We start from the raw sequence: 56,941 nt of genomic DNA, 5'->3' as shown, positions 1-56,941 counted from the left end.
GACAGGCCGATCGGCCGATCCTGGTACAGCGCCGCCGGTGTCACCTTGAGGTCGTTGGCGACGCCGAGCGGTGTTTCGGACTGAGCCAACACATCGCGCTCGAGGTCGACGCCCGGCGCAAGTTCCGTCACCATCAGGCCGTCCGGCGTCAGCTTCATCACGCAACGCTCGGTGACGTAGGTGATGTCCTGGCCTTGAGCGACGGCGCGCTTGCCGGAGAAGGAGATGTGTTCGACCTCGTTGACGACCTTCTTGACCTTGCCTTCCGCGTCGATGCGGATGCCGCCATCGGCGAGCGAAAGCTTGGCGCCGGCGTTGAAGAAGCCGGAGAAGACGATCTTCTTCGCCCGCGCGGTAATGTCGACGAAGCCGCCGGCCCCGGCTGTGACATGAGGCCGTGCCGACAGCTTCGACACGTTAACCGAGCCATGGCGGTCGATCTGCAGGAAGGACAACAGCGAGGCATCGAAGCCGCCGGCCTGGAAATAGATGAACTGGTGCGGCGAGGGCATGATCGCCTCGGCATTGGAAGCGCAGCCGAACTTGAAGTCGAGCAGCGGCACGCCGCCGACGGCGCCCTGCTCGATCACCCAGGTGACTTTGCCGTGCTGGCCTTCCTCGAGAAGGATACGCGGCACGTTGGCCGAGATGCCGAAGCCGATGTTGACCGCCATGCCGTCGCGCAATTCCATGGCGACGCGGCGCGCGATTACTTTCTGGACGTTCATGTCGGCGTTGCGGAAGCTGGACAACGGCCGGAAGATCTCGCCCGAAATCGCCGGGTCGTAAGGAGTCAGCGTCGTCTGCAATTGGTCCGGCGCCACCACGATGTGGTCGACCAGGACGCCGGGCACGCGCACGTCATGCGACTTCAGCGTGCCGTTCTCGACGACCCGCTTGACCTGCGCAATGACGATGCCGCCATTGTTGCGCGCGGCGAGCGCCTGTTCGAGGCCGCCCAAATAGGCGCCTTCATGCTCGTAAGTGAGGTTGCCGCGCTCGTCGGCGGTGGTGGCGCGGATGATCGAAACGTTGGGCACGATCGAGCGGAAATAGAGCCATTCCTCGCCGTCGAACTGCTGCACCGAGACGATCGGCTCGCTTGCAGCCTCATTCATGGCGCAGCCCTGGTGGCGCGGGTCGGCAAAAGTGTCGAGGCCGACCTTGGTCAGCACGCCCGGCCGCTTGGCGGCAGCTTCGCGGTGCATGTCGAACAGGATGCCGGAGGGCACGTTGTAGGCGGCGACCGAATTGTCGCCGATCATCTTCCATATCTGCGGCGGCTCGGACGAGGAGGGGCCTGAGGGATAGGAGCCGCAGAGCGTGCGCTTCAACAAGCCGGGCTTGGCCAGATGGTCGATGCCCTTGATGCCATACATGTCGCCGGCGGCGATGGGGTGCAGCGTGGTGATGTCTTTGGGATGGCCTTCGGCGTCGAAGCGCTCGCCGATGGCGGCCAGCACGGCATCCGGGCAGCCGAGGCCGCTCGACGACGAGACGGAGACGGTCATGCCGTCCTTGATCAGGCTTGCTGCTTCAGCGGCGGAGACGAGCTTGCTCACGCGACACCTTTCGGATCGATAGTGACGGCCTTGCCGGATTTTGCCGACTGCAACGCTGCTTCGGCCGACGCCAGGGACCAGACGCCGTCCTCGCCGGTTGCGGAGGGCTGGCCCGCGCCGCTGATAGCGGCATGGAACTGGCGCAGCGACCTGACGTAGAGGTCTTCGCGGTCGAAGCTCAGTTCCTCCTCGCCCTTGGCGGTGCGTAGAAGCACCGAACCGACCGGCTTCTGCGTCATCACATTTTTGGCAATCAGCGAGCCTTCCGAGCCATGCACTTCGAAGCCGGTATCGGCGTAGCTGGTGGTGAAGCCTTCATGCGACTGGGCAATCACGCCAGACTTGAAGCGCCAGATGCACATGGCGCCGTCTTCCAGCCCGCTGCCGGCCATGCCGGCCGACTGGGTGAAGGCCGAAATCTCGATCGGGTCGTCGCCGAGCACGAAGCGCAGCGTGTCGGCATCGTGCACGGTGATGTCGAGCACCACGCCGCCGCCGGCTTCCGGTTTGGTGATGCGCCAGCCCTGCAGGTTCTCCGGCAGATAGACCGCATGGAACATACGCGCGGCAATCGGCTTGCCGATACGGCCGGCTGATATGGCGTCGCGCATGGCGCGGTGGGCGCCGGCATTGCGCAGATGATGGTTGGTGCCAAGCACGACGCCGGCTTCCTTGGCGGCAGCGACCATTGTGCGTGCGTCGGCGCTGGTCAGCGCAAGTGGCTTTTCGCACAGAACATGCTTTCCCGCGTCGATCGCGGCCAGCGCCTGTTCGAGATGCAGTTCGTTGGTGGTCGAGATGTAGACGGCGTCGATGTCGGCGCCGAGCAGGTCATCGAGCGTCGAGACGGCAAGCGGGATGTTGTGTTCATCGGCATAGGTCTTGGCACGCTCCGGGCTGGAGCTCATCACCGCTGATATTTCGCCACCCTCTTGCGCGCGAATGGCGTTGATCATGAACTGTTTGGCGATCGTGCTGGCGCCGATCAGTCCCCATTTGACGCTCATGCCGCGTCTCCCAATCCTGCTGATGTGTCCTGGGCGCGGCGATCGGGACCACAGCTGTCCCTGACGACCAGATTGACCGCGCCGACATGGTCCTCGGCATGCGTGATGCGCGACTGGATCATCTTCAGCATGACGTGAGCGGCGCGTTCACCGAGGCCGGGTGTGTCGACCGAGACGCTGGTCAGCGCCGGCATATAATGCTCGGCCTCGACCACGTCGTCGAAGCCGACGACGGCAAAGTCCGCGCCGGGCTCCAGCCCGCGCTTGCGCAGCGCCAGCATGACGCCGAAGGCGACGGCATCGTTGAAGCACAGTGCCGCCGTCGGCGGCTCGGCCATGGCAAGGGCGGTTTCCAGGCACGCGATGCCGCCCCTGCGGCTGGTCTCGCCTTCGACGACAAGCACGTCGCGCCTGGCAATGCCCAATGTCTCGCAAGCTTGACGAAAACCGCCCAGGCGCTCCTGATAGACGACTAGGTCGGAGGTGCCGCCGAAGAAGGCCAGCCGGCGATGGCCCTTGCCGATCAGATGGGCGGCGGCGAGATACGCGCCGCGATGATTGTCAGGCGCGATCACCGGGATGCGGCTGTCCGGCAGGCGGCGCATGGCGAAGACGACCGGCACGCCCGCCATCTCGAGGCGACGGAAGGCGCCCGGCGTGGTGCCGCGCGCCGGTGACACGATCAGGCCTGCGACGCCCTGTTCCATCAGCGACTTCAGCACTTCTTCCTGGCGCACCGGGTTCTCCGCGGTGTTGGCGATGAAGGGCACGATGCCGGCTGACTGGAAGACGCGCTCCATGCCGACCGCCAGTTCGGCGAAAAAGGGGTTGGTGAGATCGTTGATGACCATGCCGATGACGTTGGAATGGGCTTTGCGCAGATTGGCGGCGCCGCGGTTGTAGACATAGCCGACATCCTCGATCGCCTTGCGAACCTTGACCGCGGTTTCAGGCCGGATCAGCCCTGAGCCTTGCAGCACAAGCGACACCGTCGATTTGGACACACCAGCCTCGCGGGCGATGTCCAGGATCGTTGCCTTGGCCCGGCTGGCCATGTCGGTGGTTCCTCCGCCTAAATGGGCAAATCTATTGGAACGTTCTAATCACTCTGCCAAACGAGAGTCAATCAGGATTCTTGCGGAGATCGAAAAGGTGACGAATGTGGTTTCCAGCAAGGACTATTAGCCTTCTTCGGCAGTTGGACCGGTTCAATCGCCGGAATCATAAAGGTTCTTGATTTATTGGAACGTTCCATTTATTGGATGCCTAAAACGGAGGTTGCCATGGATATCACCCTGCCTACGCAGAATGGCGGCCGCGTCAGCTACAAGCTCGCGGGCAGTCCGGTCGAGGCTGCAATCGGCGCGGTTTTCTCGCGCATCGCCTATGCCGCGGCCCATGTCGTCGCCGACCCTTTCGCGATGACCGACCCCTGGTCGAAGCCTGCGGTCGATTGGGACAAGACGATGGCGTTTCGGCATCATCTGTGGCGGCTTGGCTTCCGCATCGCCGAAGCGATGGACACCTCCCAGCGCGGCATGGGTTTCGACTGGGCGAATGCGCAGGAATTGATCCGGCGTTCAATCATCGAGGCGCGCAGCGTCGAAGGCGCAGACCTCGCCTCGGGCGCCGGCACCGATCATCTGGCGCCGGGAGCTGCCAAAACCCTCGACGAGGTGACCGCCGCCTATGAGCAGCAGTTCGCTTTCATAGAAGGGCAGGGCGGCAAGGCGATCATGATGGCAAGCCGGGCGCTGGCAGCCGTGGCCAAGAGCTCAGATGACTATGTGCACGTCTACGATCGCATCCTCAGCCAGGCATCCGGCAAGGTCATCCTGCATTGGCTGGGCGACATGTTCGATCCGGCACTGAAAGGTTATTGGGGCAGCGGCAATTTCGAGGCCGCGCTCGACACCGTCGTCGCCATCATCGAGCGCCATGCTAATAAGGTCGAGGGGATAAAGATATCGCTGCTCGATGCCGGCAAGGAAGTTGCCTTGCGCAACCGGCTGCCGGAAGGCGTCGTCATGTTCACTGGCGACGATTTCAACTATCCCGAACTGATTGCCGGCGGCGGGAAGCGGCATTCGCACGCCTTGCTCGGCATCTTCGACGCCATCGCGCCGGTCGCCAATGCGGCGCTCGCAAAACTGGCTGACGGAGACCGCGCCGGCTATGACGCGCTGATGGCGCCGACCGTGCCGTTGTCGCGCAAGATCTTCGAGGCGCCGACCGAGTATTACAAGGCCGGCATCGTCTTCATGGCCTGGCTCAACGGCCATCAGGACCATTTCGCCATGGTCGGCGGCATGCAGTCGGCGCGCGGTATCCTGCACTATGCCGACATCTTCCGCCTTGCCGACCAGGCAGGGTTGCTCGCCGATCCCGAGCGTGCGCTGGCCAGGATGAAGCATTTCTGCGCGATTGCAGGTGCCTGAGAACGACACAATCGCTGGCTGAAACCTGTCCCCCGTATGGGGGATTTGCGTTCTCGCGCCAAATCTGTATTCGGTTGCCGGGATTGGATGCGGACGGAGTGGCAATGATGGAAAAAGTGGCGCTCATCACCGGTGTAACCGGGCAGGACGGGGCCTATCTCGCAGAATTGCTTCTGCAGAAGGGCTATATTGTCCATGGCGTCAAACGCCGCTCGTCCTCGTTCAACACCGAGCGCGTTGACGACATCTATGTCGATCCGCACGAGCGCGGTGCGCGTTTCTTCCTGCATTATGGCGACCTGACCGACGCGACCAACCTTATTCGCCTGGTGCAGGAGACACAGCCCGGCGAGATCTACAATCTCGGCGCCCAGAGTCATGTCCAGGTGAGTTTCGAGACGCCGGAATACACCGGCAATGCCGATGCGCTGGGAACACTCAGGCTGCTCGAGGCGATCCGCATCCTGCGCCTGGAGAAGTCGGTACGCTTCTATCAGGCATCGACGTCGGAGCTTTACGGCAAGGCGCGCGAGGTCCCGCAAAGCGAGGCGACGCCCTTCCATCCGCGCTCGCCCTATGCCGCGGCCAAGCTTTACGCCTACTGGATCACGGTCAACTACCGCGAGGCTTACGGCATGTTCGCCGCCAACGGAATCCTGTTCAACCACGAAAGCCCGACACGCGGCGAAACCTTCGTCACCCGCAAGATCACGCGGGCCGTCGCCTCGATCCATCACGGCCTTCAGGCCACGCTCTATCTCGGCAATCTCGACGCCAAGCGTGACTGGGGCCATGCGCGCGACTATGTGGAGGGCATGTGGCGCATTCTGCAGCACAGTGAAGCCGACGATTTCGTGCTGGCGACCGGTGAGGCGCATTCGGTGCGCGAATTCGTCGAACTGGCTTTTGCCGAGACCGGACGCACCATCCGCTGGCAAGGCGAGGGTGTCGATGAAGTCGGTGTCGATGCCGGTTCGGGCACTGTCCTGGTGCGCATCGATCCGCGCTATTTCCGGCCGACCGAGGTCGACCTGCTGCTCGGCGACCCCGCCAAGGCCAAAGCCAGGCTGGGGTGGTCGCACACGACCGGCTTCAGGGATCTGGTGGCGGAAATGGTGCAGGCCGATCTGGCGCGCACCGCCGGCGGCACGCGGCAGAACAGCCGTTCTGCGTGAGGCAGGCCGATGGACGCGACATTTGAACTGAAGGGCAAGCGTGTCTTCGTCGCCGGGCATCGTGGCATGGTCGGTTCGGCCGTCGTGCGCCGGCTGGCGAGCGAGGACTGCGAGATACTCACCATATCGCGCGACAAGCTCGACCTGCTCGACCAGGCGGGGGTGCGGCGCTGGATGGCCGACCACAGGCCGGATGCGGTGGTGATGGCGGCCGCCAAAGTCGGCGGTATCCTGGCCAATGACCGGTTCCCTGTCGATTTCCTGCAGCAAAACCTGGTTATGCAGGGCAATGTCATTGACGGCGCCTTTCGCAGCGAGGTCGGCAAGCTTTTGTTTCTCGGCTCGTCCTGCATCTATCCAAAGCTCGCGCCGCAGCCGATCAGGGAAGACGCGCTGCTGACCGGTCCGCTCGAACCCACCAATGAATGGTATGCGATCGCCAAGATCGCCGGGCTCAAACTGTGCCAGGCCTATCGGCGCCAGCATGGCGTCGACTACATCTCGGCGATGCCGGCCAACCTTTACGGTCCTGGCGACAATTTCGACCTGCAGAGCAGCCATGTCGTACCGGCGCTGATGCGCAAGGCGCATGCGCTGGCACTGAGCGGTGGCAGCAGCCTGGAGGTCTGGGGCTCGGGCACGCCGCGGCGTGAATTCCTGCATGTCGACGACGCCGCCGATGCCTTGGTCTGGCTGTTGAAGAATTATGCCGGCGACGGCCACGTCAATGTCGGCTCGGGAGAGGATGTCACCATTGCCGAGCTTGCCCAGACCGTCGCATCGGTCGTCGGCGTCGAGGCTAATATCGCCTTCGATACGACCAAGCCAGACGGCACGCCGCGCAAGTTGATGGATGTTTCGCGGCTGTTTGCAACGGGATGGCGCCCCCGCTACGCGCTTCGCGGTGGATTGGAACAGACATATGCGTGGTTTCTCAACCATGTTGAGAAGGGTGATGTCCGCCTCGGCGCGGCCTGATTCCAATTTTCCTTGAACCATTTCGCTGCCGCCCGCGACCAAGCGGTGTGTAGCAAACACGGTCCATCAAGGAGAACGTCAATGTTTATCACTTCAAGAAACGTCTTTCTCGCCGCCATCGCGGTTTCGGTGCTGGCAGGGTGTCAGACGGCACCGCCGAGGGAATGCGAGAAGACCAAGCCCGGTGTCACTTACAACGGCAAATGCTGCGGCATCGGCACACAGTGCCGTGAAGGCAACAACACCCCTCATGACAAGCCCGACAGGCCCGATCCGCGACCACAGTGATCCGCGAGCCAGAAACGTCCCGGCACGTGCCGGGACGTTTCGTCCCCCGACAGGGTGGATTTACGGATCGGAAGGCCGCTACCCGGTTCCTTGCTGGCCGGCATTTGAATACGAAACGGGACGGCGGGGCAGTAGACGATGCGGTCGCGCAGATCGCGCGAAAACTTCCCGCCGGATCTGTACTTCAAGGGGCTGTTCGACTGTTCGAAGGGAAGGTCCCGGAGAAACTCAGATTTCGCTTTCCGTCGATGCGAAGGATGCTACTAAAAAAAATTCGAGATGCTCTTGAACTCATTTGGGGCGCCTCCTAATTCGATTCCCGCCAAGGCCATAAGGCTCGGCAAAAAATGGCGGCGCCGCACGGGGCGGCGTCCTTGTACCCATGTTGCTTCAAGGAGGATGTGGCTATGAGAACCTTTGATACCCTCTATCGGACCACCGTCGGTTTCGACCGGCTTTTTGACATGCTCGACAGCGGCACGCGTCCAGACTGGCCGCCCTATAACATCGAGAAGGTCGACGAGAACGATTACCGTATCTCGATGGCCATCGCGGGCTTCAGCCAGGATGAGGTTGAGCTGACCCAGCATGGACCCGAACTGGTCGTGGTAGGCCAGAAAGCTGATGATCAGAGCGGACGCCAGCTGCTGCACCAGGGCATCGCCTATCGCAGTTTCAGGCAGACGTTCAAGCTTGCCGACCACATGAAGATCAAGGCAGCCAAACTGGAGAATGGCCTCCTCTCGATCGACATCGTCCGTGAGATTCCCGAAGAGCTGAAGCCGCGCCGCATCAGCATCGGCGTGGGCGACACGCCGACGGCCGCCACTCAGATCACGCAAGACACGGACCGCGCGCGTAAAGCCGCGTAATCCTGTCGATCTGTCACTTTGAACTGCGGGTCCGCCTCCCGGTTTCGGCCGGGAGGCTGTGATTGCGGAGAAACGAAGATGATCACTGCAGGACGTACTGGCGCGCATCTGTCGCGCGCCCGCAGTTGGCCTGGACCGCGCAAACCATGAACTCAATGGTTCGTTCGATTTGGAGGATCATATGAACGATCGGATGTTTGACAGCGCCGTTTTCGTGAAAAGCGGCGACAACCTTGTTCAGGAAATCACGTGTCTCGAGGACGCTCTGGAGTTCCTCTATGAATGGCCGAAGGACAGGCGCGGCCCCATTCACCAAACCGCATTGCGGGCCTGCCAGCGAGCTTTCGATAGCGATTATCCGCTTTCCGCAGCCAGAGACGCGTTCAGCGGTTTTGCGAAAGCAGCCAGAATCCTTGAGGAAGAAGTATCCACGACAATGCCGTGGATGATGGGCAGAGGTGGCGAAGGCGGAGGAGTGACTGCCTAAAGCGCGTCGCGCTGAAACCGATTCATGCGACACGCTTTAAGTCTTTGCTTTGATGCATGTCGTTGTCCCAGACCCGCGGCACACTTCTGCGTGACATGCATTAGGAAAGGAGGTCATGATGCTATCGAAACCTTTTGAAAAGCCAGTCCGGGTGTGGGTGGGCTTGGGCTTTCCCCGCCAACTCAACACGGTCGCAGATGCCTATCAATTCGCATCCGAATGGTGTGGCAACAGCCCGGAGCAGAGAGCTGCTATTCGCGCTTGCAAAGCCGCTCTGATTGGTGATGTGGAACCCGAGACAGCACGAGGCGTCTTCGTCGCGTTCGCTCGCAAGAAGGATATTCTTATGGAGGACGGCATCGAGCCTGCGCCTTCAAGGACGCTAAGCCCGCACCACGTCTAAAGCGCGTCGCGTTTGAACGGACTCAGGCGACGCGCTTAGGTCTTTGTTTTTAGGCATGTCGTTGTCTCAAAACCGGGGCCACTTTTGAGCGACATGCATTAAAATGTCCACAAACACGAGGCGGCTGCCACAAGCGGTGGCCGCCTTACCGGCTAAGTCGTCGAAGGGGTGCGCCAAAAACGGGCTTGGCTAAGTTATTGAAAGGATGGTGGGCGTGACAGGGATTGAACCTGTGACCCCTGCAATGTCAATGCAGTGCTCTCCCGCTGAGCTACACGCCCATCCGAAGCCGCGCATACACCATTTTTGGTCCAGCGCGTCAATAGCCGGAAAAGGGAAAGAAAGGCTCGTTTGTCGCGCCGCCGACGAAGCGGCGAGATCACACCGTGCGTGCTTCAGGCGGCCTGGAGCATTTTTTCGACCTCGTTGACGAGATCGCGCAGGTGGAAGGGCTTGGACAGCACCTTGGCGTCTTTCGGCGCCTTGGAATCGGGGTTGAGCGCGACGGCCGCGAAACCGGTGATGAACATCACCTTCAGGTCGGGATCGATCTCGGTGGCGCGGCGGGCGAGTTCGATGCCGTCCATCTCCGGCATGACGATATCGGTCAGCAGCAGGGAGAAAGGTTCTTCGCGCAGCCGCTCGTAGGCGCTGGCGCCATTGTCGAAATCGCTGACGTGGTAGCCGGCCCGCTCCAGTGCCTTGACCAGGAACCGGCGCATGTCGTCGTCGTCTTCCGCCAGCAGAATGCGTGCCATCTTGTCCCGTCCGAATCACCCCAGCCAAGCCTGCCGTCCGGCAAGCCCGTTAACCATCCTGTATATGAGGAGCTGACGGTAAACATCAAGTGAACGTTGGCGGCATTAATCCTGATTTGACGGGGTTCCTGACATGCCGAAATGCTGGACATGCGGCCGATGAGGTGGCAGTTTCCCATCATGATGCATTGCTGTTTCCGGGTTCGTTCAAATTGACGACGGCAGCCGAAGATTTTTCGGTCGTTCCACCCTTCGAAATCCGATCGGGCGCCGAGCAGCGCGTTCCCTTCGTCTTCAACTCACCGCATAGCGGCCGCTATTATCCAGACCGCTTCCTGGCCATGGCGCGGCTCGACCGGAACGCCATCCGCCGCTCCGAGGATTGCTATGTCGACGAGCTGTTCGGCAGCGCGGTGGTGCTGGGCGCGCCGATGCTGGCGGCGAATTTTCCGCGCGCCTACCTCGACGTCAATCGCGAACCCTGGGAACTCGACCCGCGCATGTTCGCCGAGCCGGTGCCGTCCTTCTGCAACATCCGCTCGGCGCGCGTTGCCGGCGGGCTCGGCACCGTGCCCAAACTGGTGGGTGAGGGGCTCGACATCTATTCCGGCCGTCTGCCGCTGGCGGAGGCCGTCCAGCGCATAGAGGCGGTCTACAAACCCTATCACGAGACGCTGAAGCGGCTATTGACCAGAACCCATGCCAGGTTCGGCTATGCCGTGCTGATCGACTGCCATTCGATGCCGGCGAGCATCAGGGTGGGCGACAGCGGCCTGCGGCCGGATTTCATCGTCGGCGACCGTTTCGGCATCTCGGCCACGGCGGCCCTGACCGAAACGGCGATCGGCCTGCTCATCGGCATGGGCTACACCGTCGCGCACAACAAACCCTATGCAGGCGGCTTCATCACCGAGCATTACGGCCGGCCGGCGCGCCATCTGCATGCGCTGCAGATCGAGGTCAATCGCGGCCTCTACATGAATGAGCGGACGTTCCAGAAATCGGCCGGCTTCGATGCGCTGGCCGACGATATGGCGCGCTTTTCGGCCGACCTGATGGCGATGCCCGACCACCACTTCATAGACCTGCCGCTGGCCGCCGAATGACGCCGGAGCGGCGGCTGTTCATGAGATCCCGCGCTGGCCATCCCGCACGTAAAAAAAGACCGCATCGTTTGCACGACACGGTCGAAGTCTAGGGAGGAAACGCCCAAGGAGGGCATGGACAGGAAAACCTGTCCGAGAACAAATTTATTGTGCGATGCACAAATGTCAATCGATCCACGCTTTTTTAATTCACTCTGATGTGAAAATGCGTTTCGATGGGGCCGATGTGTGACATTTCGGCAACGTTGATGTCTCTGATAAATCGATAAACCGGCTTGTTTTGGCGGGAAAGTGCCGGCAGACCGGGTTGGCACTCTGCAATGCGGGAGAATCACGTGGACATCAGCATCGATTTCATGCGCCGGATCGCGCAAGCGGCGGCGGCTGAAACCCTGCCGCGTTTCCGCGCACAGGGCGCGGTGGCCAACAAGGAAAAAGGCAGTTTCGACCCGGTCACCGAGGCCGACCGCGAGGCCGAGCGCGCCATCCGGGCGCTGATCTCGGCTGAGTATCCCGATCACGGTATCCTCGGCGAAGAACATGGCAGCGAAAACATCTCCTCAAGGCATGTCTGGGTGATCGATCCGATCGATGGCACCCGCGCCTTCATCTCAGGCTTGCCGGTGTGGGGAACGCTGGTCGGATTGACGGTCGACGGTGACGCCGTCGCCGGCATGATGGCGCAGCCCTTCACCGGCGAGCTGTTCTACGCCAACGCTTCCGGCTCCCACTACGAAGGCCCCGGCGGGCCGCGGAAGCTGTCGACCCGCAAGAGGACGAAGCTTGACGAGGCGACCTTGTTCACCACCACGCCGGCGCTTTTCAAGGGCGAGGCGCGCACCCGCTACGACGCGTTCGAGAAACAGATCCAGCTCGCCCGCTACGGCGCCGATTGCTACGCCTTTGCCATGATTGCCTCGGGCAGCGTCGACATCGTCGCCGATCCCGGATTGAAACCCTACGACATCGTGGCGCTGATCCCGATCATCGAAAAGGCCGGCGGCGTCGTCACCACATTCGAGGGCGGTCCGGCGGAAAAGGGCGGCGACATCCTGGCCGCCGCAACGCCGGAGCTTCACGCGGCTGCAATGGCAGCCTTGCGCGGCTGATAGTCGACCCGATCAGCGCGGCTTGATCGAGCGCTGGAATTCCGCCGGCGTTCGCCCGTAGACCTGCCTGAACGCTGAGCTGAAATGACTGTGGCTGGAGAAGCCGAGGTCCAGGCCGAGCGTGGTCAGATTGTCGTAGCAGCCAAGCAGGTCGAGCGCGCGCGCCAGCCGCAGGCGCAGATGGTAGCGATAGAGCGGCATCGCCTCGACCTGCTGGAAAACCTGCGTGAGATAAACCGGTGATACCCCGACTTCAGCGGCGATCTCGGCCAGCGTCCAGCGCCGCGAAAGATCCGAGGACAGGACGAGCTTGGCGCGATCGACCAGCTTCTGCCGGCCAGCGCTGGCGCCGGCGGCATGCGAGGTGCGCTCGCCGAGGGAGCGCCGCACCAGCGTCAGCGCCAGGGTTTCGGCCTCCAGCGTTTCGGCAATGTTGCGGCTCAGGCTGTGGCGCAGCACCGCCACCAGCGCCTGAGCCCGCGGGTCGATGCGGCGGCGCTGACGACGAAACGCCACGGCGCTGCCCGAGCGCAACTGCTCCTTCGGCGTCAACTCCTGCAGTTGCGCCTCCTCGACAACGAGATCGAGGCAGGAATCGCCACCCTCGACGGGATGGCTGATCCGGTAGCCTTCGGCGTTGTTGAAGAACAACAACTGGTTGGCTTCGGCGACCGCATCGTTGCGGCCGACATGGCGCACGAAGACGCCGCGGTAGGGAAACACAAGATGCGTGGCAGCGGTGCACTCTTCTTCGCTCTTGTGCCGGCATTCGCCGCTGCAGAGGACATCCCTCACCCTGACGGTGCCGGTGTCCAGAAGCGTCTGTACCGTGAACTGCGACATGGTGAGCTGAGACATGGCCGTTGCATTCTACCCTTGCGCCGAAAGCTGCTCCGGCACATTAGGCGATTGGCTTGTCCAAACCTGTCAGGAGACTTCACCTGTCAGGCCCTTCGTGCGGCCATGGCTCAGTCCCACAAACGGCGCATGTATTCGCAGTGAGCGTCGCTGCGCGACAGGCCGATGTCCTTGAGCTGTTCGTCGGTCATTTCGAGCAAGGCAAGGCGGCTTCGGCGCCTTTCCAGTTGACGGCCGATCCAGTTGGCCGCCGCGATGCCTTGTGTCCGCAAGGACCGCCGGAACGTCGCGGTTTGAGTTGTCGGCTGATGTGCGAGGCATTGCGCTGCATGATCGGGGCGCATCGCTCAGGCTTCCCCGTTGCCGGCCACTGATGCGCCGGCTTCGTTCAGCGCAATCGCGCATTCCTCACAGCAGACCTCGACGGTCTTGCCGCCGACCTTGACGCGGATCGGATTGGCGTCCAGCTGGCAATCGCAGGCAGCGCAGGTTTTCTCGGTCATGACGTCATCTCCTTGGCGTTCGGTTCGACACGGAGAGATGAGCATTCCGGGGCGGCACCGGCTGTCAGAATCTTTAGCTCTTTGTGTGCTGCCGGCGCTGCTCCTGACAGAAGGCTGTCAGCAGGCGCAAGCTCAAGGCGCCGTAACATGCAGCGCCGGCGGCATCAGGCTGTGGGGTCGTCGTTGCCGGGTATGAAGGCGTCGAAGGCGGCGAGCAACTGCTCGCGATAGACATCGGCCTCCTGCAGGATCTCGTGTTTCGAGCCATCGATCATCAGCAGCGAGCCGAGGCGCAGACGCCTGGCGTAGGCTTCCACGGCCTTGGTCGAGACGACCTGATCGGCGCCGGCGGCGATCATCAGCAGCGGCACCTGGATCCTGGCCATGAAGTCGGGCTCGCTGATGGCTTCGCCTGCCTTGATTGCCGCCTGCAGCCAGCGGATCGTCGGCCCGCCGAGCGCCAGTTGCGGATAGTGCTCGTAGATTTTCGTGTTGCGCTGATAGCGCCCGGGGTCCGATGTCACCTTGTTGAGGGCGAAGGGCAGGGTTTCCCTGGGACGCGGACCCCAGGCGGCGTAGAGCCGACCGAGGCCGAGAAAGCACAATACCGAGCAGACGCGGCGCGCCGTTTTTGCCGACACGGGCGAGTCGGGCACCGTCAGGAAAGGCGCAATCAGCACCATTCGACGCACCCGGTTGACCATCGACGGCGCCGCGAGCAGCGCGATCACGGCGCCCATCGAATGGGCGAGGATGTAATACGGGCCGCGGCAGTCGGGCAGCACGATGTCCTCGAAGAACTGTTCGAGGTCGCCGGTGTAATCGTAGAAGGAGCGGACATAGCCGCGTTGCGGGTCGGCGATCAGCCGGTCGGAATCGCCCTGGCCGCGCCAGTCGAGCGTGGCGACGCCGAGGCCGCGGTCGGTCAGGTTGCGGATGGTTTCGAAATACTTCTCGATGCACTCGTTGCGGCCGGGCAGCAGCACGACGGTGCCTTTCAGCGGCCGAGTGACCGCGGCAAACAGGCCGTAGCGGATCTTCTTGCCGTCGCGCGTGGTGAAAAAGCCGCCGGCGACATTTTGCGGCGGCGGATTGCCTGGCGTGGGATGGAAGAGATCCGTCATTAGGCGCTTGCGTCTTCGTGGTGTCTCACCCGGCAGGGCGTCGGCATGGTGATAGACGCCAATGGATGAAAAGCAAAGGGAGGACGCCAAGGGGGCGGACGAACGACAAGCAAGGCCGGAAGCAGCCTGCGGCGGCGTGCTTCCGGCCTCTGTCGATCCGGGAGGAAGGGACGTTACACCCGGTCGGCCTCGTCGCGGCGCTTTCATCCGGCGCCGCCTGGTTCTTTATCCTGGGGGCACTCTAGCGCCGGCCGGCTGAACGGGCGCCGAAGCAGCGGTTCATCTGCCGTTCATCGACGCCTCGATTGGCGCTCTTCAAAAATCCTTGAAATGAGCTTTTGCGCTCCCCAAATGTCGGATGCAGCCGCCGATGTCGGGGCTGCTGGTCCACCCGAAACGCCTTTCCAGGGTTTCGCACCGGCCACACGCAAACATGTTGCTCAACAGGAGAACACCTCATGCGTCACGTTGATTTTTCCCCGCTCTATCGCTCGACCGTCGGCTTCGACCGCCTGTTCACCATGCTCGACTCGCTGGCCCAGCCCGATGGCGCGCAGACCTATCCGCCCTACAACATCGAGCGCACCGGCGAGGACGCCTATCGCATCTCGATGGCGGTTGCCGGCTTCTCGGACGAAGAGATTTCGATCGAAGCCCACCGCAACGTGCTGACCGTCAAGGGTGAGCGCAAGGAAGAGGGCAATGGCGAAGGCTCCGAGCTGCTCTACCGCGGCATTGCCTCGCGTTCGTTCGAGCGCCGCTTCCAGCTTGCCGACCATGTCGAGGTCGTCGGCGCCACCCTGAAGAACGGCCTGCTTTTCGTCGACCTTAAGCGCAACATCCCCGAGGAGCTGAAGCCGCGCAAGATCGCGATTACCGCCTCTTCGGCCAACGCCAAGCAGATCGAGGCCAAGAACGCCGCGTGATCAAGACGGCGGCGTCACAACGCCCAAGGTTGAAAGCGTCTCCTCCCGAGACGAAAGCGGCGCCGCGAGGCGCCGCTTTTTTTCGCCGCAGCCTCTGTCACCCCAACCGAAGAGTTCTGGCTCTTTTGCGGCGGGCGCCGTCTTCCCATGAAGGGCGATGTCTGATCTTTCGGCTGATTTTTCCCTGGCCCTAACGGCAACCATTGCGGTGACCTTCCTGCTGGCCGGCATCGTCAAGGGCGTTACCGGTATGGGACTGCCGACGTTGGCGATGGGGCTGCTGGGCACAATCATGCCGCCGGTCGCCGCGGCTTCGCTGCTGATCGTGCCGTCCTTCGTCACCAATATCTGGCAGCTGTTTGCCGGCCCGAGCTTCGGATGGATCCTCAGGCGGCTGTGGCTGATGATGGTCGGCATCGTCGCCGGCACGCTGGCCGGCTCATGGCTGCTGGCCAGCGACAATGTCAAATGGACGACGGCCGGCCTCGGGGCGGCGCTGATCGTCTATGCCGTCTATACGCTGCTGGCGCGGCAGTTGACGGTTCCCGCGTCAGCCGAGCGCTGGTCGTCGCCCATCGTCGGTTTCCTTACCGGCATCGTCACCGGCGGCACCGGCGTGTTCGTCGTGCCCGCTGTACCTTACATTCAGGCGCTGGGCTTGAGCCGTGACGATCTGATCCAGGCGCTCGGCCTGTCCTTCACCGTGTCGACGATCGCGCTCGCTGCCGGCCTTGCCTCGCACGGCGCGTTCCAGGTCGGGCATGTCGCCATGTCGTCGCTGGCGGTTGCGCCGGCCTTGCTCGGCATGTGGCTCGGACAGTTGCTCCGGCAGCGGATCAGCCCGGCGACCTTCCGGCGCTGGTTTCTTGTTTTCCTGATCTTGCTTGGCCTCGAGCTTTTGGCGCGGCCTTTCCTTGCTTAGCGACCGGTGCCGGTTGCGAGAACGGCCTCGATGTTTTGCCGGTGGACGGGCTCGTACAGCGCGAAGTACTCGACCGCGCCCGTGGCGAATATGTCGGCGCCGAAGGTTTTCAGATCCTGCTTCGCAAGATCAGGCTCACGCCGGCAGCGAAGCAGTTTTTGAACGTAGGCTTGCGTCGCGGCGATGAGGCCTTTGTCGTAGCCGCCTCGCTCAATCGCTTCGAGCGAGCCGTGATTGGGCAAGATGCGGTCTATCGACCAGCCGGCCATGCGTTCGAGATCGACCAGATGTTGCGCCAGCCGATCCGCCTCGCTGACATAGGTGATCGGATCCTCGAGCGTGTCGCCCGCCAGGAGCAGGCCGGTTTCGGGCATGAACAGCACCGTGCCGTCATGGCTGTGGATTTCGACCTGACGCAGTTCGACGGCGATCGATCCAACGGCGAGGTCAAGACTGCCTGCGAAGGTCCTGTTCGGCAGCACGAGAGGCTTGATCGGTGGAACACCGCTTTCGATCTCAGCCCGGTTGTTCGCGAGCGCCGAGGCGGTGAGCGTGTTGGCGATAATCTCGCAATCCTGAAACACCTCATTGCCGGCAATATGATCGTCATGCCAGTGGCTGAGCACCACCCGGATCGAGCTGACCCCCATGTCTTCGAGCGTCTGCCTGATGAAGCGCGCGTGAGGCAGCGAAATATGCGTGTCGTAGACAAGCGCCTGCGAGCCATCGACGATCGCATAGGTGCAGATGCCGAGGGCATAGGCGCCGTCGTCCAGCCAGTTCGGCTCGTCCGACCAGGCGCGAACGCCGTCAACGCGGCCATCGTAGAAGCCGAGCACGTTTGGCGCCGGGCGAACCAGCCGCATGGTTGAGCCGAGAGGTGGCTTTGTCATTGGCGCGGTCTCGCGGGTTCAGGCGATCATCTGGCCGAAGCGATCGACCTCATCTGAAGTCGTGGCAAAGCTCGTGACGAAGCGATAGAGCAACTCGTCGTCGCCGACATGGCCGTCGAAGCCGCGCGGCCTGTGCCAGTCGTAAAAGGCGGCGCCGACGGATTGCAGCCTTTCGGCTTCCGCCTTTTTCATCACCGCGAACACCTCGTTGGCCTGCGGCAACCAGGCGAGCTTAGCCGTTGCCGAATCCTCGATCGCAGCCGCCAGGCGCGCGGCCATGGCATTGGCATGACGGGCCATGTCCAGCCACAGGCCGTCCGTGAAGTAGGCGTCGAACTGCGCTGCGATGAAGCGCGACTTGGAGAACAGCTGTGCGGCGCGCTTGCGCAGGAAGGACAGCTCCTTGGCGCGGTCTAGATCGAACAGCACCACCGCTTCGGCGCACCAGCAGCCGTTCTTGGTGCCGCCGAACGAGACGATATCGACGCCGCGCTTCCAGGTCATTTCGGCCGGCGTCGTCTCAAGCGCGACCAATGCGTTGGCAAAACGGGCGCCGTCCATATGCAGCGGCAGGGAAAAGCGTTTGGCGATCTCCGAAATGGTGGAAATGTCGTCGAGCCCGTACACTGTGCCGACTTCGGTCGATTGGGTGATCGAGACGGCCGTCGGGCGTCCCCAATGGACGATTTCGGGTGCGAAACGGGCGACGGCGCGTTCAAGATTGTGCGGATCGATCTTGCCCAGGGCGCCGTCGACAGCATGGAGACGCGAGCCGCCGCTGAAATATTCCGGCGCGCCGCATTCGTCCTCGATGATGTGCGATTCGCGGTGCGCAAAGGAAATGCCGCCGGGCTTGTTGTAAGCGGCCAGGGACAGCGAGTTGGCCGCCGTGCCGGTAGCGACGAAGAACACCGCGACCTCGCGTTCGAAGATCTCGCTGAAACGCTGGTAGACGGCGCGGTCGAGATCGCCATCGCCATAGGCGGTCGAAAAGCCGCCGGCATTGGCTGACAGCCCGGCGGCAATGTTGGAATGGACGCCCGCCCAGTTGTCGGATGCAAAGAACATCAGGAAAGTCCCTGCCTGGTTGAGAAAGTCTGGTTGCGACAAGAGCGCGACCATGGCCGTTTCGGGGTTTGACGCGCAAGGGCCAAGGGCTGAAAAAGCGGTGAAGCCAAAGGCGATCACGAAGGAGCGCCGGGACCGAAATTTCGTTTCAACAGGGCCTGACGTAATTTTCTGTCGCCAAACGTCCAAGATTTGGTGAATCGGTCTTGTGTGCGCCCAGGATTTCTGCCATAAAAATTTAGGACAGTAGTGCTGTCTTATTTTGTCGCACAAGTCAGGCTGGATTGGCGTATCATTTGGGCCACTCCGGCCGTTGCCGCGAGCGACGGGTAGACGGCTCGGCTGTGGCCTGTACGATACCGGATACGAACCGGCGGTGCACCGCACGGTCCGCCAAGGATTTCGAAAAGACGTGCCGCAAGAATGAGAGCGGAAGCCAGTCGCTTCCCAAGGTAGACCAGCGCCCCAAACGCTAGACGTGCAGGGGCCGGAACGGAGGACAGGACGATGACGGAACTGACGCCATCTGCGATTATCGGCCAGGCCGCGCAGACGAAAGCGGCAGCCGTTAAAAATACCGTTCTGACCAAAGAAGGCCGAACCACCAACGGCCTGACCGGCAACGGCATGGCCGCGCAGGGTCTCTACGATCCGCGCAACGAGCATGACGCGTGCGGCGTCGGCTTCATCGTCAACATGAAGAACGTGAAGTCGCACCAGATCGTCAAGGACGGGCTCTTCGTGCTCGAAAACCTGACGCATCGCGGCGCTGTCGGCGCCGATCCGCTGATGGGCGACGGCGCCGGTGTGCTCGTGCAAATCCCCGATCGTTTCTTCCGCGAGGAGATGGCGGCCCAGGGCGTCGAACTGCCGGCGGCAGGCCAATACGGCGTCGGCCACTGGTTCATGCCGCAGGATGCGGCACTGCGCGCCCATATCGAAGAGATCATCGCCGAATCGGCGCTGTCAGAAGGGCTGCCGCTGCTCGGCTTTCGCGACGTGCCGGTCGACAATTCATCGCTGTCGAAGGCGCCTGATATCGCGGCCTCCGAACCGTTCCATCGCCAGGTCTTCATCGGCCGCACATCGGACATTCCAGATGACGAGGAATACGAGGCCAGGCTGTACCTGCTGCGCAAGGTGATTTCCGGCCGCATCTACGCCGAGAACAACAACAAGGATATCGGCGCCTACTGTGTGTCGCTATCGGCGCGTACCATCGTCTACAAGGGCATGTTCCTGGCATACCAGGTCGGCGCCTATTACAAGGATTTGTCGGATCCGCGTTTCGAGACCGCGCTGATCCTCGTCCACCAGCGCTTCTCGACCAACACCTTCCCGTCATGGAAGCTCGCGCACCCCTACCGCATGGTCGCGCATAATGGCGAGATCAACACGGTGCGCGGCAACAACAACTGGATGGCGGCGCGCCAGGCCTCGGTCGATTCCGAACTGTTCGGCAACAACATCTCCAAGCTGTGGCCGATCTCCTATGACGGCCAGTCCGACACGGCGTGCTTCGACAATGCGCTCGAATTCCTGTTCCAGGGCGGCTACAGCCTCAGCCACGCCATGATGATGCTGATCCCGGAGGCCTGGGCCGGCAACAAGCTGATGGATGCCGATCGCAAGGCTTTCTACGAATACCATGCAGCGCTTATGGAGCCGTGGGACGGGCCGGCCGCGGTCGCCTTCACCGACGGCCGCCAGATCGGCGCCACGCTCGACCGCAACGGGCTGCGCCCGGCGCGCTACATCGTCACCGACGACGACCGCGTCATCATGGCGTCCGAAGCCGGCGTGCTGCCGGTGCCGGAGGAGAGGATCGTCAAGAAGTGGCGGCTGCAGCCCGGCCGCATGCTTCTGATCGACCTCGCCAAGGGCCGCATCATTTCCGACGAGGAGATCAAGTCGGAAATCGCCACCAGGCATCCCTACAAGACCTGGCTCAACAACACGCAGCTGATCCTCGAGGATCTGAAGCCGGTCGAGCCGCGCGCGCTACGCAAGGATGTCAGCCTTCTCGATCGCCAGCAGGCTTTCGGCTACAGCCAGGAAGACACCAAGCTGCTGATGTCGCCGATGGCGACCACCGGCCAGGAAGCCGTGGGTTCGATGGGAACCGACACGCCGATCTCGGCGATGTCGGACAAGTCGAAGCTGCTCTACACCTATTTCAAGCAGAACTTCGCCCAGGTAACCAACCCGCCGATCGACCCGATCCGCGAAGAGCTGGTGATGAGTCTGGTGTCGTTCATCGGGCCGCGGCCGAACATCTTCGACCTGGTCGGCAATTCGCGCCGCAAGCGGCTCGAAGTGCGCCAGCCGATCCTGACCAATGGCGATCTGGAAAAGATCCGCTCGATCGGCCACACCGAGGACCGTTTCGACACCAAGACCATCGACATCACCTACGGGTCGAGCGAGGGCGCGGCCGGCATGCAGGGCGCCGTCGAGCGTCTGTGCGAGCGCGCCGAGGCGGCCGTTGCCGGCGGCTACAACATCATCATCCTGTCCGACCGCCAGGTCGGTCCCGACCGTATCGCCATTCCGGCACTGCTGGCGACGGCTGCCGTGCACCACCATCTGATCCGCAAGGGTCTGCGCACCGCGGTCGGCCTGGTCGTGGAATCCGGCGAGCCGCGCGAAGTGCATCATTTCTGCTGTCTCGCCGGCTACGGCGCCGAGGCGATCAACCCCTACCTTGCCTTCGATACGCTGCTTGACATGCACAAGCGTGGCGAACTGCCGGCTGAGGTTGACGCCTACGAGGTGGTCTCGCGCTACATCAAGTCGATCGGCAAGGGCATTCTCAAGGTGATGTCGAAGATGGGCATCTCCACCTACCAGTCCTATTGCGGCGCGCAGATATTCGACGCCATCGGGCTGAAGTCGGATTTCGTCGAGAAGTACTTCACCGGCACAGCGACGCTGATCGAAGGTGTCGGCCTGGACGAGGTCGCGGCTGAGACGCTCAGCCGCCACACCGACGGTTTCGGCAACGATCCGGTGCTGCGCAACAGCCTCGAGGTCGGCGGCGAGTACATGTACCGCATGCGCGGCGAAGCCCATATGTGGTCGCCCGACGCCGTCGCCACCTTGCAGCACGCCGTGCGTCAGGGCTCGTGGGAGACGTTCAAGGAGTATTCCGCGCAGATCAACAGCGAGACGGCCCGTGCCCAGACCATACGCGGCCTGTTCAGGATCAAGCTTGCGGAAGAGACCGGCCGCAAGAAGGTGGCGATAGAGGACGTGATGTCGGCGGCCGATATCGTCAAGCGCTTCTCGACCGGGGCGATGTCGTTCGGCTCGATCTCGCGCGAGGCACACACGACGCTGGCGCGCGCCATGAACCAGATCGGCGGCAAGTCGAACACCGGCGAGGGCGGCGAAGAGGCCGACCGCTATCTGCCGCTGCCCGGCGGCAGCAAGAACCCCGAACGTTCGGCGATCAAGCAGGTCGCCTCGGGGCGCTTTGGCGTCACCGCCGAGTATCTCGTCAATTCCGATGTCATGCAGATCAAGGTCGCGCAGGGCGCCAAGCCCGGTGAGGGCGGCCAGCTGCCCGGCCACAAGGTCGACGCCACCATCGCCAAGGTCCGGCACTCGACGCCCGGCGTCGGCCTGATCTCGCCGCCGCCGCATCACGACATCTATTCGATCGAGGATCTGGCGCAGCTGATCTACGATCTGAAGAACGTCAACCCGGCGGCCGACGTCTCGGTAAAGCTGGTGTCGGAAGTCGGTGTCGGTACGGTTGCGGCGGGCGTCGCCAAGGCGCGCGCCGACCACATCACCATCTCCGGCTATGATGGCGGCACCGGCGCGTCGCCGCTGACCTCGCTCAAGCATGCCGGCAGTCCATGGGAAATGGGCCTTGCCGAGACGCACCAGACGCTGGTACTGAACGGGCTGCGCTCGCGCGTTGCGCTGCAGGTCGATGGTGGCTTGCGCACGGGGCGCGACGTCATCATCGGTGCGCTGCTCGGTGCCGACGAGTTCGGCTTCTCGACCGCGCCGCTGATCGCGGCCGGCTGCATCATGATGCGCAAGTGCCACTTGAACACCTGCCCGGTCGGCGTCGCGACGCAGGACCCGGTTCTGCGCAAGCGTTTCAAGGGCACGCCCGAGCATGTCATCAACTTCTTCTTCTATGTTGCGGAAGAGGTGAGGGGGCTGCTGGCCGAGATGGGCTACACCCATATCGACCAGATCATCGGCGACAGCGACCTGCTGGAAAAGCGCGAGATGATCCAGCATTGGAAGGCGCGCGGGCTCGATTTCGGCAAGATGTTCTTCAAGCCGGACGCGCCGCATGAGGCGGTGCACTGGACCGAACGGCAGAAACACCCGATCGACGATGTACTCGATCGCAAGCTAATCGAACTGGCGAAGCCCGCGCTCGAAAGCAAGCAGCCGGTCAAGATCGAGGTCGACATCCGCAATGTCGATCGCTCCACGGGCGCCATGCTGTCGGGCGAAGTCGCCAAGCGCTTCAGGCACAAGGGCCTGCGCGAGGACACGATCCAGGTGAAGCTGACCGGCACCGCCGGCCAGTCGTTCGGCGCCTTCCTGGCGCGCGGCATCTCGTTCGATCTCGTCGGTGCGGCCAACGACTATGTCGGCAAAGGCCTGTCGGGCGGACGCATCGTCATCCGGCCGCCGGAGGAGTCCAGGATCGTCGCGGCGGAATCGATCATCGTCGGCAACACCGTCCTCTATGGCGCGACCGAGGGCGAGGCCTATTTCGCAGGTGTCGCCGGCGAGCGCTTCGCGGTGCGCAATTCGGGCGTCGCCGCCGTCGTTGAAGGCGTCGGCGATCATGGCTGCGAATACATGACCGGCGGCATCGTCGTCGTCATCGGCCAGACCGGTCGCAACTTCGCTGCCGGCATGTCGGGCGGCGTGGCCTATGTTCTGGATGAGGCCGGCGATTTCGCCGCGCGCTGCAACATGGCGATGGTCGAGCTGGAGCCGGTTCCGGAAGAAGACGATCTGATGGAAAGGCTGCTGCATCATGGCGGTGACCTCGACCACAAGGGTCGCGTCGACGTCTCGGGCGACATGACCACCCATGACGAGGAACGGCTTTACCAGCTTATCTCGAACCACGTCCATTTCACCGGTTCGGTACGCGGCCGCGAGATACTCGACGACTGGACGACCTTCCGGCCGAAATTCCGCAAGATCATGCCGGTCGAATACCGCCGCGCGCTGATCGAGATGGAACGCATGCGCATGGGCGTGGCGGCGGAATAGGTTTTTCGACTTGCCGGGAGGCGCAGGCTTCCCGGCGGAACTTTCAGCGACAGTTTGACCTCGGATGCAAGGTTGCCACGGCTGCCTCAAGGGGTTAACGGGTGCGAAAACCGCACCATCTGGACAGCAGGAACTGGACTATGGGCAAGGTAACAGGCTTTCTCGAAATCGACCGGCAGGTGCACAAGTACCAGCCGGCCTCCGACCGCATCCGGCATTTTCGTGAATTCACGCTGCCGATGTCGGACAAGGAGGTCGAGAAACAGGCGGCGCGCTGCATGGATTGCGGCATCCCGTTCTGCCACGGGCCGACCGGTTGCCCGATCCACAACCAGATCCCGGACTGGAACGACCTCGTCTACAATGGCGACTGGGACAATGCGATCCGCAACCTGCATTCGACCAACAATTTCCCCGAGTTCACCGGCCGCATCTGCCCCGCGCCCTGCGAGGAAGCCTGCACGCTGAACCTCGAGGACATTCCGGTTGCCATCAAGACTGTCGAACAGGCAATCGCCGACAAGGCTTATGAAACCGGCCATATCCGGCCTTATCCGCCAGAGAAGAAGACGGGCAAGCGGGTCGCTGTCATCGGCTCCGGCCCGGCAGGGATGGCGGCGGCGCAGCAGCTTGGCCGCGCCGGCCACGAGGTCAGCGTTTATGAGCGTGAGAGCCGTCCCGGCGGGCTGATGCGCTACGGCATTCCCGACTTCAAGATCGAGAAGCACTATATCGACCGCCGCATCGAGCAGATGCAGGGCGAGGGCGTGACCTTCCATTGCGGCGTCAATGTCGGCGTCGACAAGCCGGTGGCAGAGTTGCTCGCCGGATACGATGCGGTGCTCTATTGCGGCGGTTCGGAATCGCCGCGTCCGGCCAACATTCCGGGCGACGATCTCGGCGGCGTCTATGACGCCATGCCCTATCTGGTGCAGCAGAACCGTCGCGTCGGCGGCGAGCCGATCCAGTCGGTGGCCTGGCCGTCGCATCCGATCATCGCCGGCGGCCAGCATGTCGTCGTCGTCGGCGGCGGCGATACCGCGTCCGACTGCGTCGGCACCGCCTTCCGCCAGGGCGCGGTGCGCGTCACCCAGCTCGACATCCGCCCGCAGCCGCCGGAGAAGGAAGACAAGCTTTCGGTCTGGCCTTACTGGGCGACCAAGATGCGCACCTCGTCCTCACAGGCCGAAGGTGCGGAGCGCGAATTCCAGGTGGCGACGCTCGAATTCATCGGCGAGGACGGCCAACTGACCGGCGTCAAATGCTGCGAAGTCGACGAGAAGCGCAAGCCGATCGCCGGCACCGAATTCGTCATCCGTGCAGACCTCGCCTTCATCGCCATCGGCTTTGCCGGACCGGCTGCCGCCGGCGTCGCGAAAGAGCTGGACGGTGAGATGAAAATCACCACCGACAGCCGCCGTTCCCGCAATGTCGAAGCCAACGATCGCGACTACAAGACCAGCGTCGACAAGCTCTACGCCGCAGGTGATGTGCGCCGCGGCCAGTCGCTGGTTGTGTGGGCGATCCGCGAAGGCCGCCAGGCCGCGCGCTCGATCGATGAAGCGCTGATGGGGTCGACGGTACTCCCCCGTTAACGGTTGATCGCCGTCGTCGTATCCGTCGCGGCAGCGGCCTTGGGCGGCCAGGAGAAGTCGTCGGCGCGGCCGGGCGAGGCCTCGGGCGCCTTGCCTTCGAGGATTAGTTTTTCGCCGGGCAGATCCGGATTGGCTTTCGGCGCCGCCGCCGCACCGAGAAGCTCGGTCCCGCCGTCGAGCGCCGGATCGTTGAGCAGCATTGGAACGGTGCGGTCGACCACGATCGGGGCGGCGGGCAGCGACGGCGCCTCGACCGGGGCGCCGGCCGGCGCGGCAGCCGTCACCACGCTTCCCGGCGCTGCCAGGCCGAGGATCTTGGCCAGCGGCTTTTCGGTGTAGAAGGCGAGCTTTCGCTTGCCGGCTTTCGAGACGTTGATGCCGTCGTCGGAGCGCAGCCGCACGGCCTGGCCGTTAATGTCGGGGCCGGTCGAGACAAAGGCGCCGTTCTCGTCGACGAACCCATCCCAGACATCGACGAATTCGCCGCCGTTCTTCTCGGCAGCCGAGTGGTAGATATCGTTGAATGCCAGCATGTCGGAGGTCATCTTCGGCGTCTTGAAGGCTGGCATGCCGACCCACAGATAAGGCACCTTGGTCGCCGCCAGCGCCTTGCCCAAGGCCTCGGTCCGGCGTTCGTATTCCTTGGTCCAGTTCTCGGAGCGCGGCTGCTCGCGCACATCGTTGACGCGCATCTGCTGGCGGTCGTTGGAGCCCAGCATGACGACCACGGCGGCGGGCCTCTCGCTCTCGACCAGCGATTTGACCTGTTCGGGCCAGTTGTAGACATCATCGCGCACGAAACCCGAAGAACCGTTGGCGCGCTCGACGATCCTGATGTTGGCATTGTCGGCAAAGGCTGTTTCGAGGCCTTCGGCCAGGCCGTTGGCCATGAAATCGCCGATCACCAGAACGACGCGGGCATCCGGTGTCTTCTCGACAATCGGAGCGGAAGGTTCAACCGGTGCGCGGGGCTTCTTCTTGACCTTCGGCTTTGCCTTGCGGACATCGAGCGGCGGCTCGATGCGTTCGCTGCGGCGCGGGAACAGAAGGTCGCGCAGCGACCAGCCGCGGTTCTGCGGTTGCTCCTGCGCCAAAGCCGGTGTGTGGAAACTGCCGGCGACCCCCGTCGCCAGGACGACGATGGCCAGAATGAGGATCGGCAAGCGGAAAACGATCACACGGATACGCGCTGCCGAAACCAAGCACCCTCTCCATCCCTTGGTGCATGGCCCTCGCAGGCGATCATGCACAGACCGATGCTACGGCATCCCTTGCGTCGCAAATGCAAGCTGCCGTCGCTGGCTCTATTTCTTTCTGAGCCATTTGAGCACTTCCATGCTCGGATACCCGTCCTGGGTCAAGCCGACCGTTGCCTGATAGGTCATGATGGCGGTTTTCGTGCCGTCACCGATCTTGCCGTCGAACTTGCCGTCGTAAAGTCCGTGCTGCGAAAGCCGCTTCTGCAACTCCTGCCTTTCCTCGAAGGACAGTTTGGTGAAAGGCCGCTTCCAGTCCTGCACCAGACCATTAGAACCGGCGATTTCGTCGGCAAGAAGGCCGACGGCCAGGGCATATTTGTCGGCGTTGTTGTAGGCCTTGATGACGGAGAAGTTCTTGATCATCAGGAAGGCCGGTCCGCCGCGGCCGTCCGGCACTTTCAGGGTCGCCTTGTCGGTTGCGTTCTTGAACGGCTTGCCATTGGCCCTGGCGACGCCGAGCGCCTGCCACTGCGCCAATGTCTTCGAGCCGGCCGGCAGTTTGCCCGCCGGAATGGTGACCTCGTAGCCCCAGGTCTTGCCGCCCTGCCAGCCATTCTTCTTCAGCAGATTGGCTGATGTCGCCAACGCATCGGGGATCGAATTCCAGATGTCGCGCTTGCCGTTGCCGTCCATGTCGACGGCATAATGCTGGTAGCTGGTCGGGATGAACTGGGTCTGGCCCATGGCGCCGGCCCAGGAGCCCATCAGGTGGCTTTCGTCGATGTCGCCGGTCTGCAGGATTTTCAGCGCGGCGACCAATTGGGTGCGGGCGAATTTCGAACGCTTCGGGTCGCCATAGGCGAGGGTTGCCAGCGAGCGGATGACATTGCGCATGATGTCGTCGCGCTTGAGGATCTCGCCATAATTCGATTCCATCGACCAGATGGCGAGCAGGATGTAGCGGTCGACGCCGAACCTCGCCTCGATCCGTTCCAGCCACGGCTTCCATTTTTTGGCCATCTGCTGGCCGACGGCAACGGACTGGTCGTGGACGCGGTTGTCGAAATAGTCCCAGGCAGGTGCGGTGAATTCGGGCTGGGTGCGTGCCTTTTCCAGCACCACCGGGTCGGGCTCATTGATGCCCCGGAACGCTCGGTCGTAGACCCCGCCGGAAACGCCGCCCGCCACGGCCGTGGCGCGGAATCCGGCGACCCATTGCCGAAAACCGGCATCGGCGAAGGCCGGTCCGGCCGGCATCAGCAAGGCGAGCGAGAGGCTGGCCGCCGTCAGCACGCTGGTAAAGAGTTTTGCGGCACTGCGAACGGACATATTTTCCCCTTTCTCTATCTCAGGAAAGACCATTCATCGCCGAACCGGGTTAGCAATTGGTTTACCATAGGCGGCGCCTGGAACGAAAAGACACCTGGATGCTTTACCGGTTGATGTTTCCCTCAATGGCCCGATAATCCACAATTCCGGCGCGAAAATGTCGCGAGGCGGGATTGCCGGGCACGCCCTCAAACGGATAATTGACGCATGAAGCGAGTTCGCAAGGCAGTTTTCCCGGTCGCCGGTCTCGGCACACGGTTTCTCCCGGCTACCAAGGCCATTCCCAAGGAGATGCTGACCGTCGTCGACCGGCCGGTCATCCAGTATGTCGTCGATGAGGCGCGCGAGGCCGGCATCGAACATTTCATCTTCGTCACCGGCCGCAACAAGGCGGTCATAGAAGACCATTTCGATATCCAGTTCGAGCTCTATGATACGCTGGCACAGCGCGGCAAGGACGATCAGCTGGCCCGCTTGCAGCGGCTGCAGCCGGCGCCGGGGCAGACCTCGTTCACCCGCCAGCAGGTGCCGATGGGGCTCGGCCACGCCGTCTGGTGCGCCCGCGAACTGGTCGGCGACGAACCCTTCGCGCTGTTGCTGCCCGACATGATCATGCAGTCGGAGAAGAGCTGCACGAAGGCCATGGTCGAGCTCTACGAGGAGACGGGCAACAACATCATCGCCGTGCAGGAATGCGATCCGGCCGAAACCCACAAATATGGCATTGTCGGCCGGGGCGAGGACACGCATCACGGCTTCCGCATCACCGAGATGGTCGAAAAGCCGAAGACCGGCACCGCGCCGTCCAATCTCTACATCAACGGCCGCTACATCCTGCAGCCCGAGATTTTCAAGATCCTGGAAAGCCAGGAAAAGGGCGCCGGCAACGAGATCCAGCTCACCGACGCGATGCTGAAGCTGGAAAAGCAGCAGCCCTTCTTTGGCTACCACTTTCAGGGCCGCACCTTCGATTGCGGCTCGCCGGAAGGGTTCGTCGAGGCCAATGTCGCCTTCGCGCTGTGGCGCAGCGACATGAACGAGAACATGGCCGGCGTCATCCGCACGCTGCTCGATGAGATGAAGCCGTCCGAGCGTCGCGGCGCTGCTTTTTAGCTACCGCTGCAGCTTCAGCCCCAAATAGATGCTGTTGGCGGTGTAGTTGCGCCCGGGCAGATTGCTGGTCAGCTTTTCGGTGCGGGCGCGGCTGGTGAGACCGACGTAACGGTTCAGCCACCAGGTCAGCCCGGCCTCTGCACTCAGCGTCATGTCATGGCCGTCGGAGCCGGTGTAATTGCGCCAGTCGAGCCCAAGGGCTGCGTTGCCGATCAGGTCGGCGCGGATCTGCCGCTCGCCGGTGAGGCGGCCGGAATAGAGGATGTCGCCGCTCTCACCGGCATTCGTTGTGCCTTCGACCGTGGTTCGCCCGGTGACGCCGATGATGGTGCCGCGCTCGGGCGACCATTTGAGGTCGGCATTGATGGTGGCTCCCGAAATCGCCTCCAGGTTCTTGTCGTCGATCGCCTCCCTCACCCAGCCGGCCGAGAACTCACCCTTGAGCTTCTCGCCCATGTCGACTTCGATACCGGCGCGTGCGCCAAGCCGGGTCGAAGAGCGCTCGAAGCCCTTGTTGTCGATCCGTTGGTCATATACCCGGCGGCCGAGCTCAATCTCAGCAAAGGGCGTCAGAGCCGGGGAAATTTCATAGCCGGTCCGCAACGTTGCGGTGTAGAGCGTGTTGTCCTGATCCTTCTGCGACAACACGGTGCCGTCCGTTAGCTTGGCGTCGCCATAGATGTCGTGGGAGACCGCACCGGTCAGCGCAAAGCGCATCTTGCCAACGTCCTTCTCGACGCCGAGGCTGCCGTCGACCGTCTGGCGGATCGGCTGCGATTTGACGCCGGCAATGGCGTCGGGCGCGGAGGCCGATTCCGGCGCAATCTCGTAGCCGAGCTTGGCGATGGCGCGCAGTTCATTGTCGAGGTCGACATTGTACGTGCCTTGGATACGGCCGCGTGCCTCATTGATCTTCTGGCCCGAAATGGTGTTGCGGAAATTGCCGTAGCCGTCGATGACCGCCGAATTCTCGCGCCAATCGGAGGCGGCGGAGAAACGCAGCGCCGTTTCGGACAGCACCGCCGACTTGCCGCCAGCGCTGGAATCGGCGTTCGACGTGACGGCAACGCCCTGCTCGAGCGTCGGCCGCAGCAGGAACGAGCCGACCTTGATGCCGGTTGCCGCGTACGGGTCGTCCTCGAGCTTCTTCTTCAGGCCCTCGATGGCGTCGGTGCGCTCGGCGCCGGGGTCGAGCTTTCGTCGGTCGACGCCGTCGACGGTGAGGACACGGCGGTTGGCTATGTCCTGATCGGCGTCGCCTGCCGCAGTGCCGTCCGGAGTCGTTCCGGTGGTGGTCTGGTCCGTGGCTTTGCCAGGCTTCTTCTTGTCGGCAGCCTTGGTTTTGTCCTTGGCCTTGTCTGCATCCGCGTCGGCGCGTTGCTTTGCCGTCGACGGGCGGCGTGGCAGGACGGTTGGCGGCTTGTCGGCGAACGAATCGTCGATGGTCGCCGGCGGGTCGAAAATGCTGTTTGCGCCGGCCTGTGACGGGTCGGTGTCATCAGGCAAGGCGCCATCGCTGGCCGGCACATAAGCGGTTGGCGTGTTTCCCGTGGGGGCGGTGTCGGCAGGGGCGGGCTTGACCTGCGTGTTGGCCTTGCTCAATTGCCTGGCCCGGCGCTGCTGGTCGGACAGGATCGCCGATTCCGAAACTTCGCCGCGCAGCTCGGTCTCCTGGGCATGAAGCGCAGTTGGCCGCAGCAAAGCGAGCACGCTCGTCGCCAGAAGCAGAGCGCAAAACGCTCTGCCCGTTCGACCTTTTTTCTCTTGAGGTTGGGCCCGCGACATCGTCACCACTGCTTGCGCGGCGCAAGCGCGCCATACTTACCGAACCGTAAACGGGGATGGTTAACGGAGGGTTGAAGGGGTGCCTGTCGGACATGGCTGGACGGCAATTCTGTTGGACAGGCGAACGGCAAAGCGCTAATCGCATCAGCCATGCATGCGGGATCCCAAGAAAAGAAGCCTTTGGAGGCTTCGATCGCCTCGGCGCTGAGAACGGTAGCCACGGAACAGGCCGGCGTGGCGGCATTGGCCGCCGCGCTGGAGAACGAACTGGCCGAACCTTTCGCCCGCGCCGTCGACATGGTGTCGCGCATCAATGGCCGCGTCATAGTCACCGGCGTCGGCAAAAGCGGCCATATCGGCACTAAGATCGCGGCCAGTCTGGCTTCGACCGGCACGCCTGCCTTCTTCGTCCATCCGGCGGAGGCCAATCATGGCGACCTTGGCATGATCGCCAGAGACGATGCCATCATCGCCATGTCATGGTCCGGCGAGAGCAAAGAATTGATGGGCATCGTCGCCTATTCCAGGCGCTTCTCGATCCCGCTGATTGCGATTACCGCGGGCGCGGCCTCGGCGCTGGCGCGCGCGGCCGACGTGGTGCTGCTCCTGCCGTCCGCGCCGGAAGCCTGCCCGCACGGTTTGGCGCCGACGACATCGACCCTGCTGCAACTGGTGGTCGGCGATGCGCTGGCCATAGCGCTGCTCGAAGCGCGCGGCTTCACGCCCGACCATTTCCGCACATTCCACCCCGGCGGCCAGCTCGGCGCCAATCTGACTCTCGTCTCCGAGATCATGCGGGTCGGCGATCAGATTCCGCTAGCGGCGCTCGGTACCAAGATGCCGGAAGCGGTCATGACGTTGTCGAACAAGAAAGTCGGTTGTGTCTGTGTCGTCGACGGGAAGGGCGAGCTGGTCGGGATCATCACTGACGGTGATGTCGCGCGCAATCTGCATCGAAACCTGGCCGATATCGCCGTGGACGACATCATGACCCGCACGCCGAAGACGGTCGATCCGCAGACGCTGGCCGGAACGGCGATCGCGCTTCTCAACGAATACAATATCGGTGCGCTGGTAGTGACGGAAAACAGGATGCCCGTTGGGGTGGTTCACTTCCACGATTTGCTGCGTATCGGCGCAGCCTGAGGAAACTAAAACCGCATTGCGTTGGGGTGACCTACGCGGCGCGCTTCGATTGCTGCCAAATGCGCTGCGGGCCTTCGGGCGCTCAGACGGCCTCGACGGTCAGTTCCAGATCGGTGTCGGCCGAACTGACGACGCGCACCTGCGTGCCGGCCGGCAGGTCGGGACCGGAGACGCGCCACAGTGTGTCGCCGAGTTTGATGCGGCCGCGACCGTCCTTGATCGGCTCGGCCAGCGTTGCCATCCTGCCGACCAACTGCGCGCCGCGCCGGTTGAGCAGCGGCTGGTCGCTAGGGGTATTACGCCCACCAACCAGCTTCTTTCCGGCAAGGGCCGAGACCAGCGACAGGGCCAGGAAGGCGAGGACCTGGACTTCCCAGGCCCAGAAGCTTGCGTCCCAGACGAGCAGGGAAATCACACCGATCACCAATGCGGCGATGCCGATCCACAGCATGAATATTCCTGGCGCGATGACCTCCATCACCAGGAGGACGAAGCCCAGAACCATCCAGTTCCACGGACCAAGTTCGGAAATGATGCGGTCGAACATGGGAGTGCGCTCCTACTTCCTGTGGAGCATGATCTTTTCCGAAAACCGGTTCCCACTTTTCGGGATCATGCTCGCGACCTCAGTTCTCGTCAGGTCTCAGTTCTCATTCGGGCGAACCACCGGAGGGCGGGCGGCCTGCCTGGCGGCGCCGGCGGTGCCTTCGCTGCGGAACACCTCCCTGGCGATCTCGCTTATGCCGCCGAGCGTGCCGATCAGTGCCGACGCTTCCATCGGCATCAGCACGACCTTGCTGTTGTTGGCGGTACCGATCTTGCCCATCGCTTCGGTGTATTTGAGCGCCACGAAGTAGTTGAGTGCCTGCACGTCGCCCTTGGAGATGGCTTCCGATACAACCTGGGTGGCTCGCGCTTCGGCTTCGGCCGAGCGTTCGCGCGCCTCGGCGTCGCGGAAGGCGGCTTCCTTGCGGCCTTCGGCCTCGAGGATCTGCGACTGCTTGAGGCCTTCGGCGGCGAGGATCTGCGCACGCTTGTTACGTTCAGCCGTCATCTGACGACCCATCGATTCGATTAGGTTGGCCGGCGGATTGATATCCTTGATCTCGACGCGGGTGATCTTGATGCCCCACGGATGGGCCGCTTCGTCGACCACGCGCAGCAGCCGTTCGTTGATGGCGTCGCGGTTCGACAGCAATTCGTCGAGGTCCATCGAGCCCATGACGGTACGGATGTTGGTCATCGTCAAATTGAGGATGGCGTTCTCCAGGCCGGCGACCTGGTAGGCGGCCTGCGCCGCATTGAGGATCTGGTAGAAGGCGATGCCGTCGACGCCGACAATGGCGTTGTCGCGCGTTATGATTTCCTGGCTCGGAACGTCGAGCACCTGCTCCATCATGTTCATCTTGGCGCCGATGCGGTCGACGAACGGCACGATGAGGTTGAGGCCGGGGCTTAGTGTTTTGGTGTAACGACCAAAGCGCTCCACCGTATAATTATAGCCTTGCGGGATTGTCCGGATGCCTTTGATAAGAAGCACCAATACCAGAAAGGCAAGCGCACCAATCGCAATACCGAAACCACTGAAGTCCATTTGAATCTCCCTCAGATGCCGGCCATGGCGTTGATTCCATGCAACCGACTTCACCAAACACTTAGGTGTGTTTCAATAATGTTACAATCAGGTGATCGTTGATTATTAGTGCATGGAATAGCGCAACTGCGGCGGTCGATCGCCGCAACGTGGCGGCCTCAGACCCAGCCCGACAGCTCGCGCCGCACCATCGCCTCGATCACCGCCATGCCTTCTGCACTGTCGTTGAGGCACGGGATGTGGGCGAATTTCTCGCCGCCGGCGTGATGGAAGGTCTCGGCCGCCTCGCGGCCGATTTCGTCCAGCGTCTCGATGCAGTCGACGGAAAAGCCTGGGTTGACGATGGCGATCGATTTCACGCCGTCCTTCGCCAGTTTCTCGACCGTCTTGTCGGTGTAGGGCTGCAGCCATTCCTGGGCGCCGAAGCGCGACTGGAAGGTGATGATCAGCTTCTTTTCATCCCACCCCAGTCGTTCACGCAACAGCCGTGTCGTCTTCTGGCAGTGGCAGTGATAGGGATCGCCCTTCTCGAAATAGGGCTTCGGGATGCCGTGATAGGAGGTGATGACCACCTCGGGCTCGAAGTCTAGCGTTGCCAGATGCCGTTCGATCGAATGGGCGAGCGCCTCGATGTAGACCGGCTCGTCATAGTAGGGCGGAACACTGCGCACGGCAGGCGCGCGGCGCATCTTCATCAAGGCGCGAAACAGCTGGTCGTTGGCGGTCGCGGTGGTGGTCGCGGAGTATTGCGGGTAGAGTGGGAACGACAGGATGCGGTCGCAGCCTTGCTCGACCAGCCTTTGAGCGACGCTCGCGGTCGAGGGGTTGCCGTAGCGCATCGCCCAGTCGACCACGACATCGGGTAGGTCGATGAGCGCTGCGGCCAGCTTTTCGCCCTGCGCGCGGGTGTAGGTGCGCAGCGGCGACTCGTTCCTCTCGCGGTTCCATATCCTGGCGTAATTGGCGCCGGACTTCTTCGGTCTGGTGGTCAGCACCAAGCCGTAGAGGATCGGATACCAGATCGCCTTGTTGAGTTCGATGACGCGCGGATCGGACAGGAATTCGCGGAGATAGCGCCACATCGGCTTGAAATCGGTACCGTCCGGCGTGCCGAGATTGACCAACATGACGCCGATCTTGCCTGCCTTTACCGGCGGATGTCCGGCCGGCAGCGGGTCGAGCGCTTTCGCGGCTTTGGGGTCGACAGGCGTGGAAAGCGTCATGAAGGTCTCCCGACACCGCGAAACCGACGATGTCGGGCGAACCTAGCGATGTGGCGCGAGTTTTCAATGCCGCGTCTGGCCGCACCTTACCCTGAAAGCCAAAAACCCGTCCGGTTACCCGGACGGGTTTTGCTGGTCGCAAGTGCGAAGCGAGGTTACTTCGCCGGAACGGTCAAGGTCGCGCCGACAGGAAGCCGGCGTGGTTCGTAGCCTTTGTTGGCCTCGGAGATCACCTTCCACTTGGCGCCGTCGCCGTAGGCCTTCTTGGCGAGATCCCAATAGGTATCGCCGGCGACGATGACATGGCTGGCTTCGGCCGGGGCGGCGTCAGCCGGCTTTGCCGGAGCAGGTGCGGCTTCGGCCGGTTTTGCCGGTTCGGCCGGAGCCGGCGTTGCCGGGGCGGTTTCCGCCGGGACAGTCGGCGGCGTGGTGGTGATGTCGCCGGAGCCTGCCGGCAATGCGGGCATCGCCGGCTCCGCCGGTGCAGCCTCGGCCGGTTTTGCCGGTTCCTCTGGAGCAGGTGCCGGTTCGGCTGGTTTTGCCGGCTCGGCGGCCGGGGCAGCCGCTACGGTTGCCGCGACCTCGGTGATGCGGCCGTCGAGCTTCGGCGTATAGGGCCGGTGCGCCGCGAGATAGTCGGCAACCACCTGTTCGAGGCCGGGGCCGTAATCGTAGGCGTTCTTGGCCTTCTCGGCGAAGACCTTGTAGCCGTCGCCGCCCTGGCGGACGTAATTGTTGGTGGCGACCAGATAGTCCTTGTCCGGATTGATCGGCGCCCAGGCACCGTTCTGCATCACCTCGACCGACTTGACACGGCCGGCATTGGGCGCGACCGACTTGTCGAAGGAGTATTTGAGACCTGCCACCTGCGGGAAGCGGCCGCCGCCGTCCTCGACCTGGCTGACGCCGTTTTCCAGCCCGGCAACCAGATCCTTGCCGGAAATCTGGAAGGTCGCCAGCGTGTTCTGGAAAGGCAGCACGGTCAGCACCTCGCCCATGGTGACGGTGCCCTTGTCGATCGAAGCACGCAGGCCGCCGCCATTGGAGACGACGATCTCGACGCCCTGTCCCTTGACGCGGTCGAGAATGGCGTCGGAGACGAGATTGCCCATCGCGCATTCCTTGGTGCGGCAGCTTTCGCGGCTGCCGTCGATGGCCTCGGTGGTCTCGGCCACTTCCTTGTTCTTCAGCGCCTCGATCGGCGCGCCGAGCTCCTTGATGCGGGCAAGAACGGCCGGATCGGGGATGATCGACTTGTCGAGGAAGATCGGGTCGCCGCTGGCTTCCTTGACGTTGCCGTTGTCGTCGAACACGACCTTGAATTCGCCGAGATATTTCGAATAGGACGCGGCCTGCACGACAGGCACCTTGGAGCCGTCGGGGTTGTCGACCATCGTCGGATAGGGGCCTTCCCCCTTCGGGTCGGTGTTGGACAGAAGCGAATGGCTGTGGCCGCCGACCACCACATCTATGCCCGGGATCTTGGCGATGACATCGCGCTCGCGCCTGTAGCCGATATGGGTGACGGCAATTATCTTGTTGACGCCTTGCGCCTTCAGCTTCTCGACCTCGGCGGTGATCGACTTGACGTCGTCCTCGATGGTAATGTTGAGGCCGGGAGAGGCGAGTTCCGGTGTGTCGTTGGTCACGGCGCCGACAATGCCGATCTTCTGGCCGCCGACCTCAAGCACAATCGACGGCTTGATCTTGCCTGCGGCGCCGGACTTGTCGTTGGGCACGACATTGGCGCTGACGATCGGGAACTTCGCCTTGTCGAGATAAGGCACCAGCGCGCTCTCGCCATCGTCGAATTCGTGGTTGCCGAGCGTCACCGCGTCGGGCTTGATCTGATTGAGGAATTCCTCCTCCGCCGTGCCCTTGTAGGTGATGTAGAACAGCGATCCCTGAAAGCTGTCGCCGGCATTGAGCAGCAGCACGTTCTGGCCTTCGAGCTTCTTGCGCTCCTGTGCGATCGCGGTGACCAGCCGGCCGGCGCCGCCGATGCACTCACCCTTGGTCTCTTCCTCGGCCGAGCAGGTCGACTCGTATTTGTTGTTGCCTTCGATGCGGCTGTGCCAATCGTTGAAATGCAGGATGTTCAACGTGTAGTCGGCAAAGGATGGTGCGGCCGACAGGCCGAGTGTCGAGGCAGAGAGGGCGGCAATGGCGGCGAGCTTCTTCATCTTCGTCTCCCGGATATGATCAAAGGCGTTTAACGCTCTTGCCCGACTGCAGGATAACAGCCAGCATTTCGGGTATGTTCACATCGCGGTTGTGGCGATGCAAGAAGAATCAGGGCGGATAACCGGCATCGGTTTGCCGGCATAAAAAAGGCGGCGGCATCGCGGCGCCGCCATCCGCAAAGCCGCATGGGAAAGGTTCAGCCGCGCCTGGTCAGCACGAAGTTCTGCCCGGCGGAGCTGGTGCAATTCAGCTGGTTTATGGACACCAGCAGGCAGTTGAAAGCGATTGGCTGCTGCCGGATCAGCGAGGTTCCGTTGATCTCGACCGAGGTGGCGCCGGTCTTGGTGTAGCTGCCGTCAGCGAATTTCTCACCGGTCTCCGCCGAAACGGTGGTGAAGACGCCGCCGTTCAATGTCGAGACCGCCTTGCCTTCGGCGTTCAGCCATGAGCCTTCGACGCCTCGCGCCTGCGATGAGATCGGTGGCCCGTCGGAGCCGCCGGTGGTGCAGGCGGCAAGCATCGTCGCAAGAACGCCCGCCGCGCCCGCAGAAAGAATTTTGCGCACAATCGTCATATCAAATCCTCTCCTGACGCATCGGCCCAATCGTCAAACGACGTTTTGGGGAACACGATGTGCGTGGCCTCAAGTTTCCAGAGCCGTCCCTCGTGCGTCCAAATGGATGCACACTGCTCTCGTCCGCATCCCTTCAATCGCCCGATTTCCGGGCGATTGCAAGGCAGTGAGGCAGGGGTATGGAACCGCTATCGAACGAGGATGTTGCGGAATTGCCACGGGTCGCTTTTGTCGAGGTCCTCGGGAAACAGGCCCGGACGGTTATCGAGCGGCGTCCAGTCGGTGTAGTAGCCCTTGACTGGTCCGAGATACTGGGACTGCACTTCCAGGCAGCGCTTGTAGTCCATCTCGTCGGCCTCGACGATGCCGGCTTCGGGGTTTTCCAGCGCCCAGACCATGCCGGCGAGCACGGCCGAGGTGACCTGCATGCCGGTAGCGTTCTGGTAGGGCGCCAGCTTGCGGGCTTCGGCCAGCGACAGCTGCGAACCGTACCAGTAGGCGTTCTTGGCATGGCCGTAGAGCAGCACGCCAAGCTCGTCCACGCCGTCGACCAGCTCGTTTTCGTCAAGCACATGGTGGACCGGCTGCGGCTTGCCGGCAGCGCCGAACATTTCGTGGAGTGACAGCACGGCGTCGTTGCAGGGGTGATAGGCATAGTGGCAGGTCGGGCGGTATTGCACCTTGCCCTTCTTCGACCGCACGGTGAAGAAGTCGGCGATCGAGATCGCCTCATTGTGCGTCACCAGGAAACCGTATTGCGCGCCCGGCGTCGGGCACCAAGAGCGCACGCGGGTGTTGGCGCCGGGCTGTTCGAGATAGATCGCAGCCTTGGAGCCATGCTTGTGCTCCTTGCCGTTCTTCGGCATCCATCTCTCATGCGTGCCCCAGCCGAGCTCGGCCGGCTGCAGCCCTTCCGAGATGAAACCCTCGACCGACCAAGTGTTCCAAAACACGTTCATCGGCTTCGGCTTCTTGGTGCGCTGGGTGTCGCGCTCGGCGATGTGGATGCCCTTGACGCCGGCCTTCTTCATCAGCTTCGCCCAGCCGTCACGGTCGTCCTGCGCCGGTTCGGAAAACTCGAGGCCGAGGTCGCCGGCAAGGTTCAGCAGCGCCTGCTTGACGAACCACGAGACCATGCCCGGATTGGCGCCACAGGTCGAAACCGCGGTAGCGCCGCCGGGCTTGTCGTGCTTCTCCTTGATCAAGGCTTCGCGCAGCGCGTAGTTGGTGCGGCTGGCATTGTCGGCCTTGGCGTCGAAATAGAAGCCGAGCCACGGCTCGACGACGGTGTCGATGTAGAGCACGCCGAGCTTGCGGCAGAGCCGCATCAGGTCGACCGAGCCGGTATCGACCGACAGATTGATGCAAAAGCCCTGGCCGCCGCCATTGGTCAAAAGCGGCGTCAGCAGTTTCTTGTAGTTTTTCTCGGTCACGTGCTCCTGGACGAAGGCGATGCCGCGCTCGTCGAGCAGCTTGCGGTCGGTGTCGAGCGGGTCGATGACCGTCATGCGCGACTTGTCGAATTTGAAATGGCGCTTGATCAGAGGCAGCGTTCCCCGTCCGATCGAACCAAAGCCGATCATCACGACAGGGCCGGTGATTTCACCGTAAACGGGCCAGTTTTCATTCGCCATTTTATCGAGCACTCCTTCAAGCAACGCGCCAAAACGGCCGTTCGACCGCCGCGCGACAAACCATAGATCATTGTCACAATAAAGCGAAAAGCAGGGATAAGGTTAGTTCCCGGCCGCGCAGATACGCCTACGGTTCGAGCAGTTTCGCGAATTCCGGTGTGAACAGCGCTTGTGCTTCGGAGACCGGCATTTCAACGAGATCGCCGCCGCAAGCCTGGATGACGTTGGGCAAACCTTGCAGGCCGAAGACCAGAACCTGCCTGTCGCCATCGCGCTTCAGGCTGGCGCCGAGAAAGTCGCCGATCAAATCGTCGATGCCGCATTCGGCCTCGTAATCCACCTCGGTCTGGTCGCTGGGCTTCTTGCGCTTCTCTTTGACGAAGGTGGCCAGCGAGGGGCCTGGCTTGCCGTCGACCGTATCGGAAAACATGTCCTGAAGGGTAAGCAAGGCGCCACGGCGCACGTCCATGACATAGGCGTCGGAATAGTTGTTCGGATGCGCACCGCCGCAATAGAGGCTGCCGGATTCGGACCAACTCATCAGCTTCGGCGTCAATGACGTAACTTTGAACGTCGAGTCTTCATAGCCGCCAAGCGAATCGTCATCCATGCCCTCCATCGGTGGTCCATCGTGGAAGCCGGCGTATTGCAGCGCCGCGCACGTCAAGGCGCTGAGGCTGTCATGCCAATGGCGGTTCTGCAGCAAGGCATTGGCGGCTTCGATCGGCGCGCCGCCGGCGAGATCGACGATGCGCGGCCTGGCGAATTTGGTGCGTGGATCGGTGACATAGTTGTAGGCTGCATCCGGCCAACCTTCCTTGGCGTCTGCCTCGGGCGCGAAATCCAGCTTGAGATAGTCGTAGGGCGATGCCGCCATGGTGATCGGCGCATCGTCACCCGAGAATGTCATGTCGGTGAAATCATAGAGATCGCGTGGCGTCGTCGCCGGCGTCTCCGTCTGGGCACGGCTGGCGATCCTTGTCAGCTTCAGCGGCAGGGTCTTTTTGGCCGTCCAGGTGCCTTCCAGCGTCTTGCCATTGTCGGCGGAACTCAATCGCCAGACGGCGCCGATGGGTGGAGCCTGGCCGTCGCCGCACTTCTTGGCATCGCAGGCTTCTTCCTCGGCCAATTGAAAGGTGGCGCCCTTGCTCGACTTCGCCTGCAGAGGAATATCGACGCCCTTGGAGCGGTAGAAATAGCGGCCCGCCAGTGCCTCTCCAGCCGTCGCCGGATCACCGGTAAACTCGACGACGATGTCGATGTTGCCGAGCTTCCCCGCATAGGTCACCGGTTCCGCATGCGCTGTTGCCGGCAACGCCAGCAATGCACCGAGCAGGACGGCTAGCTTCAGAACATGTCGGATCATCGTCACTCCTGAGCCATGGTTTGCAGGCGTTGCACCAGCCGGTCACGGTCTGATGTCATCCCCTTATAGTCGAGTTGAGCCTCATCCAGCGCCTGCAATTGCGCCGCGAAAGAGGCGGCAAGCGTTGCCCGGTCGGGATGCCGCGCCAGCACTTTCAGCGGGTCGAGATGGATGCGGATGGTGAACAGGATGTCGCGCGACAGAGGCAGTTTGCGCAGCGTCTGGCGCTCGACGCGGATGAAGGCGTGGGCGTTGACGTCGCCGTCGGGAAATCGCGAGGGGCGGTTGGTGGCACGGTCGATGCGCTCGACATTGGAGAGCGGATGATAGAGCGCTTCGCCGGCCTGGATCGACCAGTTGAAGCGTTCGACGGCCTGACCCTGCAGGCCGTCGAACATGCGGTTGATGAGCTCGGCCGGCCTGGTGCCCGGACCGAAGCCCGGCACCGGTGCGTGGATCTGCTGCAGCGGCCGGCCGAATTTTTCGACCAGCGACCAGGATGACGGGAAACACAGCGAGCCGGCGGCGAGCCGCCAGCCGGTGTCGTCACGGCGCATCAGGATCAGGTCTTCCTGAACGAGCAGCGACGCTGCGACCAGCGGGGCATCGGGGAAGGTGGCGTCAGAGTCGGCTTTGGCGCCAATGACCTCAACCCCGGCATTGGTGCGCCGGTACATCCCGGGAAATGTCGACAGCAGATGTGCTTCGATGAGGCCGCCCACTTCGCGCTGGGCGTCGCGCGTGCCGTCTTCCTCGACAAACACCTTGTCGGGAATTTCGGCATACAGCCGGCGCTTTTCGGCGAGATGGTCGAAGAGATACCGGTCGACCTCGATCCACTTGTCGAGTTCGAGCGGCTTCAGCCCGATGGTGAAGAGCTTTGAGGAGCCATCATAGGGCGTGTGCGTGGGCTGACGAGAATTCATGCTTCGCTAGAAAGTGTCCAATGCCGGCGGTTATTCTCGCAGCCGCTTCGTATCAGGCCAATGTTGCCGGGATCAAGCCGCGCAGAGAATTGCCGACGAACAGTGTTTTGGCGGATTTCAACTCGTCATAGCTGTAGATCGCCTCCTGGGCGCGGCCTTCGTCCAGCAACTCGGCGCGCAATACGCCAGGCAGCAGGCCGCAGTCGAGCCTGGGTGTCATCAGCATGCCATCACCGAAATCGGCGAAGACGTTGGTGATGGTGCCTTCGCAGATTTCACTGCGCTCATTTGCGAGCAACACTTCGTCGGCCTGGGTGATCAGATATTCGGAGCGGGCGTGAGTGTAGACTTGCCGCCGGCCGGTCTTGTGGCGCAGCAGCGTGTCGGTGGAGGAGAGCCGGACCCGCGCCAGTCGCAGCCGCCAGACCTTGTCGGCGGCGAGTGGCTCGTAAGGCTGAACAGAAGCCGTCACCTCGCCATTGCGCTGCAGGACGAGCCGGGTGCGCAGCGCCGTCTGCTGCGCCCCGATAGTATTCGCCAGCACCTCGCCGATCCGCTGCGGATCGCAGGCAAAGCCGAGTTCTTCCGCCGAGCCGTAAAGGCGTGCGAGATGGCGTTCGAAGCGCAGAAAGCCCTGGCCGGGCTCCCAGCGCATCGTCTCGATCAGCTCGAAATCGGCGGTGTCCCCGTCGCGAAGCGCGCCTTCAGCAGACACTCCTGATACTCCCCTTGCGCCGTCGAATCGAAGACGACGCCGCCGCCGACATTGTAAACGGCCTCGCCACTGGAAAAGAGCGATATAGTGCGGATCGCCACCGAAAAGCGCATCATGCCGCCAGGCGCGATCCAGCCGATGGCGCCGCAATAGACGTCGCGCGGTGTGTCTTCCAGCTCGTGCAGGATTTCCATCGCGCGGATTTTCGGCGCGCCGGTGATCGAGCCGCAGGGAAACAGCGCGCCAAAGATTTGGCGGATGCCGAGATCAGGCAGAAGCTTCGCCCGCACACGGCTCACCATCTGGTGGACGGTCGGGTAGCTCTCGATGCGGAACAGTTCCGGGACTTCCAGCGTGCCGACCTCGCTGATCAGTGAGATGTCATTGCGCAGGAGATCGACGATCATCCGGTTCTCGGCCTGGTTCTTTTCGTCGCTGCGCAAGAAGGACTTCAACCGCGCGTCCTCGGCCTTGGTCGCGCCGCGCGGTGCGGTGCCCTTCATCGGATGGGTTTCGATCATGCCTAAGGCATTGATCTCGAAGAACAGCTCGGGCGAACGCGATAAGACGATGGGATCGCCGAGCGAAATCAGTGCGCCATACTTGACCGGCTGGCGTCCTGTCAGTGCGTCGAAGGCAGCAACCGGATCGCCCGACCATTGGGCACGGACCGGAAAGGTCAGGTTGCCTTGGTAGCAGTCGCCCTTGCGGATGTGGTCGTGAAGGCGCGCGAAGCGTTTGGCGTAGTCCTGAGCGGACCAACTGGCCCTGGCGTCGAAGATGGGGCCATTGGTGGCCGGCGCATCGTTGCGCGGCACGGCCTCTTCGGCCGGAGCATCGAAGACACCCAGACAAACCAATGGCGCGCGCCGGCCTTCAGGCAGCAGCGGCACGAGTTTCGGTTCGAGCAGATAGCCCGCTTCGTAGGAGAAATAGCCGGCCAGCCATTTGCCGGCATCGCTCGCCGCCTGCGCAGCCGCCAGCGCCGGCAGAAAATCCTTGGCATCATAGGCAATGATGATGTCGGCCGGGTGGTCGAAGACCAACTGACGGCCGCTTTCATCGTTGCGGAAAATGGCAGAGGGCAGGGGCATGGGGCTCGGGTACTGCGGTCGATGACGCCAGAACCGCTCTATATGGGGGCCGGGCGGCGTGCAATCGAGGGAGCGGCGTCGCAGGGCGCAAAGACAGTGGCGAATGCAAAAACAAAGACGGCGCCCGAGAGCGCCGCCTTCTGGTTATGTTGCCGATGACGGATCAGCTGTTGTTGGCGGTCCCGGCGCTCGGGAATTGGCGTGCGAACTCCTTTTCGTCGCCGGCGGCAAGCAGCTTGGCCTGCTCGACCCACTTTTCGCGAGCGATGCGGCCGTCGAAATTCAGCGTGTCCTCGATGCGCTTGACGTCGGCCGCGGTCCAGCCGGCGATCTGCGCGTAGGTCGTGACGCCAAGGCCCTTGAGCAGTTTGTCGTTGACCGGGCCGATACCGATCAGGCGGCGCAGATTATCGGCCTTCCCAGCTGCCGGGGCGGCCTTCTTCGGGACGGCGGCGGGCTTTGAAGCAGCGGCTTTGGGCGCGGCCTTGGCGGCGGCAGGTTTGCTGGCCGCTGGTTTTGCGGCCGCGGATTTGGCCGCAGCTGGTTTGGCCGCGGCGGGTTTGGCGGGGGCCGGTTTCGCGGCCGGGGCGGACTTGGCCGTTGCCGCTGTCGATACCAGCGCGGCCGGCGCCGAACTTGAAGGCTTGGCGGATGGAGCCGATGTTTCACGCAGCCGGCGTTCGAGATCGGCGCGGGTCTTGCCGCAGGCGTCGAGTTCGCCAGTCAGGCGATCGGCGTCGGCGCGCAGTCTGTCACGCTCGCTGCGGGTGCGGTCGAGATCGCCGCGCAGGCTGTCGAGTTCGCCGCGCAGCCGGCCCCAGATAAACCAGCCAACCAACACACCTACAAGGAACGCCAGGACAATGTAAAAGAAGGTCATCGTCTCTCTCCAGTCGGATCCGTCCGCCGCCGTCCCAAGTCATGACCTTGGCAGATCGGATCATCCAATGTGGTTCGGCGGCTCAGGGAACAGCCGGTCTGTCGTCGAGTGTCGGCGTTCGGCTTTCCGCCCATTGCCAACCGTCGCTGTCGCATTCGTCAGACCGCTGCCATGGGCCGGGATACTGTCCGGCCTTAAGCCGCGCGCCCGGCTGAGCTTCAGTCGGAAAGCTATCATACGGCTTCGGGAAAGCTAACGGAATTTTCGCCGGAGAGTTATTCAAGAACAGATATTTAGAACAAGAACAGAGCTGCCGTCACATGCATTCCGGCTAAACTGATTCTGCAAAGTCGAGGCCGCTGCTGAACCTGCCACTCTGCGCCATCGGTCCAATGGGTGCGCGCATTAACTGTCGAGCGCTTCCAACTCGTCGATCAGGCCGCCGATCACGCCAAGCCCGATCTGCCAGAAGGCGGGGTCGGTGGCGTCGAGGCCGAAGGGGGCGAGAAGTTCGGAGTGATGCTTTGTGCCACCAGCGCGCAGCATCTCGAAATACTTATCCTGGAAGCCGTGCTCGGCGTTCTGGTAGACCGCGTAGAGCGAGTTCACCAGGCAGTCGCCAAAGGCATAGGCGTAGACGTAGAAGGGGGAGTGGACGAAGTGCGGGATGTAGGTCCAGAAGACCTCATAGCCCTCGCGCAGCTTGATCGCCGGCCCCAGGCTTTCTGCCTGCACCTCGAGCCAGAACTGGCCGAGCTTGTCGGAGGTTAGTTCGCCGTTCTTGCGCTCTGCATGCACCTTGCGCTCGAACTCGTAGAAGGCGATCTGGCGCACGACCGTGTTGATCATGTCCTCGACCTTCTGGGCGAGCATCGCCTTGCGCTCGCGCTTGTCGGTGGTCTGGTCGAGCAGCGAACGGAAGGTCAGCATCTCGCCGAATACCGAGGCCGTCTCGGCCAACGTCAGCGGCGTCGAAGCCATCAGGGCGCCCTGGCGGCCGGCCAGCACCTGATGCACGCCGTGGCCGAGTTCATGCGCCAGCGTCATCACATCGCGCGGCTTGCCCATGTAGTTGAGCAGCACGTAAGGGTGCGCCGAAGGCACGGTCGGATGGGCGAAGGCGCCGGGCGACTTGCCGGGCCTGACCGGCGCGTCGATCCAGTTGCGGTCGAAGAAGACGCGGGCGATCTCCGCCATATCGGGGGAGAAGCGCTGATAGGCCGACAGCACGGTGTTCCTGGCGTCGTCCCAAGGGATCACGGCCTGCGGCGTCTCGGGCAAGGGGGCGTTGCGGTCCCAGTGGTTCATCACCTCCATGCCGAGCCAGCGCGCCTTCATCGCGTAGTAGCGATGCGACAGGCGCGGATAGGCTTCGCGCACGGCCGACGCCAGCGCATCGACCACGCTGCGCTCGACACGGTTGGCGAGATGGCGTGAATCGGCGATGTCCTCGAAGCCGCGCCAGCGGTCGGAAATCTCCTTGTCCTTGGCCAGCGTGTTGGTGATCAGCGTGAAGGTGCGCAGGCTCTTGCGGAAGGTTGTGGCCAGCGCTTCGGAGGCGCGGCGGCGGACCTCGCCATCGGCGTCCTGCAGGCGGTTCAGCGCCGGCTCCAGCGTCAGTTCCTCGCCGTCTATGTCGAAGCGCAGATCGGTCATCGTCTCGTCGAACAGCCGGTTCCAGGCACCGCGTCCGGTGATCGATTTCTCATGGAACAGCTGCTCGACCCGGTCCTCGAGCTGGTAGGGTTTGTCCATTCTGAGGTCGAGCACCCAGGGGCGGTAATGGGCAAAGCCGGCGTCGGCGGCGAGGGCTGCTTCGAGCGCCTTGTCGTCGATCAGGTTCAGCTCCAGCGCGAAGAACAGAAGATGCGCGCTGGCGTCGGTCATCTTTTCCTGGATGTCGCCATAGAGCTTTGCGCGCTGCGGATCGGCGGTGTTGCCGGCATAGATCAGGCCGGCATAGGAGACGATGCGGCCGATCAGTTCCTCCAGCGCCTCATAGGCTGTCAGCGCCTCGCCAAGCCTGCCGGCGCTTCCGCGCCCGGCCTCCGCAGCCAGTGTGCCCTTCCAGCGGTTCTCGAAGGCGACGGCATCGGCCGCCGCCTTGGCAAGGTCGCGCTTCAGTTCGGGCGCCTCCATGCCGGAATAAAGATCGGCGAGATTCCATTCCGGCAGGTCGCCGAGTTCCGCCGCGCCCTGACCGGACGCTACCGCCGCAAGCTGCCGACCGAGAATCCTGCTCATCAACAATTACCTTCTGGAATCAAGGGGAAAGGACAAGCCGGTCAAATCCTAAGGAATTCGTTCACCGGGTTTTTTGAAACCTTGTTTAGAACCCTGTGCCAAGATGATCCATGGGAATTTCCCAGGCGGGCAACTCAAATCAGTCATGACAGGTTCCATTCTTATAGTCGATGACGATCCCGTGCAGCGCCGGCTGCTCGAGGCGGCGGTGACGAAATTCGGCCACAGCGCCATCGTTGCCGATGGCGGCGAGGCCGGTCTGAGCGCGCTTGACGGACCCAATGCGAGGGATATTTCGGCAGTCATCCTCGACCTTGTCATGCCGGGCCTCGACGGCATCGGCGTGCTGAAGGCGATGCGCGAGCGCGGCATCACTGTTCCCGTCATTGTGCAGACTGCGCAGGGCGGCATCGAAACGGTGGTCTCGGCGATGCGCCACGGCGCCTTCGATTTTGTCGTCAAGCCGGCGTCTCCCGACCGGCTGCAGACCGCGATCGGCAACGCGCTCAAGGTCGAGGCGGTCGAGGACGAGGTCAAGCGCACGTCGCGGCGTCGGGGCGGCCATCTGACCTTCAAGGACATGATCACGCATAGCCCGGCGATGGACCGGGTGATCCGCCTCGGCCAGAAGGCTGCGGCCTCCAACATCCCGATCCTGATCGAGGGCGAATCGGGCGTCGGCAAGGAATTGGTGGCGCGCGCCATCCAGGGCAGCGGCGAACGCCGCACAAAACCGTTCGTCACCGTCAATTGCGGCGCCATCCCCGACAATCTGGTCGAATCGATCCTGTTCGGTCACGAAAAAGGTTCGTTCACCGGCGCCACCGAAAAGCACACCGGCAAGTTCGTCGAGGCGCATTCGGGCACCCTGTTCCTGGATGAGATCGGCGACCTGCCGCTCGACGTGCAGGTCAAGCTGTTGCGCGCCGTGCAGGATGGCGAGGTCGATCCGGTCGGCGGCCGTTCCACCGTCAGGGTCGACATCAGGCTGATCTCGGCCACGCACCGCAACCTTCTGCAGGAGGTCAAGGATGGCAAGTTTCGCGAGGACCTGTTCTACCGGCTCAACGTTTACCCGATCGTCGTGCCGCCGCTGCGCGACCGCCGCGACGACATCCCCTATCTGGTCAAGCATTTCATGGACAAGGTGGCGCCGGCGGGCAATCGCCTGCACGGCATCTCGGATGCCGCACTGGCCATGCTGCAGGCCTATGATTGGCCGGGAAACATCAGGCAGCTGGAAAACGCCGTGTTCAGGGCCTCGGTGCTTGCCGAAGGCGATGTGCTCACGACTGACGAATTTCCGCAGATCCGGGCGCAGGTCGACGGCACCGTCAATCTCGACGCCAATGCGTCCTTGTCGGACCCCGGCATGGCCTTGAGCACCGGATCGCAAGGCGATGGCGCGCAGACTGATGACGCCGGTACTGCAGCTGCCGAGCTCGCCCCTCCGGCCAGGTTGCTTCAGCGTTTCGGCACATTGAGGGCGCTGGACGAGCGTGGCAATGTGCGTGCGCTGGCCGATGTCGAACTCGAAATGATCAAGCTCGCCATCGACCATTACAACGGCCAGATGAGCGAGGTCGCACGGCGTCTCGGCATCGGCCGCTCGACGCTCTACCGCAAGCTCAAGGAATACGGCATCGACCCGGAAACCGGCCGCCTCGACCGCCTTGCCTCCTGAACGCCGATTCCACAGCTTGCCAACGCAAGGCCGGGACCAGCTTGCCATGCCACATCCGGCGCTGCATAAGCGGTTGGGGCGGGAATATGGCTGATGCGGACAGCGTTGTTCACGCATTAAGGCCAGCGGTAACAGATCGTGTAGCGGGAAAAGGCTGAATCTTGATCTAAACCAGCAGTTTACCAAGAAATCCTGTGTATTATTTTTGACGGGATATCGCCACGGTGTTACCGCATTTCGGCTTCAATAAGCGATGATTAACCATTAGGATCGATATTCGGATGTGAGAACCACGCATCCGTTTGGACAAATCCGGGGACAAACGGCAGCCTGCAAGGCCTTTTGATTTGAACAAAGTCGAACGACACAGAAACGGGCGGCGCGATCACATGGGCGTCTGGCCGAGATGGCTGGCAGCGTTGATCGTTGCGTTCGCTTTCCTCGCCGCAACTGCTGCCGGCGCTAGCGCTGAAACGCGCTCGCTCAAGCTCTATCACCTCCACACGCACGAAAAGGCCGAGATCGTCTACAAGCGCAATGGCCGCTACGATCCGGCAGGCCTCAGGAAGATCAACATCATCCTGCGCGACTGGCGTCGCAACGAACCGACCAAGATGGATCCGCGCCTGCTCGATCTGGTGTGGGAAGCTTACCGGCAGGCCGGCGCCACCGACTATATCCAGGTCGTCTGCGGCTATCGCTCGCCGTCGACCAATTCGATGCTGCGCAGCCGCAGCCGCGGTGTCGCCAAGGAAAGCCAGCATATGCTGGGCAAGGCGATGGACTTCTACATTCCGGGTGTGCCGCTGAAAAAGCTGCGCAACATCGGCCTGAAGATGCAGGGCGGCGGCGTCGGCTACTATCCGTCGTCCGGTTCGCCCTTCGTCCACATGGACGTCGGCAATGTGCGGCATTGGCCAGGCATCAGCCGCCAGGAACTGGTCAGCCTGTTCCCCAATGGCAAGACGCTGCATGTGCCGAGCGACGGCAGGCCGTTGCCGGGTTATGACCAGGCGCTCGCCTCCTACAAGGCGCGCAAGGGCGCCGGTTCTCCTGCCATCATGATGGCCAGCGCAGGCGGCAGCACCAAGAAATCCGGTGGCTTCCTGTCCGCGTTCTTTGGCGGTGGCGGTGAAGACGAAGCCGACGACAGCGCCGATGTCGCTACCGCCGCGCCGCCGCCGAGAAGCGTGAAGCCGGTGCTGGCTGCCACGAGCAACAACAACAGCAATCTGCCTGGCATCGCGATCGTGTCGCCGCAGAACGCCAAGCGCGCCAACATTCCGCAGCTTGCCGACGACAGCGCTGACGATTCGGAGCCGCAGGACACGCCGGAGACGATCATCGCCGCGCTGCCCGCCAAGGAAGTGCCGCTGCCCGCTTTCGCACCGCGGCCGAAGGCCGATGTCGGCGCGCAACAACCTGAGACCGTGCCGTTCGGCGTGGCCGATGCCACCACCGAACAGACGGTGGCGACGGCGCAGGCGCCGGCCAATGTGCCGTTCGGCACGGCCGATGCGAGCAATGCCGACCAGGGGGCCGATCAAGCTGCCGCTCCGGCGCAGGTCGCGGTCAACGTCCCGTTGCCGACCTGGCGTCCCGACCGCTCTTCGCCGCCGGCTGAGCTTGCGCCGCAGGACAAGGGCGTTCTGCTGGCGCTGGCCGATACGGCTGCCCACAAGCAGACCGCAACCGACGCGTTCTCGGTGCTGCCGTCGCAGCGTCCGGACGAGGTCAAGGCGGTTCTCGAACAGGCCAGCGCCGCCGATACAGCCGGTGCTACCGACGACTATCAGGTTGCGTCGCTCGAGCCTCGCTCGGCGTTCAACGATCCGTCAGGTGTCGATGCCGCATCGCCGCGCGGTGCTATTGCTGCCCGTCCCGCCGGTACCGATCCAGCCTCGGTGATCGGCGCCGGCGTCAAGACGACACGCAAGGAAGCAAGGGCTTCGGCTCGCGACCTGAAGCCAGGACCGAAGGCAGTGGTGGTGGCGGCCGAACCGCAGGCGGCGCGCTGGGCGCTGAGCAGCGGCGACAACATCGCCACCGTTTCCAGCCCGACGACTGCGCCGCGCTATGCCTACAACATCGTGCATACGCCGCCGAGCGAGGTCTACACCGCAGGCTTCCAGGCGGACAACCAGATGGCCGATGCCAACCGCTTCACCGGCAATGCCGTAAAATTCCTTTCGGTCGCCCGCTTCCAGACGAAGTAAGAGCTCGACGGGGTAAACATCGAAGCCGCGCTGGGCAACCGGCGCGGCTTTTTGCTGTTGGCGAATCTCCAGCACTGGCTTCTAGCGTCCCGGAATGCTAACCACCAGCCTGCATTCCCGCTTCGTCTAATGGTAGGACAGCGCCCTTTGAAGGCGTGAATCGTGGTTCGAGCCCATGAGCGGGAACCAAAATCTCAATGCGTAGCAACCCCCGTCGGCGCAAGCTGGCCGGGTTTCTTGTGCCGAGAGCAATCCAGGAACAGTGTGAAACGATTTGCCGGGAAAAGCGCGGAGCGTTTCCCTGGGGAATTGCGCAAAGATAAAGTAGCGGAGGTTATTTTCCGAGCTTGCTCGCGGTCTGTGCGAGCGCCTCGATCTCATCCCACTTGCCGGCCTTGACCAACTCGTCCGGCGCCACCCACGAGCCGCCGACGCAGATAACGTTGGACAGGCTGAGATAGTCGGCCGCGTTCTTGGCCGAGATGCCGCCGGTCGGGCAGAATTTCACGTCGGCCAGCGGCGAGGCAAAGGCCTTCAGCGAGGCGATGCCGCCGGATTGTTCGGCCGGGAAGAATTTCAGGAACCGCAGGCCGGCCTCGCGGGCAGCCATGATCTCGCCGGGCGTGATGGCGCCGGGCAGCAAGGGAACGTCGCTGTCCTTGGCCGCCGCCAGCAACTCTCGCGTGATGCCGGGGCTGACGATGAATTTCGAGCCAGCGGCCGCTGCCTCGTCGAACTGCTTGGCATCGAGAATTGTGCCGGCGCCGACAATGGCGCCCTCGACCTCACCGGCGACGCGGCGGATCGCTTCCAGCGCATCGGCGGTTCTCAACGTGATCTCGATTGCCGGCAGGCCGCCGGCGGCCAGCGCCCGGGCGAGCGGGACGGCGTCCGCGACATTGGCGATCTTCAGCACCGGAATGACCGGCTGGCCGTTGAGCAGCGCCAGGAGCTTTTCGGTCTTGCTGGGCATTGGCTTGTCTCTCCCCGGGTGATTTCAACCGATTAGCAGAAGGCCGATTCCGAGTCCACGAAACCCGGCCTGCCGCGATGTCACATGTCGGCCAACGAGCCTGCTGGCGAATACCGACAAGGTGTCTTTAGCTCTGCCTTGAATCCGCTTTGACCACGGTCTAGTGGCTTGGCGATGACCAACCATGAACCCGTGCGCGTCGCTGCGCTCTACAAATTTGCGAGGCTGGGCGACTTCGACGCGCTGCGGGTCTTGCGCACGCCACTTGCCGCCTTCTGCTGCGGGCGCGGCATCAAGGGCACATTGCTTCTGGCGCAGGAAGGCATCAACGGCACGGTTGCCGGCAGCGAAACCGACATAGCCGACCTGATCGCTTATCTCGAGGCCATCGAGGGTCTTGCCGATCTTGAGGTCAAATACAGCACTGCCGCCGAAATGCCGTTCCATCGCATGAAAGTGCGGCTGAAGCGCGAGATCGTCACCATGGGCGTCGAAGACCTCGACCCGGCGACGGGTGCGGGAACCTATGTCGCGCCGGCCGACTGGAACGCGCTGATCTCGGACCCCGGCACCATCGTCATCGACACACGCAACGCGTACGAAGTGTCGATCGGCACGTTCGAGGGTGCGGTGGATCCACGCACGTCAAGCTTTCGCGAATTCCCGGCCTGGGTGGAAAAACACCGCGACCAACTCGACGGCCGCAAGGTCGCGATGTTCTGCACCGGCGGCATTCGCTGCGAAAAGGCGACGGCCTATGTGAAGTCGCTCGGCTGCGAGGATGTGTTCCATCTCAAGGGCGGCATCCTCAGATATCTTGAAGAGGTCCCGGCCGAAGACAGCCTGTGGCAGGGCGAGTGTTTCGTCTTCGACGAGCGGGTCTCGGTGTCGCATGGGCTGACCGAAGGCGAGGCCGAACTCTGCCGCGCCTGTCGGCATCCGCTGACGCCCGAGGACCGGCTGTCGCCGCATTTTTCCACCGGCGTGTCATGCCCGCATTGCTACGAGGCACGCTCGGACGAGGATCGCGCCCGCTATGCCGAGCGCCAGCGCCAGGTCGAACTGGCGCAGGCGCGGGGCAGGGAACATATCGGCAATTAGCCCCCGATCGCTCGTATCGTTTCTGTCACCACGCGACGGAATAGCGGTCGATCACCCACAGCCATGTGCCATCTCTCTGCCGGCGCGCGACCTCTGAGGTTATCGAGCCGTCGGCAAGCCTGGTCGACGTCAACGCGAGGTCCCCGTTGATGGCCGCCGGGCGCTGCTCGCCGCGCTGGAATTTTCGCCCGCTCTCGGCAAAGGCTTCGAACAAAGCGCGGATCGCCTCGTGGCCACGCGTCAATTCGGCTGCTCCGGTGTCTATGACGGCATCGGGTTCGAACAGCGCCACCATGCCGTCAATGTCTCCCACCCACTGCCGCTCGATCAGCAGACGTTCCAGATCCTGCGGATCGCGCGCCGGCTCCCGGCCAGGTTGATCGGTCACGGCAAGGTTCCTCCCTCGGCAATGCGGCGGCGACATTAGCGCAAGCCGAGGCCGGTATCGACACACCGATTACCGATTTGCGGCATTGCCGGGCCGATAGCAAAGCGTGCGTCCGTCATTGTAATGTCAGTGTGCGGGCCCTACGTCTGCAACGTCCAAAACCTGCCCGTCCACGTTTCGCGGGCCCTTTTCTGGAGGCACCATGTTCGACCCCAAAAAGCTTCTCGACGATCTGCTCGGCTCGCAAGTTCCCGGCACAACCGGCACCGTCCGCGACAAGGCCGGGCAGGCCGTGCAGATGGCCAAGGACAATCCGCTGGCCGCCGGGGCGCTGGCCGCGGTGTTGCTTGGCACCGGCACGGGACGGCAGGTCACCGGCACGGCCGTGAAGCTCGGCGGTTTGGCTGCGATTGGCGGTCTCGCCTACAAGGCCTACCAGAATTACAAGGCCGGCAATGCACCCGAGCAGGCGACGGCGGCCGGCCAGCCGGAATTGCTGCCGCCGCCCGCCGACACCGGCTTTCATCCTTCACAGGCGCCACAGGGCGAGGACGAGTTCACGCTGACCCTGGTGCGGGCGATGGTCTCGGCGGCCAAGGCCGATGGCCATGTCGATGACGCGGAACGCCAAAAGATCGCCGGCAAGCTCAGTCTGGCCGGCATCGGCACGGAAGCGGAAAAGTTTCTGATGGCCGAGCTGGACAGCCCGCTCGACCTCGATACGCTGGTCGCCGGCGCCAAGACCGATGAGCAGAGGCTCGAGCTCTACACGGCGTCGCGACTGACGATTGACCCCGATACGCGCGCCGAACGCGGCTATCTCGACCTGCTCGCCGGCCGGCTCGGCCTGCCGGATGCGCTCGTCGATCATGTCGAGGCGACGGTGTCGGCGGCCAAGGTGCCGGTTCCGTCAGGCACGGCGCCGAACCCGCGCTGGTAGACAACGCAGCCGCGCGCCTGGGGCAGGGGGGCCGAGGCCGGAAAAAATGCGTTAACGTCTCGTTTACCGAGGAAGCGCATGATTTTAGTCAGTCGGATCGGCTTTCCTCCTCCCAAGCCCGGTTCAGATCAGGGCGGTCGCCAATGACCGCCCTTTTTTGTTGGACCGATCACATAAAGTGCGCCGCGCTTCATGTTTTTGTCCTGATGCATGTCGTTCTCTCACAACCGGGGCCACTTTGAGCGACATGCACAGTGTCCGACTTGCCATGATCGCCTTCATTTGCGATGGGTCGGTGCATTCGGATGCACCCCGATCTGTGCCGGGATGCGCGGCGCGCAGGAGCGAAATCCATGACAGCCCTCACAGAGAAAACCGCCATCGTCACCGGCGCCGGCACCGGCATCGGCAAGAGCGTCGCCACGGCGCTGCTCAAGGCGGGCTGGAACACGGTGTTTTGCGGCCGCCGCAAAGCGGTGCTCGACGCCGCCATTACCGAAGCCGGGAAAACGGACGCCAAGGCGCTGGCAGTTGCCTGCGACATCAGCAAGGCCGGCGAAGTCGATGATCTGTTCGAGACGGTGGCCGCAGCCTTCGGCCGCGTCGACCTGCTCTTCAACAATGCCGGAATGAGCTACAAGTCGACGCCGATCGACGAGATACCGGTCGAGGTTTGGAACGATATTGTCGGCGTCAATCTCACCGGATCCTTCCTGTGCGCCCGCGCCGCCTTCGGCGCCATGCGCAAGCAAAAGCCGATGGGCGGCCGCATCATCAACAATGGCTCGGTGTCGGCCTATGCGCCACGGCCGGGCTCGGTGCCCTACACCGCGACCAAGCACGCCATATCGGGGCTGACCAAGACGCTGGCGCTCGACGGCCGGCCCTATGATATCGCCTGCGGCCAGATCGACATAGGCAACGCGCTGACCGATATGGCGCACGCAATGACGGTCGGCGTGCCGCAAGCCAATGGCACCATCGCCGCCGAAGCGGTGATGGACGTCCAGCGCGTCGCCGACGCCGTCGTCCACATGGCCAGCCTGCCGCTCGACGCCAACGTGCTGTTCATGACGGTGATGGCGACCAAGATGCCGTTCGTGGGGCGTGGGTGAACAGCCGAAGGCCTACCTCTTCAAAAACGCCTCGATCCGCTCCAGCGCGTGCAAGATGTTCTCTTCGGAATTGGCGTAGGAAAGCCTGATGTAGCCTTCGCCGAGAATGCCGAAATCGGGGCCGCCGATCAGCGCCACGCCGGCCTCCTCAAGCAGTGCCGAGGCGAGCTTCTTGGCCTTCCAGCCGGTCTTCGAAACATTCGGGAAGGCATAGAATGCGCCTTTCGGCGTAATGCAGGAGATGCCGGGCAGCGCGTTCAGCCCCTCGACCACGATCTTCCTGCGGTTGTTGAAGGCGCGCATCATCTTGTCGACATCGTCCTGCGGGCCGTCGATGGCGGCGATGCCGGCGAACTGGCTCGGCGCGTTGACGCAGGACCAGCAATTGACCGCCAGCTTGCGGACCTTGTCGTAGAGATGCCCGCCCTTGTCGCCATTCGGCCAGATCGACCAGCCCAAGCGCCAGCCGGTCATCGCCCATGTCTTCGACCAGCCGTTGAGCACGATCAGCCGGTCGCGAATTTCCGGAAAATTGAGCAGCGAAAAATGCGTCTCGCCGTCATAGGTCATGACGTCGTAGATTTCGTCGGAGAGGATAGCGACCTGCGGATGCGCTTGCAGTCCCTTCACCAGCTTCTCGATCTCGGCGCGCGGCGTGACGCCGCCGGTCGGATTGGCCGGTGAGTTGAGGATTAGCAGTCTGGTCTTCGACGTGATCAGCGCCAGCGTCTCTTCTGCCGAGAAGGCAAAGCCGTTCTCCTCGCGGATCGGCACCGGAATGGGCGCGGCGCCGGTGAACTCGATCATCGAGCGGTAGATCGGAAAGCCTGGGTCTGGATAGAGGATCTCGGCGCCGGGTTCGCCGAACATCAAGATGGCCGCGAACATGGTCGGCTTGCCGCCGGGCAGGATCATTACATTCTCGGGCGAGACCTCGACGCCGGTGGTGGTCAGCGTGCGCCGCACCACCGCTTCGCGCGTCGCCAGCAGGCCATTGGCCGGGGTGTAGCCATGGTGGCCGTCGCGCAGCGCCTTGATCGCGGCCTCGACAATGTGCTGCGGCGTTTTGAAGTCGGGCTGGCCGATGCCGAGATTGACGATGTCGCGGCCCTGTTGAGCCAGTGCGGTCGCCCGCGCCAGCACGGCAAAGGCGTTTTCCTCGCCGAGACGGTCGAAGGCCGAAATCGTGTGGAGCATTTTTCCCGTCCGTGTGGTTCTTGCTGTTAGGTCGCGTTTTTGTGAGCGTCTGCTCACAAAGTCAAACGGATTGGAGTTTTGCGTGTCGGAAAATCTCAAAGATTGGCAAGCGCGTCCGCGGCCCGAGCGCAAGCCCATTGACGGCCGCTATGTCCGGCTCGAACCGCTGAGCGCCGAAAAGCATGGCGATGGGTTGTACGAGGCGTCGTCGGTGCCCGACATCGATGGACGCTTTGCCTGGCTGCCCGACCACCCGCCGCAAACCCGCGCCGATTTCCAGCCATGGCTGGACAAGGTCGAGGCGAGCGAGGATCCGCTGTTCTTCACCGTCATCGACAAGGCCAGCGGCAAGGCCGCCGGGCGACAGACGCTGATGCGCATCGATCCCACCTATGGCGTCATCGAGATCGGCAACATCTATTGGGGGCCGCTGATCTCGCGCAAGCCGGCAGCGACCGAGGCGCAGTTCCTGTTCATGAAGTATATTTTCGACGGGCTCGGCTATCGCCGCTACGAGTGGAAATGCAACAACCGCAACGAGCCGTCAAAGCGCGCGGCGGAACGGTTCGGCTTCAAGTTCGAGGGCATTTTCCGCCAGCATCTTGTGGTCAAGGGTGAAAACCGCGATACGGCATGGTACTCGATCATCGACAAGGAATGGCCGGCGCTGCGCAAAGCCTATGAGGCATGGCTCGATCCTGCCAATTTCGATGGCGAAGGCCGGCAGAAGCGGCGGCTCGAGGATTTCCGCGCCGAGTTCGGCGCGTAACAGGAGTTTTTTCCGATGGCGCACAGCCATGATCATGGTTTGCATGCTGGGCATGGCGCCGGCCACGTGCATGGCTCGACCGACAAGAAGCGTGTGCTGATCGCAGCCTGCCTGACCGCCGGCTTCATGGTGGCCGAAGGGCTTGGCGGCCTTTTGACGGGATCGCTGGCGCTGCTGGCCGACTCCGGCCACATGCTCGCCGACTCGATTGCGCTTGGCCT

At 62.9% G+C, this 56,941-nt stretch carries 50 protein-coding genes and 2 tRNA genes (2 of these 52 running past the window's edge); 23 read left to right on the top strand and 29 right to left on the bottom strand.

Features of this window, described 5'->3' with window-relative positions; genetic code table 11:
* The 3 genes in view from NKI46_RS01945 to NKI46_RS01935 are tightly spaced (each overlapping or abutting the next) and all read right to left on the bottom strand, a layout consistent with a single transcriptional unit that may run on beyond the window.
* A protein-coding gene (locus NKI46_RS01945; protein WP_023737632.1) for an acyl CoA:acetate/3-ketoacid CoA transferase crosses the window boundary here: on the bottom strand, positions 1-1,562 show its 5' portion. Its footprint begins 40 nt before the window's first position; 1,562 of the gene's 1,602 nt are visible here — the first part of the coding sequence; its start codon is at positions 1,560-1,562; its stop codon lies beyond the left edge, outside the window.
* On the bottom strand, positions 1,559-2,569 hold the full coding sequence (locus NKI46_RS01940) for a Gfo/Idh/MocA family protein (RefSeq protein ID WP_023737633.1): 1,011 nt from the start codon (positions 2,567-2,569) through the stop codon (positions 1,559-1,561). The genes NKI46_RS01945 and NKI46_RS01940 overlap by 4 nt, the downstream gene beginning before the upstream one ends.
* Entirely contained in the window at positions 2,566-3,624 is a 1,059-nt protein-coding gene (locus tag NKI46_RS01935) for a LacI family DNA-binding transcriptional regulator (protein ID WP_023737634.1), read from the bottom strand. The genes NKI46_RS01940 and NKI46_RS01935 overlap by 4 nt, the downstream gene beginning before the upstream one ends.
* Before the next feature lie 228 nt (positions 3,625-3,852).
* On the opposite strand from NKI46_RS01935, the gene NKI46_RS01930 reads away from it, so the two are divergent.
* The 7 genes from NKI46_RS01930 (at position 3,853) to NKI46_RS01900 (ending at position 9,210) form a co-directional block, all read left to right on the top strand.
* Positions 3,853-5,007, top strand: coding sequence for a dihydrodipicolinate synthase family protein (locus tag NKI46_RS01930; protein WP_023737635.1), 1,155 nt, complete (start codon positions 3,853-3,855; stop codon positions 5,005-5,007).
* 104 nt (positions 5,008-5,111) lie between these two features.
* Complete coding sequence (gene gmd, locus NKI46_RS01925) at positions 5,112-6,182, top strand: GDP-mannose 4,6-dehydratase (RefSeq protein ID WP_023737636.1); 1,071 nt, start codon at positions 5,112-5,114, stop codon at positions 6,180-6,182.
* Positions 6,183-6,191: 9 nt separating this feature from the next.
* Positions 6,192-7,160: a GDP-L-fucose synthase gene (gene fcl / locus NKI46_RS01920; RefSeq protein ID WP_023817261.1), complete on the top strand. Its 969-nt coding sequence runs from the start codon at positions 6,192-6,194 to the stop codon at positions 7,158-7,160.
* A gap of 81 nt (positions 7,161-7,241) precedes the next feature.
* The gene (locus tag NKI46_RS01915; RefSeq protein ID WP_081731494.1) at positions 7,242-7,448 is read left to right on the top strand and encodes a hypothetical protein; all 207 of its coding nucleotides are present in this window, start codon (positions 7,242-7,244) and stop codon (positions 7,446-7,448) included.
* A 407-nt stretch (positions 7,449-7,855) separates the two neighbouring features.
* On the top strand, positions 7,856-8,320 hold the full coding sequence (locus NKI46_RS01910) for an Hsp20 family protein (protein WP_023671192.1): 465 nt from the start codon (positions 7,856-7,858) through the stop codon (positions 8,318-8,320).
* A 181-nt stretch (positions 8,321-8,501) separates the two neighbouring features.
* Complete coding sequence (locus NKI46_RS01905) at positions 8,502-8,807, top strand: DUF982 domain-containing protein (RefSeq protein ID WP_023701027.1); 306 nt, start codon at positions 8,502-8,504, stop codon at positions 8,805-8,807.
* 115 nt (positions 8,808-8,922) lie between these two features.
* Positions 8,923-9,210, top strand: a complete 288-nt coding sequence (locus tag NKI46_RS01900; protein ID WP_031197745.1) for a DUF982 domain-containing protein — start codon at positions 8,923-8,925, stop codon at positions 9,208-9,210.
* Between the two features lie 206 nt (positions 9,211-9,416).
* Here the strand turns inward: NKI46_RS01900 and NKI46_RS01895 are convergent.
* Together NKI46_RS01895 and cpdR are read right to left on the bottom strand one after the other, a co-directional pair.
* A tRNA-Val gene (locus tag NKI46_RS01895) sits at positions 9,417-9,491 on the bottom strand.
* Positions 9,492-9,605: 114 nt separating this feature from the next.
* A complete protein-coding gene (cpdR, locus tag NKI46_RS01890) occupies positions 9,606-9,968 on the bottom strand; it encodes a cell cycle two-component system response regulator CpdR (protein ID WP_023671195.1) in 363 nt (120 codons plus the stop codon).
* A gap of 164 nt (positions 9,969-10,132) precedes the next feature.
* Here cpdR and NKI46_RS01885 point away from each other — a divergent pair, with 164 nt between their 5' ends.
* Both NKI46_RS01885 and hisN read left to right on the top strand, forming a co-directional pair.
* Positions 10,133-11,074, top strand: coding sequence for an N-formylglutamate amidohydrolase (locus tag NKI46_RS01885; RefSeq protein ID WP_023704024.1), 942 nt, complete (start codon positions 10,133-10,135; stop codon positions 11,072-11,074).
* A gap of 335 nt (positions 11,075-11,409) precedes the next feature.
* Positions 11,410-12,183, top strand: a complete 774-nt coding sequence (gene hisN / locus NKI46_RS01880) for a histidinol-phosphatase (RefSeq protein WP_023671197.1) — start codon at positions 11,410-11,412, stop codon at positions 12,181-12,183.
* Between the two features lie 12 nt (positions 12,184-12,195).
* On the opposite strand, the gene NKI46_RS01875 is transcribed toward hisN, so the two are convergent.
* The 4 genes from NKI46_RS01875 to NKI46_RS01860 form a co-directional block, all read right to left on the bottom strand.
* Complete coding sequence (locus NKI46_RS01875) at positions 12,196-13,026, bottom strand: helix-turn-helix domain-containing protein (protein WP_023704022.1); 831 nt, start codon at positions 13,024-13,026, stop codon at positions 12,196-12,198.
* Between the two features lie 125 nt (positions 13,027-13,151).
* Complete coding sequence (locus tag NKI46_RS01870) at positions 13,152-13,385, bottom strand: DUF1127 domain-containing protein (protein WP_023671199.1); 234 nt, start codon at positions 13,383-13,385, stop codon at positions 13,152-13,154.
* A gap of 3 nt (positions 13,386-13,388) precedes the next feature.
* Complete coding sequence (locus NKI46_RS01865) at positions 13,389-13,544, bottom strand: hypothetical protein (RefSeq protein ID WP_023704021.1); 156 nt, start codon at positions 13,542-13,544, stop codon at positions 13,389-13,391.
* A 164-nt stretch (positions 13,545-13,708) separates the two neighbouring features.
* The gene (locus NKI46_RS01860; RefSeq protein WP_023704020.1) at positions 13,709-14,668 is read right to left on the bottom strand and encodes an alpha/beta fold hydrolase; all 960 of its coding nucleotides are present in this window, start codon (positions 14,666-14,668) and stop codon (positions 13,709-13,711) included.
* Between the two features lie 458 nt (positions 14,669-15,126).
* Here NKI46_RS01860 and NKI46_RS01855 point away from each other — a divergent pair, with 458 nt between their 5' ends.
* Both NKI46_RS01855 and NKI46_RS01850 read left to right on the top strand, forming a co-directional pair.
* Positions 15,127-15,594: an Hsp20 family protein gene (locus NKI46_RS01855; RefSeq protein ID WP_023671202.1), complete on the top strand. Its 468-nt coding sequence runs from the start codon at positions 15,127-15,129 to the stop codon at positions 15,592-15,594.
* Positions 15,595-15,751: 157 nt separating this feature from the next.
* Complete coding sequence (locus tag NKI46_RS01850) at positions 15,752-16,516, top strand: sulfite exporter TauE/SafE family protein (RefSeq protein WP_023686418.1); 765 nt, start codon at positions 15,752-15,754, stop codon at positions 16,514-16,516.
* On the opposite strand, the gene NKI46_RS01845 is transcribed toward NKI46_RS01850, so the two are convergent.
* Positions 16,513-17,409, bottom strand: coding sequence for an MBL fold metallo-hydrolase (locus tag NKI46_RS01845; RefSeq protein ID WP_352744479.1), 897 nt, complete (start codon positions 17,407-17,409; stop codon positions 16,513-16,515). The two genes, NKI46_RS01850 and NKI46_RS01845, sit on opposite strands and share 4 nt — an antisense overlap.
* An 18-nt stretch (positions 17,410-17,427) precedes the next feature.
* Positions 17,428-18,477: a threonine aldolase family protein gene (locus NKI46_RS01840; RefSeq protein ID WP_023695704.1), complete on the bottom strand. Its 1,050-nt coding sequence runs from the start codon at positions 18,475-18,477 to the stop codon at positions 17,428-17,430.
* 507 nt (positions 18,478-18,984) lie between these two features.
* Between NKI46_RS01840 and gltB the strand changes: the two genes are divergently transcribed.
* A complete protein-coding gene (gene gltB, locus NKI46_RS01835) occupies positions 18,985-23,736 on the top strand; it encodes a glutamate synthase large subunit (RefSeq protein ID WP_352744476.1) in 4,752 nt (1,583 codons plus the stop codon).
* 140 nt (positions 23,737-23,876) lie between these two features.
* Entirely contained in the window at positions 23,877-25,331 is a 1,455-nt protein-coding gene (locus NKI46_RS01830) for a glutamate synthase subunit beta (RefSeq protein WP_023671207.1), read from the top strand.
* Here NKI46_RS01830 and NKI46_RS01825 read toward each other — a convergent pair.
* Both NKI46_RS01825 and NKI46_RS01820 read right to left on the bottom strand, forming a co-directional pair.
* On the bottom strand, positions 25,328-26,533 hold the full coding sequence (locus NKI46_RS01825) for an SGNH/GDSL hydrolase family protein (RefSeq protein ID WP_023737642.1): 1,206 nt from the start codon (positions 26,531-26,533) through the stop codon (positions 25,328-25,330). The two genes, NKI46_RS01830 and NKI46_RS01825, sit on opposite strands and share 4 nt — an antisense overlap.
* Before the next feature lie 102 nt (positions 26,534-26,635).
* Positions 26,636-27,859 (bottom strand): lytic murein transglycosylase, encoded by a 1,224-nt coding sequence (locus NKI46_RS01820; RefSeq protein WP_023691763.1) that lies wholly within the window; start codon positions 27,857-27,859, stop codon positions 26,636-26,638.
* 207 nt (positions 27,860-28,066) lie between these two features.
* On the opposite strand from NKI46_RS01820, the gene galU reads away from it, so the two are divergent.
* The gene (gene galU, locus NKI46_RS01815; RefSeq protein ID WP_023671956.1) at positions 28,067-28,972 is read left to right on the top strand and encodes a UTP--glucose-1-phosphate uridylyltransferase GalU; all 906 of its coding nucleotides are present in this window, start codon (positions 28,067-28,069) and stop codon (positions 28,970-28,972) included.
* On the opposite strand, the gene NKI46_RS01810 is transcribed toward galU, so the two are convergent.
* On the bottom strand, positions 28,973-30,757 hold the full coding sequence (locus NKI46_RS01810) for an outer membrane beta-barrel protein (protein ID WP_352459795.1): 1,785 nt from the start codon (positions 30,755-30,757) through the stop codon (positions 28,973-28,975).
* 150 nt (positions 30,758-30,907) lie between these two features.
* On the opposite strand from NKI46_RS01810, the gene NKI46_RS01805 reads away from it, so the two are divergent.
* Complete coding sequence (locus tag NKI46_RS01805; RefSeq protein WP_023828225.1) at positions 30,908-31,903, top strand: KpsF/GutQ family sugar-phosphate isomerase; 996 nt, start codon at positions 30,908-30,910, stop codon at positions 31,901-31,903.
* Between the two features lie 82 nt (positions 31,904-31,985).
* Here NKI46_RS01805 and NKI46_RS01800 read toward each other — a convergent pair whose 3' ends face one another.
* The 12 genes from NKI46_RS01800 to NKI46_RS01745 all read right to left on the bottom strand — a co-directional run bounded on the left by NKI46_RS01800 (position 31,986) and on the right by NKI46_RS01745 (position 46,337).
* Positions 31,986-32,450 carry an NfeD family protein gene (locus tag NKI46_RS01800; protein WP_023686409.1) on the bottom strand — a complete coding sequence of 155 codons (465 nt, stop codon included), beginning with the start codon at positions 32,448-32,450 and terminating at the stop codon, positions 31,986-31,988.
* A 96-nt stretch (positions 32,451-32,546) separates the two neighbouring features.
* Positions 32,547-33,497, bottom strand: coding sequence for an SPFH domain-containing protein (locus NKI46_RS01795; protein WP_023686408.1), 951 nt, complete (start codon positions 33,495-33,497; stop codon positions 32,547-32,549).
* A 158-nt stretch (positions 33,498-33,655) separates the two neighbouring features.
* Entirely contained in the window at positions 33,656-34,720 is a 1,065-nt protein-coding gene (gene hemH, locus NKI46_RS01790) for a ferrochelatase (RefSeq protein WP_023686407.1), read from the bottom strand.
* A gap of 155 nt (positions 34,721-34,875) precedes the next feature.
* Positions 34,876-36,903: a 5'-nucleotidase C-terminal domain-containing protein gene (locus NKI46_RS01785; RefSeq protein ID WP_352744471.1), complete on the bottom strand. Its 2,028-nt coding sequence runs from the start codon at positions 36,901-36,903 to the stop codon at positions 34,876-34,878.
* Between the two features lie 197 nt (positions 36,904-37,100).
* A complete protein-coding gene (locus tag NKI46_RS01780) occupies positions 37,101-37,478 on the bottom strand; it encodes an Omp10 family outer membrane lipoprotein (protein WP_023686405.1) in 378 nt (125 codons plus the stop codon).
* Positions 37,479-37,666: 188 nt separating this feature from the next.
* Positions 37,667-39,112, bottom strand: a complete 1,446-nt coding sequence (locus NKI46_RS01775; protein WP_352459796.1) for a homospermidine synthase — start codon at positions 39,110-39,112, stop codon at positions 37,667-37,669.
* Positions 39,113-39,239: 127 nt separating this feature from the next.
* Positions 39,240-40,478, bottom strand: a complete 1,239-nt coding sequence (locus NKI46_RS01770; RefSeq protein WP_023737646.1) for a hypothetical protein — start codon at positions 40,476-40,478, stop codon at positions 39,240-39,242.
* Between the two features lie 2 nt (positions 40,479-40,480).
* Positions 40,481-41,404, bottom strand: a complete 924-nt coding sequence (locus NKI46_RS01765; RefSeq protein ID WP_352744468.1) for a heme-dependent oxidative N-demethylase family protein — start codon at positions 41,402-41,404, stop codon at positions 40,481-40,483.
* Positions 41,405-41,456: 52 nt separating this feature from the next.
* Positions 41,457-42,119, bottom strand: a complete 663-nt coding sequence (locus tag NKI46_RS01760) for an aminotransferase class IV family protein (RefSeq protein WP_031253204.1) — start codon at positions 42,117-42,119, stop codon at positions 41,457-41,459.
* Complete coding sequence (locus NKI46_RS01755; RefSeq protein WP_352459797.1) at positions 42,068-43,213, bottom strand: aminodeoxychorismate synthase component I; 1,146 nt, start codon at positions 43,211-43,213, stop codon at positions 42,068-42,070. Before NKI46_RS01755 ends, NKI46_RS01760 begins: the two co-directional genes overlap by 52 nt.
* A gap of 163 nt (positions 43,214-43,376) precedes the next feature.
* The gene (locus tag NKI46_RS01750; protein WP_352459798.1) at positions 43,377-44,093 is read right to left on the bottom strand and encodes a helix-hairpin-helix domain-containing protein; all 717 of its coding nucleotides are present in this window, start codon (positions 44,091-44,093) and stop codon (positions 43,377-43,379) included.
* 405 nt (positions 44,094-44,498) lie between these two features.
* On the bottom strand, positions 44,499-46,337 hold the full coding sequence (locus NKI46_RS01745) for a M3 family oligoendopeptidase (protein WP_352744463.1): 1,839 nt from the start codon (positions 46,335-46,337) through the stop codon (positions 44,499-44,501).
* 145 nt (positions 46,338-46,482) lie between these two features.
* On the opposite strand from NKI46_RS01745, the gene NKI46_RS01740 reads away from it, so the two are divergent.
* From NKI46_RS01740 to NKI46_RS01730, 3 genes are all read left to right on the top strand, one after another.
* On the top strand, positions 46,483-48,021 hold the full coding sequence (locus tag NKI46_RS01740) for a sigma-54-dependent transcriptional regulator (protein WP_352744461.1): 1,539 nt from the start codon (positions 46,483-46,485) through the stop codon (positions 48,019-48,021).
* Positions 48,022-48,410: 389 nt separating this feature from the next.
* The gene (gene mepK, locus NKI46_RS01735) at positions 48,411-50,237 is read left to right on the top strand and encodes a peptidoglycan L,D-endopeptidase MepK (RefSeq protein WP_023728404.1); all 1,827 of its coding nucleotides are present in this window, start codon (positions 48,411-48,413) and stop codon (positions 50,235-50,237) included.
* Positions 50,238-50,352: 115 nt separating this feature from the next.
* Positions 50,353-50,426 (top strand) — tRNA-Gln (locus tag NKI46_RS01730).
* 145 nt (positions 50,427-50,571) lie between these two features.
* Here the strand turns inward: NKI46_RS01730 and NKI46_RS01725 are convergent.
* Positions 50,572-51,210 (bottom strand): 2-dehydro-3-deoxy-phosphogluconate aldolase, encoded by a 639-nt coding sequence (locus NKI46_RS01725; RefSeq protein WP_352744458.1) that lies wholly within the window; start codon positions 51,208-51,210, stop codon positions 50,572-50,574.
* A 174-nt stretch (positions 51,211-51,384) separates the two neighbouring features.
* On the opposite strand from NKI46_RS01725, the gene trhO reads away from it, so the two are divergent.
* Entirely contained in the window at positions 51,385-52,311 is a 927-nt protein-coding gene (gene trhO / locus NKI46_RS01720; protein WP_352744455.1) for an oxygen-dependent tRNA uridine(34) hydroxylase TrhO, read from the top strand.
* 25 nt (positions 52,312-52,336) lie between these two features.
* Here the strand turns inward: trhO and NKI46_RS01715 are convergent, their stop codons facing one another.
* Positions 52,337-52,699 (bottom strand): YybH family protein, encoded by a 363-nt coding sequence (locus tag NKI46_RS01715; RefSeq protein ID WP_352744452.1) that lies wholly within the window; start codon positions 52,697-52,699, stop codon positions 52,337-52,339.
* Between the two features lie 202 nt (positions 52,700-52,901).
* On the opposite strand from NKI46_RS01715, the gene NKI46_RS01710 reads away from it, so the two are divergent.
* Complete coding sequence (locus NKI46_RS01710) at positions 52,902-53,639, top strand: tellurite resistance TerB family protein (protein ID WP_352744449.1); 738 nt, start codon at positions 52,902-52,904, stop codon at positions 53,637-53,639.
* Positions 53,640-53,992: 353 nt separating this feature from the next.
* Positions 53,993-54,754 (top strand): SDR family oxidoreductase, encoded by a 762-nt coding sequence (locus NKI46_RS01705; RefSeq protein ID WP_352744446.1) that lies wholly within the window; start codon positions 53,993-53,995, stop codon positions 54,752-54,754.
* Between the two features lie 12 nt (positions 54,755-54,766).
* Here the strand turns inward: NKI46_RS01705 and NKI46_RS01700 are convergent, their stop codons facing one another.
* Positions 54,767-55,951, bottom strand: coding sequence for a pyridoxal phosphate-dependent aminotransferase (locus tag NKI46_RS01700; RefSeq protein ID WP_352744445.1), 1,185 nt, complete (start codon positions 55,949-55,951; stop codon positions 54,767-54,769).
* Positions 55,952-56,033: 82 nt separating this feature from the next.
* On the opposite strand from NKI46_RS01700, the gene NKI46_RS01695 reads away from it, so the two are divergent.
* Together NKI46_RS01695 and NKI46_RS01690 are read left to right on the top strand one after the other, a co-directional pair.
* On the top strand, positions 56,034-56,720 hold the full coding sequence (locus NKI46_RS01695) for a GNAT family N-acetyltransferase (protein WP_352744442.1): 687 nt from the start codon (positions 56,034-56,036) through the stop codon (positions 56,718-56,720).
* A gap of 15 nt (positions 56,721-56,735) precedes the next feature.
* A protein-coding gene (locus NKI46_RS01690) for a cation diffusion facilitator family transporter (protein ID WP_352744440.1) crosses the window boundary here: on the top strand, positions 56,736-56,941 show its 5' end (the start). It continues 766 nt past the right edge of the window; only the first 206 of its 972 coding nucleotides appear in the window; it begins with the start codon at positions 56,736-56,738; the stop codon falls past the right edge of the window.

It is taken from the genome of Mesorhizobium sp. M0615 (genome assembly GCF_040320805.1).
Classification (GTDB): Bacteria; Pseudomonadota; Alphaproteobacteria; order Rhizobiales; family Rhizobiaceae; genus Mesorhizobium.
Note: the sequence above shows the minus strand (reverse complement) of the source record. Positions and strands in the feature narration are given on the sequence as shown.

What these genes read in the sequence shown, in the direction of transcription:
- NKI46_RS01740 (WP_352744461.1), top strand. Translation starts at nt 46,483, where the DNA reads ATGACAGGTTCCATTCTTATAGTCGATGACGATCCCGTGCAGCGCCGG.
- NKI46_RS01785 (WP_352744471.1), bottom strand. Translation starts at nt 36,903, where the DNA reads ATGAAGAAGCTCGCCGCCATTGCCGCCCTCTCTGCCTCGACACTCGGC.
- NKI46_RS01700 (WP_352744445.1), bottom strand. Translation starts at nt 55,951, where the DNA reads ATGCTCCACACGATTTCGGCCTTCGACCGTCTCGGCGAGGAAAACGCC.
- NKI46_RS01915 (WP_081731494.1), top strand. Translation starts at nt 7,242, where the DNA reads ATGTTTATCACTTCAAGAAACGTCTTTCTCGCCGCCATCGCGGTTTCG.
- NKI46_RS01865 (WP_023704021.1), bottom strand. Translation starts at nt 13,544, where the DNA reads ATGACCGAGAAAACCTGCGCTGCCTGCGATTGCCAGCTGGACGCCAAT.
- gmd (WP_023737636.1), top strand. Translation starts at nt 5,112, where the DNA reads ATGATGGAAAAAGTGGCGCTCATCACCGGTGTAACCGGGCAGGACGGG.
- NKI46_RS01745 (WP_352744463.1), bottom strand. Translation starts at nt 46,337, where the DNA reads ATGAGCAGGATTCTCGGTCGGCAGCTTGCGGCGGTAGCGTCCGGTCAG.
- NKI46_RS01935 (WP_023737634.1), bottom strand. Translation starts at nt 3,624, where the DNA reads ATGGCCAGCCGGGCCAAGGCAACGATCCTGGACATCGCCCGCGAGGCT.
- NKI46_RS01705 (WP_352744446.1), top strand. Translation starts at nt 53,993, where the DNA reads ATGACAGCCCTCACAGAGAAAACCGCCATCGTCACCGGCGCCGGCACC.
- NKI46_RS01775 (WP_352459796.1), bottom strand. Translation starts at nt 39,112, where the DNA reads ATGGCGAATGAAAACTGGCCCGTTTACGGTGAAATCACCGGCCCTGTC.
- NKI46_RS01805 (WP_023828225.1), top strand. Translation starts at nt 30,908, where the DNA reads ATGCATGCGGGATCCCAAGAAAAGAAGCCTTTGGAGGCTTCGATCGCC.
- NKI46_RS01870 (WP_023671199.1), bottom strand. Translation starts at nt 13,385, where the DNA reads ATGCGCCCCGATCATGCAGCGCAATGCCTCGCACATCAGCCGACAACT.
- NKI46_RS01725 (WP_352744458.1), bottom strand. Translation starts at nt 51,210, where the DNA reads ATGCCCAGCAAGACCGAAAAGCTCCTGGCGCTGCTCAACGGCCAGCCG.
- gltB (WP_352744476.1), top strand. Translation starts at nt 18,985, where the DNA reads ATGACGGAACTGACGCCATCTGCGATTATCGGCCAGGCCGCGCAGACG.
- NKI46_RS01850 (WP_023686418.1), top strand. Translation starts at nt 15,752, where the DNA reads ATGTCTGATCTTTCGGCTGATTTTTCCCTGGCCCTAACGGCAACCATT.
- trhO (WP_352744455.1), top strand. Translation starts at nt 51,385, where the DNA reads ATGACCAACCATGAACCCGTGCGCGTCGCTGCGCTCTACAAATTTGCG.
- NKI46_RS01765 (WP_352744468.1), bottom strand. Translation starts at nt 41,404, where the DNA reads ATGAATTCTCGTCAGCCCACGCACACGCCCTATGATGGCTCCTCAAAG.
- NKI46_RS01710 (WP_352744449.1), top strand. Translation starts at nt 52,902, where the DNA reads ATGTTCGACCCCAAAAAGCTTCTCGACGATCTGCTCGGCTCGCAAGTT.
- NKI46_RS01910 (WP_023671192.1), top strand. Translation starts at nt 7,856, where the DNA reads ATGAGAACCTTTGATACCCTCTATCGGACCACCGTCGGTTTCGACCGG.
- cpdR (WP_023671195.1), bottom strand. Translation starts at nt 9,968, where the DNA reads ATGGCACGCATTCTGCTGGCGGAAGACGACGACGACATGCGCCGGTTC.
- NKI46_RS01940 (WP_023737633.1), bottom strand. Translation starts at nt 2,569, where the DNA reads ATGAGCGTCAAATGGGGACTGATCGGCGCCAGCACGATCGCCAAACAG.
- NKI46_RS01875 (WP_023704022.1), bottom strand. Translation starts at nt 13,026, where the DNA reads ATGTCGCAGTTCACGGTACAGACGCTTCTGGACACCGGCACCGTCAGG.
- NKI46_RS01840 (WP_023695704.1), bottom strand. Translation starts at nt 18,477, where the DNA reads ATGTTCTTTGCATCCGACAACTGGGCGGGCGTCCATTCCAACATTGCC.
- NKI46_RS01755 (WP_352459797.1), bottom strand. Translation starts at nt 43,213, where the DNA reads ATGCCCCTGCCCTCTGCCATTTTCCGCAACGATGAAAGCGGCCGTCAG.
- fcl (WP_023817261.1), top strand. Translation starts at nt 6,192, where the DNA reads ATGGACGCGACATTTGAACTGAAGGGCAAGCGTGTCTTCGTCGCCGGG.
- NKI46_RS01770 (WP_023737646.1), bottom strand. Translation starts at nt 40,478, where the DNA reads ATGATCCGACATGTTCTGAAGCTAGCCGTCCTGCTCGGTGCATTGCTG.
- NKI46_RS01750 (WP_352459798.1), bottom strand. Translation starts at nt 44,093, where the DNA reads ATGACCTTCTTTTACATTGTCCTGGCGTTCCTTGTAGGTGTGTTGGTT.
- galU (WP_023671956.1), top strand. Translation starts at nt 28,067, where the DNA reads ATGAAGCGAGTTCGCAAGGCAGTTTTCCCGGTCGCCGGTCTCGGCACA.
- NKI46_RS01820 (WP_023691763.1), bottom strand. Translation starts at nt 27,859, where the DNA reads ATGTCCGTTCGCAGTGCCGCAAAACTCTTTACCAGCGTGCTGACGGCG.
- NKI46_RS01810 (WP_352459795.1), bottom strand. Translation starts at nt 30,757, where the DNA reads ATGTCGCGGGCCCAACCTCAAGAGAAAAAAGGTCGAACGGGCAGAGCG.
- NKI46_RS01930 (WP_023737635.1), top strand. Translation starts at nt 3,853, where the DNA reads ATGGATATCACCCTGCCTACGCAGAATGGCGGCCGCGTCAGCTACAAG.
- NKI46_RS01830 (WP_023671207.1), top strand. Translation starts at nt 23,877, where the DNA reads ATGGGCAAGGTAACAGGCTTTCTCGAAATCGACCGGCAGGTGCACAAG.
- NKI46_RS01905 (WP_023701027.1), top strand. Translation starts at nt 8,502, where the DNA reads ATGAACGATCGGATGTTTGACAGCGCCGTTTTCGTGAAAAGCGGCGAC.
- NKI46_RS01900 (WP_031197745.1), top strand. Translation starts at nt 8,923, where the DNA reads ATGATGCTATCGAAACCTTTTGAAAAGCCAGTCCGGGTGTGGGTGGGC.
- NKI46_RS01855 (WP_023671202.1), top strand. Translation starts at nt 15,127, where the DNA reads ATGCGTCACGTTGATTTTTCCCCGCTCTATCGCTCGACCGTCGGCTTC.
- NKI46_RS01795 (WP_023686408.1), bottom strand. Translation starts at nt 33,497, where the DNA reads ATGGACTTCAGTGGTTTCGGTATTGCGATTGGTGCGCTTGCCTTTCTG.
- NKI46_RS01860 (WP_023704020.1), bottom strand. Translation starts at nt 14,668, where the DNA reads ATGACGGATCTCTTCCATCCCACGCCAGGCAATCCGCCGCCGCAAAAT.
- NKI46_RS01845 (WP_352744479.1), bottom strand. Translation starts at nt 17,409, where the DNA reads ATGACAAAGCCACCTCTCGGCTCAACCATGCGGCTGGTTCGCCCGGCG.
- mepK (WP_023728404.1), top strand. Translation starts at nt 48,411, where the DNA reads ATGGGCGTCTGGCCGAGATGGCTGGCAGCGTTGATCGTTGCGTTCGCT.
- NKI46_RS01800 (WP_023686409.1), bottom strand. Translation starts at nt 32,450, where the DNA reads ATGTTCGACCGCATCATTTCCGAACTTGGTCCGTGGAACTGGATGGTT.
- NKI46_RS01780 (WP_023686405.1), bottom strand. Translation starts at nt 37,478, where the DNA reads ATGACGATTGTGCGCAAAATTCTTTCTGCGGGCGCGGCGGGCGTTCTT.
- hemH (WP_023686407.1), bottom strand. Translation starts at nt 34,720, where the DNA reads ATGACGCTTTCCACGCCTGTCGACCCCAAAGCCGCGAAAGCGCTCGAC.